Annotated in this window: 55 protein-coding genes, 1 tRNA gene and 4 pseudogenes (1 of these 60 cut by a window edge); 29 read left to right on the top strand and 31 right to left on the bottom strand. The window is 67.1% G+C overall.

Going from position 1 to position 56005, the window contains the following annotated elements:
* From E3O18_RS07625 to E3O18_RS07605, 5 genes are all read right to left on the bottom strand, one after another.
* Positions 1-659, bottom strand: partial view of a WYL domain-containing protein gene (locus E3O18_RS07625; RefSeq protein WP_134395561.1) — the 5' portion only. 337 nt of this gene lie to the left of the window's left edge; 659 of the gene's 996 nt are visible here — the first part of the coding sequence; it begins with the start codon at positions 657-659; its stop codon lies off the left edge, out of view.
* Entirely contained in the window at positions 656-1717 is a 1062-nt protein-coding gene (locus E3O18_RS07620; protein ID WP_241976591.1) for a WYL domain-containing protein, read from the bottom strand. Before E3O18_RS07620 ends, E3O18_RS07625 begins: the two co-directional genes overlap by 4 nt.
* Positions 1718-1751: 34 nt before the next feature.
* The gene (locus E3O18_RS07615; protein WP_134395560.1) at positions 1752-2720 is read right to left on the bottom strand and encodes an FKBP-type peptidyl-prolyl cis-trans isomerase; all 969 of its coding nucleotides are present in this window, start codon (positions 2718-2720) and stop codon (positions 1752-1754) included.
* Positions 2721-2800: 80 nt separating this feature from the next.
* Positions 2801-3832 (bottom strand): tRNA (adenine-N1)-methyltransferase, encoded by a 1032-nt coding sequence (locus E3O18_RS07610; protein ID WP_134395559.1) that lies wholly within the window; start codon positions 3830-3832, stop codon positions 2801-2803.
* Between the two features lie 25 nt (positions 3833-3857).
* Positions 3858-4562 (bottom strand): HAD family phosphatase, encoded by a 705-nt coding sequence (locus tag E3O18_RS07605; protein ID WP_134395601.1) that lies wholly within the window; start codon positions 4560-4562, stop codon positions 3858-3860.
* 96 nt (positions 4563-4658) lie between these two features.
* Between E3O18_RS07605 and E3O18_RS07600 the strand changes: the two genes are divergently transcribed.
* Complete coding sequence (locus E3O18_RS07600; protein ID WP_241976590.1) at positions 4659-5603, top strand: PAC2 family protein; 945 nt, start codon at positions 4659-4661, stop codon at positions 5601-5603.
* Here E3O18_RS07600 and mshC read toward each other — a convergent pair.
* From mshC to E3O18_RS07585, 3 genes are read right to left on the bottom strand one after another with little or no spacing between them, the layout of a single operon-like run.
* Positions 5600-6880 (bottom strand): cysteine--1-D-myo-inosityl 2-amino-2-deoxy-alpha-D-glucopyranoside ligase, encoded by a 1281-nt coding sequence (mshC, locus tag E3O18_RS07595; protein WP_134395557.1) that lies wholly within the window; start codon positions 6878-6880, stop codon positions 5600-5602. The genes E3O18_RS07600 and mshC overlap by 4 nt on opposite strands.
* Positions 6881-6893: 13 nt before the next feature.
* On the bottom strand, positions 6894-7748 hold the full coding sequence (locus E3O18_RS07590) for an undecaprenyl-diphosphate phosphatase (RefSeq protein ID WP_134395556.1): 855 nt from the start codon (positions 7746-7748) through the stop codon (positions 6894-6896).
* 18 nt (positions 7749-7766) lie between these two features.
* A complete protein-coding gene (locus tag E3O18_RS07585) occupies positions 7767-9092 on the bottom strand; it encodes a M20/M25/M40 family metallo-hydrolase (protein ID WP_134395555.1) in 1326 nt (441 codons plus the stop codon).
* Positions 9093-9208: 116 nt separating this feature from the next.
* On the opposite strand from E3O18_RS07585, the gene E3O18_RS07580 reads away from it, so the two are divergent.
* A tRNA-Leu gene (locus tag E3O18_RS07580) sits at positions 9209-9291 on the top strand.
* A 503-nt stretch (positions 9292-9794) separates the two neighbouring features.
* On the opposite strand, the gene E3O18_RS07575 is transcribed toward E3O18_RS07580, so the two are convergent.
* The 4 genes from E3O18_RS07575 to E3O18_RS07560 all read right to left on the bottom strand — a co-directional run bounded on the left by E3O18_RS07575 (position 9795) and on the right by E3O18_RS07560 (position 12983).
* Complete coding sequence (locus E3O18_RS07575; RefSeq protein WP_104102102.1) at positions 9795-10103, bottom strand: hypothetical protein; 309 nt, start codon at positions 10101-10103, stop codon at positions 9795-9797.
* A 230-nt stretch (positions 10104-10333) separates the two neighbouring features.
* Complete coding sequence (locus E3O18_RS07570) at positions 10334-10834, bottom strand: CarD family transcriptional regulator (protein WP_104102105.1); 501 nt, start codon at positions 10832-10834, stop codon at positions 10334-10336.
* A gap of 134 nt (positions 10835-10968) precedes the next feature.
* Positions 10969-11994, bottom strand: a complete 1026-nt coding sequence (locus E3O18_RS07565) for an agmatine deiminase family protein (RefSeq protein ID WP_134395554.1) — start codon at positions 11992-11994, stop codon at positions 10969-10971.
* Positions 11991-12983, bottom strand: coding sequence for a nitrilase-related carbon-nitrogen hydrolase (locus E3O18_RS07560; RefSeq protein ID WP_134395553.1), 993 nt, complete (start codon positions 12981-12983; stop codon positions 11991-11993). The genes E3O18_RS07565 and E3O18_RS07560 overlap by 4 nt, the downstream gene beginning before the upstream one ends.
* A gap of 74 nt (positions 12984-13057) precedes the next feature.
* On the opposite strand from E3O18_RS07560, the gene E3O18_RS07555 reads away from it, so the two are divergent.
* The 11 genes and pseudogenes from E3O18_RS07555 to E3O18_RS07515 all read left to right on the top strand — a co-directional run bounded on the left by E3O18_RS07555 (position 13058) and on the right by E3O18_RS07515 (position 23041).
* Positions 13058-13744: a TetR/AcrR family transcriptional regulator gene (locus E3O18_RS07555; RefSeq protein ID WP_134395552.1), complete on the top strand. Its 687-nt coding sequence runs from the start codon at positions 13058-13060 to the stop codon at positions 13742-13744.
* 233 nt (positions 13745-13977) lie between these two features.
* Positions 13978-14211, top strand: a pseudogene (locus tag E3O18_RS16550) (FAD binding domain-containing protein); the annotation flags it as partial.
* Between the two features lie 82 nt (positions 14212-14293).
* Positions 14294-14902 (top strand): FAD binding domain-containing protein, encoded by a 609-nt coding sequence (locus E3O18_RS07550; protein ID WP_241976589.1) that lies wholly within the window; start codon positions 14294-14296, stop codon positions 14900-14902.
* A 4-nt stretch (positions 14903-14906) separates the two neighbouring features.
* A complete protein-coding gene (locus tag E3O18_RS07545) occupies positions 14907-15413 on the top strand; it encodes a (2Fe-2S)-binding protein (RefSeq protein WP_134395551.1) in 507 nt (168 codons plus the stop codon).
* Positions 15410-18544, top strand: a pseudogene (locus E3O18_RS07540) (aerobic carbon-monoxide dehydrogenase large subunit); the annotation flags it as partial. The gene E3O18_RS07545 and the pseudogene E3O18_RS07540, both read left to right, overlap by 4 nt.
* Positions 18442-18663 (top strand): annotated as a pseudogene (locus E3O18_RS16850) (hypothetical protein); the annotation flags it as partial. The pseudogenes E3O18_RS07540 and E3O18_RS16850, both read left to right, overlap by 103 nt.
* A gap of 54 nt (positions 18664-18717) precedes the next feature.
* Positions 18718-18936, top strand: a complete 219-nt coding sequence (locus tag E3O18_RS16540; protein ID WP_241978146.1) for a hypothetical protein — start codon at positions 18718-18720, stop codon at positions 18934-18936.
* Positions 18933-20330, top strand: a complete 1398-nt coding sequence (locus E3O18_RS16535; RefSeq protein WP_241978143.1) for a MoxR family ATPase — start codon at positions 18933-18935, stop codon at positions 20328-20330. Before E3O18_RS16540 ends, E3O18_RS16535 begins: the two co-directional genes overlap by 4 nt.
* Entirely contained in the window at positions 20261-21127 is an 867-nt protein-coding gene (locus tag E3O18_RS07525) for a VWA domain-containing protein (RefSeq protein WP_241978142.1), read from the top strand. Before E3O18_RS16535 ends, E3O18_RS07525 begins: the two co-directional genes overlap by 70 nt.
* Positions 21127-21864 carry an SRPBCC family protein gene (locus E3O18_RS07520; RefSeq protein ID WP_134395548.1) on the top strand — a complete coding sequence of 246 codons (738 nt, stop codon included), beginning with the start codon at positions 21127-21129 and terminating at the stop codon, positions 21862-21864. The genes E3O18_RS07525 and E3O18_RS07520 overlap by 1 nt, the downstream gene beginning before the upstream one ends.
* A 34-nt stretch (positions 21865-21898) precedes the next feature.
* On the top strand, positions 21899-23041 hold the full coding sequence (locus E3O18_RS07515) for an XdhC/CoxI family protein (RefSeq protein ID WP_134395547.1): 1143 nt from the start codon (positions 21899-21901) through the stop codon (positions 23039-23041).
* An 8-nt stretch (positions 23042-23049) separates the two neighbouring features.
* Here E3O18_RS07515 and E3O18_RS07510 read toward each other — a convergent pair whose 3' ends face one another.
* Together E3O18_RS07510 and E3O18_RS07505 are read right to left on the bottom strand one after the other, a co-directional pair.
* Positions 23050-25278 carry an MMPL family transporter gene (locus tag E3O18_RS07510; protein ID WP_134417816.1) on the bottom strand — a complete coding sequence of 743 codons (2229 nt, stop codon included), beginning with the start codon at positions 25276-25278 and terminating at the stop codon, positions 23050-23052.
* 348 nt (positions 25279-25626) lie between these two features.
* Complete coding sequence (locus E3O18_RS07505; protein WP_134395545.1) at positions 25627-25989, bottom strand: hypothetical protein; 363 nt, start codon at positions 25987-25989, stop codon at positions 25627-25629.
* Positions 25990-26269: 280 nt separating this feature from the next.
* Between E3O18_RS07505 and E3O18_RS07500 the strand changes: the two genes are divergently transcribed.
* A complete protein-coding gene (locus E3O18_RS07500) occupies positions 26270-27178 on the top strand; it encodes a hypothetical protein (protein WP_347232338.1) in 909 nt (302 codons plus the stop codon).
* On the opposite strand, the gene E3O18_RS07495 is transcribed toward E3O18_RS07500, so the two are convergent.
* On the bottom strand, positions 27165-28100 hold the full coding sequence (locus E3O18_RS07495) for a DnaJ domain-containing protein (protein WP_134395544.1): 936 nt from the start codon (positions 28098-28100) through the stop codon (positions 27165-27167). The two genes, E3O18_RS07500 and E3O18_RS07495, sit on opposite strands and share 14 nt — an antisense overlap.
* A 196-nt stretch (positions 28101-28296) precedes the next feature.
* Here E3O18_RS07495 and E3O18_RS07490 point away from each other — a divergent pair, with 196 nt between their 5' ends.
* Entirely contained in the window at positions 28297-28893 is a 597-nt protein-coding gene (locus tag E3O18_RS07490) for a DUF1345 domain-containing protein (RefSeq protein ID WP_241976586.1), read from the top strand.
* A gap of 231 nt (positions 28894-29124) precedes the next feature.
* Here the strand turns inward: E3O18_RS07490 and E3O18_RS16075 are convergent, their stop codons facing one another.
* Positions 29125-29289, bottom strand: a complete 165-nt coding sequence (locus E3O18_RS16075; protein ID WP_158250294.1) for a hypothetical protein — start codon at positions 29287-29289, stop codon at positions 29125-29127.
* A gap of 69 nt (positions 29290-29358) precedes the next feature.
* Positions 29359-30072, bottom strand: coding sequence for an SOS response-associated peptidase (locus E3O18_RS07480; protein ID WP_134395541.1), 714 nt, complete (start codon positions 30070-30072; stop codon positions 29359-29361).
* Between the two features lie 126 nt (positions 30073-30198).
* On the opposite strand from E3O18_RS07480, the gene E3O18_RS07475 reads away from it, so the two are divergent.
* Together E3O18_RS07475 and E3O18_RS07470 are read left to right on the top strand one after the other, a co-directional pair.
* Complete coding sequence (locus E3O18_RS07475; protein WP_134395599.1) at positions 30199-31035, top strand: DUF3097 domain-containing protein; 837 nt, start codon at positions 30199-30201, stop codon at positions 31033-31035.
* Between the two features lie 248 nt (positions 31036-31283).
* Positions 31284-31487 (top strand): cold-shock protein, encoded by a 204-nt coding sequence (locus E3O18_RS07470; protein WP_035840308.1) that lies wholly within the window; start codon positions 31284-31286, stop codon positions 31485-31487.
* Between the two features lie 103 nt (positions 31488-31590).
* On the opposite strand, the gene E3O18_RS07465 is transcribed toward E3O18_RS07470, so the two are convergent.
* Positions 31591-32070: an Lrp/AsnC family transcriptional regulator gene (locus E3O18_RS07465; protein WP_104102139.1), complete on the bottom strand. Its 480-nt coding sequence runs from the start codon at positions 32068-32070 to the stop codon at positions 31591-31593.
* Positions 32071-32176: 106 nt separating this feature from the next.
* On the opposite strand from E3O18_RS07465, the gene E3O18_RS07460 reads away from it, so the two are divergent.
* Positions 32177-33478 (top strand): aminotransferase class I/II-fold pyridoxal phosphate-dependent enzyme, encoded by a 1302-nt coding sequence (locus E3O18_RS07460; protein WP_134395540.1) that lies wholly within the window; start codon positions 32177-32179, stop codon positions 33476-33478.
* A gap of 89 nt (positions 33479-33567) precedes the next feature.
* On the opposite strand, the gene E3O18_RS07455 is transcribed toward E3O18_RS07460, so the two are convergent.
* The gene (locus E3O18_RS07455; protein WP_134395539.1) at positions 33568-35382 is read right to left on the bottom strand and encodes a DEAD/DEAH box helicase; all 1815 of its coding nucleotides are present in this window, start codon (positions 35380-35382) and stop codon (positions 33568-33570) included.
* Positions 35383-35438: 56 nt separating this feature from the next.
* Between E3O18_RS07455 and E3O18_RS07450 the strand changes: the two genes are divergently transcribed.
* Entirely contained in the window at positions 35439-36227 is a 789-nt protein-coding gene (locus E3O18_RS07450; protein WP_134395538.1) for an SGNH/GDSL hydrolase family protein, read from the top strand.
* A gap of 262 nt (positions 36228-36489) precedes the next feature.
* Here E3O18_RS07450 and E3O18_RS07445 read toward each other — a convergent pair whose 3' ends face one another.
* Positions 36490-37722 (bottom strand): D-alanyl-D-alanine carboxypeptidase, encoded by a 1233-nt coding sequence (locus tag E3O18_RS07445; RefSeq protein ID WP_134395537.1) that lies wholly within the window; start codon positions 37720-37722, stop codon positions 36490-36492.
* 26 nt (positions 37723-37748) lie between these two features.
* A complete protein-coding gene (locus E3O18_RS07440) occupies positions 37749-38552 on the bottom strand; it encodes an RNA methyltransferase (protein WP_134395536.1) in 804 nt (267 codons plus the stop codon).
* A 101-nt stretch (positions 38553-38653) separates the two neighbouring features.
* Between E3O18_RS07440 and E3O18_RS07435 the strand changes: the two genes are divergently transcribed.
* Both E3O18_RS07435 and E3O18_RS07430 read left to right on the top strand, forming a co-directional pair.
* The gene (locus E3O18_RS07435; RefSeq protein ID WP_134395535.1) at positions 38654-39514 is read left to right on the top strand and encodes a Sir2 family NAD-dependent protein deacetylase; all 861 of its coding nucleotides are present in this window, start codon (positions 38654-38656) and stop codon (positions 39512-39514) included.
* Between the two features lie 52 nt (positions 39515-39566).
* Positions 39567-40166 carry a histidine phosphatase family protein gene (locus E3O18_RS07430; RefSeq protein WP_134395534.1) on the top strand — a complete coding sequence of 200 codons (600 nt, stop codon included), beginning with the start codon at positions 39567-39569 and terminating at the stop codon, positions 40164-40166.
* Here the strand turns inward: E3O18_RS07430 and E3O18_RS07425 are convergent.
* Both E3O18_RS07425 and E3O18_RS07420 read right to left on the bottom strand, forming a co-directional pair.
* Positions 40154-41302: a glycosyltransferase family 1 protein gene (locus tag E3O18_RS07425; protein ID WP_134417815.1), complete on the bottom strand. Its 1149-nt coding sequence runs from the start codon at positions 41300-41302 to the stop codon at positions 40154-40156. The two genes, E3O18_RS07430 and E3O18_RS07425, sit on opposite strands and share 13 nt — an antisense overlap.
* Entirely contained in the window at positions 41299-42198 is a 900-nt protein-coding gene (locus E3O18_RS07420) for an alpha/beta hydrolase (RefSeq protein ID WP_134395532.1), read from the bottom strand. The genes E3O18_RS07425 and E3O18_RS07420 overlap by 4 nt, the downstream gene beginning before the upstream one ends.
* A 196-nt stretch (positions 42199-42394) precedes the next feature.
* Between E3O18_RS07420 and E3O18_RS07415 the strand changes: the two genes are divergently transcribed.
* Positions 42395-43081 carry a 3'-5' exonuclease gene (locus E3O18_RS07415; RefSeq protein WP_134395531.1) on the top strand — a complete coding sequence of 229 codons (687 nt, stop codon included), beginning with the start codon at positions 42395-42397 and terminating at the stop codon, positions 43079-43081.
* 114 nt (positions 43082-43195) lie between these two features.
* Here the strand turns inward: E3O18_RS07415 and E3O18_RS07410 are convergent, their stop codons facing one another.
* The 3 genes from E3O18_RS07410 to glgA all read right to left on the bottom strand — a co-directional run bounded on the left by E3O18_RS07410 (position 43196) and on the right by glgA (position 45657).
* Entirely contained in the window at positions 43196-43447 is a 252-nt protein-coding gene (locus tag E3O18_RS07410; protein ID WP_104102169.1) for a type B 50S ribosomal protein L31, read from the bottom strand.
* A gap of 149 nt (positions 43448-43596) precedes the next feature.
* Positions 43597-44379 (bottom strand): ABC transporter ATP-binding protein, encoded by a 783-nt coding sequence (locus tag E3O18_RS07405; RefSeq protein WP_134395530.1) that lies wholly within the window; start codon positions 44377-44379, stop codon positions 43597-43599.
* Positions 44380-44475: 96 nt separating this feature from the next.
* A complete protein-coding gene (gene glgA / locus E3O18_RS07400) occupies positions 44476-45657 on the bottom strand; it encodes a glycogen synthase (protein ID WP_134395529.1) in 1182 nt (393 codons plus the stop codon).
* 80 nt (positions 45658-45737) lie between these two features.
* Here glgA and glgC point away from each other — a divergent pair, with 80 nt between their 5' ends.
* Together glgC and serB are read left to right on the top strand one after the other, a co-directional pair.
* Complete coding sequence (gene glgC, locus E3O18_RS07395; RefSeq protein ID WP_134395528.1) at positions 45738-46982, top strand: glucose-1-phosphate adenylyltransferase; 1245 nt, start codon at positions 45738-45740, stop codon at positions 46980-46982.
* Positions 46979-47626, top strand: a complete 648-nt coding sequence (gene serB / locus E3O18_RS07390) for a phosphoserine phosphatase SerB (protein ID WP_134395527.1) — start codon at positions 46979-46981, stop codon at positions 47624-47626. The genes glgC and serB overlap by 4 nt, the downstream gene beginning before the upstream one ends.
* Here serB and fabG read toward each other — a convergent pair.
* Positions 47623-48333, bottom strand: a complete 711-nt coding sequence (fabG, locus tag E3O18_RS07385; RefSeq protein WP_104169936.1) for a 3-oxoacyl-ACP reductase FabG — start codon at positions 48331-48333, stop codon at positions 47623-47625. The two genes, serB and fabG, sit on opposite strands and share 4 nt — an antisense overlap.
* A gap of 129 nt (positions 48334-48462) precedes the next feature.
* Between fabG and E3O18_RS07380 the strand changes: the two genes are divergently transcribed.
* The 3 genes from E3O18_RS07380 to E3O18_RS07370 are packed head-to-tail and all read left to right on the top strand — an operon-like array spanning position 48463 to position 49849.
* Positions 48463-48768: a DUF3099 domain-containing protein gene (locus tag E3O18_RS07380; RefSeq protein WP_347232337.1), complete on the top strand. Its 306-nt coding sequence runs from the start codon at positions 48463-48465 to the stop codon at positions 48766-48768.
* Positions 48765-49013 carry a hypothetical protein gene (locus E3O18_RS07375; protein WP_134417814.1) on the top strand — a complete coding sequence of 83 codons (249 nt, stop codon included), beginning with the start codon at positions 48765-48767 and terminating at the stop codon, positions 49011-49013. Before E3O18_RS07380 ends, E3O18_RS07375 begins: the two co-directional genes overlap by 4 nt.
* Complete coding sequence (locus E3O18_RS07370; protein WP_134395525.1) at positions 49010-49849, top strand: SURF1 family protein; 840 nt, start codon at positions 49010-49012, stop codon at positions 49847-49849. Before E3O18_RS07375 ends, E3O18_RS07370 begins: the two co-directional genes overlap by 4 nt.
* A gap of 78 nt (positions 49850-49927) precedes the next feature.
* Here the strand turns inward: E3O18_RS07370 and E3O18_RS07365 are convergent, their stop codons facing one another.
* Together E3O18_RS07365 and E3O18_RS07360 are read right to left on the bottom strand one after the other, a co-directional pair.
* Complete coding sequence (locus E3O18_RS07365) at positions 49928-51526, bottom strand: ABC-F family ATP-binding cassette domain-containing protein (RefSeq protein WP_104102190.1); 1599 nt, start codon at positions 51524-51526, stop codon at positions 49928-49930.
* Positions 51527-51585: 59 nt separating this feature from the next.
* Entirely contained in the window at positions 51586-52236 is a 651-nt protein-coding gene (locus tag E3O18_RS07360) for a TetR/AcrR family transcriptional regulator (protein WP_134395524.1), read from the bottom strand.
* A 157-nt stretch (positions 52237-52393) separates the two neighbouring features.
* Between E3O18_RS07360 and E3O18_RS07355 the strand changes: the two genes are divergently transcribed.
* The gene (locus tag E3O18_RS07355) at positions 52394-52945 is read left to right on the top strand and encodes an OsmC family protein (RefSeq protein WP_134395523.1); all 552 of its coding nucleotides are present in this window, start codon (positions 52394-52396) and stop codon (positions 52943-52945) included.
* An 841-nt stretch (positions 52946-53786) separates the two neighbouring features.
* On the top strand, positions 53787-55463 hold the full coding sequence (locus tag E3O18_RS07350) for a molybdopterin-dependent oxidoreductase (RefSeq protein WP_241978141.1): 1677 nt from the start codon (positions 53787-53789) through the stop codon (positions 55461-55463).
* A 56-nt stretch (positions 55464-55519) separates the two neighbouring features.
* On the opposite strand, the gene E3O18_RS07345 is transcribed toward E3O18_RS07350, so the two are convergent.
* Together E3O18_RS07345 and sufC are read right to left on the bottom strand one after the other, a co-directional pair.
* Positions 55520-55849 (bottom strand): metal-sulfur cluster assembly factor, encoded by a 330-nt coding sequence (locus tag E3O18_RS07345; protein WP_134395521.1) that lies wholly within the window; start codon positions 55847-55849, stop codon positions 55520-55522.
* 4 nt (positions 55850-55853) lie between these two features.
* Positions 55854-56005, bottom strand: a pseudogene (gene sufC / locus E3O18_RS16530) (Fe-S cluster assembly ATPase SufC); the annotation flags it as partial.

Raw genomic sequence — 56005 nt, 5'->3', positions numbered from 1 at the left:
GTCACGTGCAGATCGCTCATGCGGTCGAGGCGAAAGGTGCGGGCCGCTTCGCGGAGGTGGCACCAGCCGCGCAGGTACCAGTCCCGGTCCACAGTCTGGATACGCCACGGGTCGACCCGGCGCAGTTCATTCTCGCCGCGGGCATTCAGATAGTCGAACTCGATCTGTACTCCGCCGCGGACCGCGGCCTGCACGACCGCGATGCTGCTGCGGGCATCCGTGCCGGCAACGGCAACTTGGCTGGGAGCCGCTGAGGCGCTGCGGGTGAGTTTCGCCATCAGCGACGCGATCGCGTCGACGTCCGCATTCTCCGGTAGCGAGGACAGGTATTGCAGGCCGGCGATCAGCGCGGCGGCTTCTCGGGCGGAGAAGCGCGGCGAGTCGTCGATGGCCACGAGGTGGGTGAGCACGATGAGGTCGTTTGTTTCGAACTCGTCCCAATGGATATCGAACAGGTCGCCGTGCAGGTACTGGCGGGTTTCCCCGGGGATGCCGGAAACCGCGATGAGGTTGACCGCGTCGCGCACCCGGTCAGGCGACACCCCGAAGTGCTCGGCGACGTCGGTCACGCTGATGCGGTCATGGTCCATCAGGAAGGGAACCAGCGCCAGGAGGAAGGTCAGCTTGTCGGATGCTCCGAGTGCCGGACCGCCGTTCATTCGTCGGCCGCCGTCGTGGTGTCCGGGTGCGCATTCAGATCGAAATCGGTGTGGGCATCCCGCACGGTGATCAGGCGGGACCGGACCGCTGTGCGCAGGGCCGCGGGCGAGTGCACCAGAACCTCCGGGCCGTAGCCGGCGAGCTCGTCGGCGAACACGTTGAGATCGGTGAAGTTCAGGTGCAGAGCGGATGCGTCCGCGTTCGTTCGAATCTCTCCCGGGGCGTCTCGCTTCGACAGTCTCACCGCGGCATCGCTGCCCGGCCGGGCGGCGATCACGGCGATGTTGGCGGTCCACAGCGCCTCGAGCTCGCTGAGCGCTTCCTGCCCCTGACCGTCACCGTGCGCCACGAACGAAGCTCCGGGGACCGTCACCACCGGGCCCACGATCCGGGAGAGCAGGTACGTGCGGGTTGCCGCAGCATCCTGGTCGGTGCCGAACAGGTGCCATCGTCCGTCGTGCAACACCATGGCGCGGGGCTCGACCTGACGGCGGCGCGCCGCCGCCTCGCCGGGCTTCAGATAGAGGAATGCGACAACCTGACCGCGATCCATTGCCTTGCTGAGCGGTTCGAAGGACGCCTCCCGCACGCGCAGGGACGGCGAGTAACCGAGCACGGGATCGCTCGAGTCGATGCCCAGCGCATGCAGTTTCGTCATCGCACGCCTGGACTCCGCAGACAGGGAGCCCTCCCGCCAGACCGTCGCGGCTAGCTTCAGCAGCATGAGCTCGTCCGGGCTGAAAGTCACGTCCACCGGAAGCTCGTAGAGTCCCTTGGGGATGCGGTAGCGCAAATGGTGGTTGCTTCCGGGATCGTCCGGCGGCTCAACCAACTCGAGCGGAATGCCCAGTTCGCGGATGTCGTCTTTGTCTCGTTCGAACTGCCGCTCCAGGCTCGCGTTGGCGCCGCCGGGGAGGTAGCGCTGGCGGTACCCCTGCACGGTGGACAGAATATCGGCCTTGGTCAACCCGACTTCCGTTGCGATGAGCGCAAGTACCAGGCTGAACAGGCGTTCTTCTACCGAAACACGGCTGTTCTTTTCAATGGTGGACGGCACGCTGCGAGTCTATCCGCCGCTTGCAGGCCGAGACTTAGTTCACGCCGAGGATATCGACGACGAACACGAGCGTTGAGCCTGCGGGGATCTTCTGCGAGGCCTCATCACCGTAAGCCTGATCGGCCGGGATGACGGCGATTACCTGCGAACCGACGGTCTGCCCGATGATGGCCTGGGCGAACCCGGGAATCAGCCCGCCCTCGGTCTTGGAACCGTCCACGATCAGGAACTCGGCCGGTTTCCCGGTCTGCCAGCTGGAATCGAAGACCGTGTTCTCGTTCCAGAGCACGCCCGTGTAGTGCAGGGTCGCAGTGTCGCCTTCCGGGACCTGCTTGCCATTGCCCTTCTTGAGGACGCCGATCTGTAGGTCGGTCGGCGGCTCACTCGACGGAATGGTGAGGCCGGGGGTTCCATCAGTCGCAAGGACAACGGACGGAAGCCCGCTCGCGACCGGCTGGTTGGCGCCGTTGGCCCGGAGCAGGTTGGCTCGCACGACGTCGATCACGAAGACCAGCGAGTCGTCGGCGCCGATGCCACTGTTGGGGTCTCCGCCGGCCGGACCGAGCCCGTCCTCCGGGGAGACGATGAGAGCCAGCCGGGATCCGACCTGGGCGCACTCCAGGCCCATCGCCAGGCCCGGGAGCGACTGCTCGTCGTCCAGGACGATGCTGGCCTGGTTGACCCCGTCGTACTCGCCCGCGCTGATCAACGCACCCGTCGTACCGTTGTAGAGGCTGAGGTCAAGCTTGACCAGCTGATCCGGGACGAGACCGGCACCCGTGCCGGCGATGATCTCACTGGCCTGGGTGGTGTCCGTCTTCAGCGGGGTCGGGAAGTCCACCGTCGGCGCGGAGCCGAATTCTCCCGACACCGACACGAGCTTCGACGCCGCCCCCTTCGTGACCGGCGCCTGGCAGTCTGCGGCGTCGACGGGGGTGCTGCAGCCGGTGAGGACCGCGACCAGCAGGCCAGCGGAAGCGATGAGTGCAGGAGCTCTACGCACGGGATCTCATTTCAGTGTGGGGCAGGTGATTGTGCGGGACAGGGGCAAATTCGGGGCCGGATGGCAGGCCGATCCCAATTCTAACGGGCGTTGGGTGCGACGTCGTCTGGTTCGCCCGCGTCGAGCCCGCGAGCCTTCGAGATGGCCGCGCCTGTCTCCGCCATCCGCACGCGCTTGCGCATGACCTTCGAGCTGACACTGCGTTCGCCGAGCGCGCCCGGGGTCCAGGCCTCCACATCGGCATCGGAGAAGTCGGTCTTCGACGGACGGCGCTTCAATTCGGGAAGAATCGTGTCCGGGGCGAGACGGCGGGCCGTGATCAGGAAACCCGTGTGCCCGATCATCCGGTGATCGGGCCGCACGGCGAGACCCTCGACGTGCCACCCGCGAACCATGGTCTCGTTCGAGTCCGGGTTCGTGTAGAGACCGGTCGCACGGATGGCCTCGGCCACCCGCGAGAGCTGGGTCACCGTGGCCACGTAGCAGAGCAGCACTCCGCCGGGCTTGAGCGCGTCCGAAACAGAGCCCAGGCACTCCCAGGGCGCGAGCATGTCGAGCACGACCCGGTCGACGCTCTGAGCCGGCATCGTGTCGGGCAGGGTATCGGCGAGGTCGCCGAGCGTGATGCTCCAGTTGGCGGGATCAGACCCGAGAAAGGTCGCGATATTGTCACGCGCGACATCCGCGAACTCGCTGCGGCGTTCGAATGAGGCCAGACTCCCGGCGGGGCCGATGGCGCGCAGCAGCCAGAGCGACAGGGCGCCGGAACCGACGCCGGCCTCCACCACAGTCGCCCCCGGGAATATATCGGCCTGCGCGATGATCTGGGCGGCATCCTTGGGATAGATGATGGCAGCACCGCGCGGCATCGACATAACGAAGTCGTTCAGCAACGGCCGTAAGGCGAGGTGCTCCACGCCGACGTTGTTCGTGACGACCGAGCCGTCCGGGACACCGATGACGTCATCGTGCGCCAGAATTCCCCGGTGGGTGTGGAAGACCTTGCCTGGTTCCAGGGTGATCGTGTTCAGCTTGTTCTTGGGTCCGGTCAACTGTACCCGGTCGCCGATCCGGAAGGGGCCGCTGTTTTGGATGACCTGGTTGTCGCTCATGCGTGGGTTATGTCCTTGCTCTGGGTCAGTGTGGGTCGGTCGGGGCCGGCCTGCGGCCGAGGGATCCGCGACGTGCAGTGTACAGCGAGGTGAAACCGTGAAGAGTGCGACCGGCGAGGGTCGGCCAGAGATCGTAGTGCGCGCTCTCGGGTAGGGGCACCATATGCGGGATGCCGACGACGACTGCCCCGGATGCCACGGCGGCCGCGATCCCCGGAACGGAATCCTCGACCGCGATGCAGTGCTCGGGGTCGACGCCGAGCAGCCCGGCGGCCGTCAGGTAAGCCTCTGGATGCGGCTTGCTGTGCGTGACCATATCGCCGGCGATAATGGTGTCGAAGGCGGTGAATCCGACAAGTTCGGCGATCTGTCGCGCCATCCGCTGCTGCGACATGGTGACCAGCGCCATGGGGACGCCGGCGGTCTTGAGCTCGGCGAGCAGTTCGAGCGCGCCGGGCCGCCACGGGGCACCGCAGACTCTCAGGAGTTCCTGGACCCGGCTCGTGAGCCGGTGCACGATGGCGTCGCCGGCCAGGTCGACGCCCCGATCCTGCAGGATGACCGCGGAACCCTCGAGACCGGAGCCGACCAGCAGCATGGCGTCGCTGTGGGACCAGACGCCGCCGAAGGACTCGACCAGTTCCGTCTCGGCCTGCATCCAGTACGGCTCGGAGTCCACGATGGTGCCGTCCATGTCCCAGAGCACGGCCGCAGGCAGGGGGGAATTGATTCGGATCGCGTTCACGGAGTTCAAGTGTAGGGGCACCGCCTATCCTTGATGGATGGTGCGCCGTGCGGGGCACCCCGTCGAAAGAGGTTTCAGACAGTGACAGAGGCTAATGGGTTCCTCAACGGTCGCCTCCTGGTGGTGGCGTTCGAGGGTTGGAACGACGCCGGCGAGGCGGCGACCGGCGCCGTGGGCACCCTGAAGGATCTGCTGGATGTCTCCCCGGTCATAGAAATCGACCCAGAGATCTACTTCGATTATCAGTTCAACCGGCCCACCATTTCGGCCGCCGGCGAAGACGGCCGGCGCAAACTGGAGTGGCCGGGTGCCGTACTCTACGGACCGACGACCCCCGCCGAGGCCGGGGCTCCCCTGGCCGACGACGCGCAGCTGCGCGTCAGCGGCACGAACGCCGGAAACATCTATCTGCTCCTTGGAACGGAACCGTCTCGCAGTTGGAAGGGATTCGCCGCAGAGATCCTCGACGCCGCCCTCGCCGCGGATGTCGGCGGCATCGTCTTCCTCGGGGCGATGCTGGCCGATGTTCCCCACACCCGGCCTATCTCCATCTTCGTCTCCAGCGACAACCCGCAGGTACGGGCCGAACTTCAGGTTGAGCGCAGCACCTACGAAGGCCCCGTCGGCATCCTGAGCGTGCTCGCGATCGCCGCGGAGGAGGTCGGCATTCCGACCCTGTCGATCTGGGCATCCGTTCCCCACTACGTGCACAACGCGCCGTCGCCGAAGGCGATGCTGGCGTTGATCGACAAGCTCGAGGAGATCATCGACGTCGTCATCCCGCGCGGCGACCTGGTGAGCGAGGCCGATGAATGGCAGAGCGGCATCGACACGCTGGCGGCCGAGGACGACGAGATGGCGGCCTATATCGGGCAGCTCGAACAGGCTCGCGACACGGTCGATTCCCCGGAAGCCAGCGGCGAAGCTATCGCCCAGGAATTCGAGAAATACCTGCGTAAGCGCGGCGATGGCCGGGACGGCCCCGGCGAGGGGCGCCCGCCGACCGACTCGCCCCGGCAGCCCTAAAGAGCCACGCCGAGCAGCGCGTCGACCGCTCGGGCCAGCAGTGCCGGCTCGTCGACTCTGTCGGAGTCTGCTGCGGCGGCATCAACGACCGCCAGCGCGCCCGGGGTGTCGAGGTCGGCGGCGAGGGCAGCGCGCAGCCGTTCGATAATCGCGTGCGTGTCGATGGTTCCGGCCGTGCCCGCTGCCCCGAAGGCCGCGGTCCAGGCCGCGAGGCGGGCCTCCGCCACTCGAAGGTGCGCGTTCGTCCACTCCCAGTCGGTGCGGTAGTGCTGGTCGAGCAGGGCCAAGCGGATTGCTCGCGGGTCGGTTCCCGCGGTGCGCAGTTTGGACACGAGCACCAGATTTCCGAGCGACTTGCTCATCTTCTCGCCCTGATAGGCCACCATGCCGGTGTGGCTGTAGACGCCGGCCAGCGGATGCCCGGATAGGGCTGCCGCGTGCCCCGCACTCATGTCGTGGTGCGGGAAGATCAGATCGCTGCCGCCGCCCTGCACCGTGAAGTCCGTGCCGAGTTCCTTCAGTGCGATGACCGAACACTCGATGTGCCAGCCCGGACGGCCGGCGCCGACGCGCGACGCCCAGGACGGTTCCCCGGGGCGGGCCGAGCGCCAGAGCAACGGGTCGAGGACATCCCGCTTGCCGGGACGGGCCGGGTCTCCCCCGCGTTCGGAGAACAGGGTGAGCATGGCCTCGGAGTCGAGATTGCTCTCGTCGCCGAGCGTCCACGAGGTTGCGCGCTGCGCGGCCTCGATGTCGAAGTAGATGTCGGAACCGGCCGCCTCCGTCGGCTCGGGCGCGCCTGCGGCGGCCGCGTCCATGGGGACCGGGTACGCGAGGCCGGCGTCCCAGAGCTGGGCCACGGCATCCGCAATCTCGTCGATGACCTCGGTGACGGCGACATAGTCGTTCGGCGGGATGATCCCTAGTGCCTCCATGTCGGTGCGGAAGAGGTCCACCTGCGACTCGGCGAGAACCTCCCAGTCGACGCCGGTGGCGGCCGCTCGCTCGAGGAGCGGGTCGTCGACATCCGTCACGTTCTGGGCATAGTGCACCCGGTAGCCGCCGTCCAGCCAGACCCGCTGCAGGGTGTCGAAGGCCAAATAGGTGGCCGCATGGCCGAGGTGCGTGGCGTCGTAGGGGGTGATCCCACACACGTACAGCCGGGCGACGTCTTGGGGTTTGGCCTCGATCAGGGCCGCGGTGGCGGTGTCGTGCAGCCAGGGTGCGCCGGACTGACCGGGGAGTTGCGGAATTTCGGGTCGTTGCCAGGCACGCATCGTCCCAGCCTAACTAGGCGGAGATGGTGTTCGTCACCAGCAGGCCGATCAGCATGAGGCCGAGCACGATGCGGTAGATCACGAACGGCAGGAAGCTACGTCTGGAGATGTAGCTCATGAAGAACTTGATCACGAACAGGGCGACGACGAAGCCGACGACCGTGGCCGCCAGGGTATCCCACGGGCCGAAAATCTCCGGGGTGCAGTTTGTCGCACCCTCCAGACACGGCTTGGCGATCGCTTTGTACACCTGGAACAGCCCGCTGCCGAGAACGGCCGGGATGGCGAGCAGGAACGCGTAGCGGGCGGCGGCGGCGCGCTCGTACCCCATGAACAGGCCGGCGGTGATCGTGCCTCCCGAACGGGATACGCCGGGGATCAACGCGAGGGCCTGGGCGAAGCCGTAGACGATGCCATGGGGAACGGTGAGGTCGCCCAGCCGGCGGCGCTTGGCCCCGACGTAGTCGGCGATTCCGAGCAGGACGCCGAAGCCGATCAGCACGCTGGCGGTAATCCATAGGTTGCGGAGCGAGGACTCGATCTGGTCCTGGAAGAGCAGGCCGAGCGCCACGATGGGCAGTGATCCGAGGATGATCAGCCAGCCCATCCGCGCGTCCGGGTCGGCGCGCGGAACCTTGCCGACAAGGGACTTGGACCACTGCCCGATGATGCGCACGATATCGTGCCAGAAGAAGATCACCACGGCAGCCTCGGTACCGATCTGGATGATCGCGGTGAAGCGGGCTCCCGGGTCATCTCCGGTCCCCAGGAATTCCCCGACGATACGGATGTGGGCGCTGGAGGAAACCGGGAGGAATTCGGTCAGTCCCTGCACGAGTCCCAGGATGAGTGCGTCGATGAAATTCACGAAGTGCCCTTTTGCTGATCAATAGTTCGAGAGCAGGTCGGTCAGGACCTGCCTGCCAAACACTAACGCGTCGAGAGGCACCCGTTCGTCGACCCCGTGGAACATCGCCGGGAAATCGAGGTCGGCGGGGAGCTTGAGCGGGGCGAAACCGTAACCCTTGATCCCGAGAGTACTGAGGGCCTTGTTGTCCGTGCCGGCGGAGAGCAGGTAGGGCAGCACGGGAGCGCCCGGATCGTGTCGGCCGAGAGTCTCGACGACCGCGTCGACGAGGGGCCCGCCGAATTCTGTTTCGAGACCGATGTCGCGGTGCATGATCACGATCTCGATGTCGGGGCCGACCAGCGCTGCCACTTCGGCGAGTACGGAATCCTCGTCTCCGGGCAGGGTGCGGATGTCGATGAGCGCCTCCGCCCGGTCCGGGATGACGTTGTGCTTGTACCCGGCGTGCAGAACGGTGGGATTGGTCGTGGTGCGCAGGCTCGCTTGGATGAAGCCCGATGCCGTGCCAGTGGCGAGGGCCAGCTCGTCGGGACCGACACGTTGGGGGTCGACGTCGAGCACCCGTGCCAGCTCCGCCAACAGCTGGGTGGTGGTCTCGGTCAGGCGGATCGGCCACTCACGCCGGCCGACCTTGGCGACAGCCTCGGCGAGCCGGGTCACGGCGTTGCTCTGGATCAGCCGGGACCCGTGGGCCGCCTCGCCCCGCGCCACAAGCTTGATCCAGATCAGCGCCTTCTCACCCGTCTGGAGCAGGTAGGCACGCTGACCGCCGAGCGTGATTGAGTAGCCCCCGACCTCGCTGATGGCCTCGGTGGCGCCCTGGAAGAGCTCCGGGCGGGTGTCGACGAGGTAGTGCGAGCCGAGCACTCCCCCGGCCTCCTCGTCGGCGAAGAACGCCACGATGAGTTCACGAGCCGGTTCCTGGCCGGAGCCGAGGATGTTCTGGAGCGCCGCGAGCATCATGGCGTCCATGTTCTTCATGTCAACGGCTCCGCGACCCCACAGGAGGCCGTCCTTGATCACGCCGGCGAACGGGTCCACCGACCAGGCCTCCGGGTCAGCGGGAACGACGTCGAGGTGGCCGTGGACCACCAGCGCTCCGCGGCTGCTGTCGCGACCCGGAACGCGCACGACGACACTCGTGCGGCCCGGTTCTGAATCGAACAGCTGCGGGGCGAGGCCGAGAGACCGCAGGTTCGCCTCGACGTACTCGGCGGCATCCGTTTCGCCGTTCGAACGGCCCTCGCCATAGTTGGTCGTGTCGAAACGGATGAGGTCGCGAGCGATCGTGGCCGTGAGGTCCAGTGCAGCGTCGGCCGGTGTGTTGTCAGCAGAGGAAAGCATGCGTGTCACGCTACCGGGCCTCGCCGCCGCCCGGCGACGGTGGGCGCGGCTGGAGGGCCTCGAAATCCGTGCTAGATTATCTATTCGGCGGCCGGGAACGGCCGCTGAAACACTCGGCCCGGGTGGCGGAATGGCAGACGCGCTAGCTTGAGGTGCTAGTGCCCTTATGGGCGTGGGGGTTCAAGTCCCCCCTCGGGCACAGAAATGAGATTCGGATCCTTCCGACTCGTCACATGGAAATAGGTCGCGACAATCGATACTGGTTGCGCGGCCTATTTTTTTTATGGTCGAACGTGTCTCCGGCTTGAACGTAGTCTCCTCGCCATCGCCCCGTATCGGACGTCCGCCGGCGGCAGCCTCACCGCCGACATGCTCGGCGCCGCCCGCTTTTCCCGCAGGCGATCGCTACTGGAGAACTGGTTGATGCCACCATCTGTCATGCGGTCATCGGCCCCTCTCCCGTGCGCGCCCACAGTGCACACCTCATGCCGGCGATCCTCGACGGGACCGTCACTCCCGGAGGGTCCTCGACCGCACGGTGAACCTCGACACAGTCCCCGTCGCCAACCGTGACAGGGGCAACCGCGAAGCCCTCACGATCATGATCATCCCCTGACCGGCCGCGTCGCGACCAGAGGTCAGCGACCGAGGGAAGATCGTCGGGGCTGTGCTCGCAGTTGCCCGAGGTCGCGGCTTGGCAGCCTATTCCTCAAACGTCACGTTGCCGCGGCAGGCTTCGCCCGGGCTGGGTACCAGATCCTTGAAGCCGTGGCTGACGAACCGCCCGTAGCTCTGCACGCGCCCGTCCGTGACGAAATCGTCGTTGAATTGGGGCGGCTGGTTCTCCTCAGCATCGGGGAGGTCCCGGCCCGAATAGGCGCACGCCGAACTCGCGTTCGTTGCGCCCGGGACCGGACTGCCATTGCCACTGGTCTCGCCAGCCTGAGCCGAAGTGGCGCCGACGAAAACAAGTCCGAGTGCGACAACGCACCCCAGGACCATGCGTTTCATGAGTAATCCTCTCAACAAGGGACGACCCGCCTGGCATCGGGTGAGCCAGCGTCCCGCCCCACCTCTGCGGAAGATACTCCTCGGCGGCTATCTGGACAACGGGCGGAAGACACATGCGGAAAGCCATCCATGACGGCGTGAACCGCTCGTTCCCCCCAGGCAGGCCAAGATCCGCATCCGACACGTCGTCGTGGCGGTGGCTCGCGTGGGCGTCGAACCGCCAAGCGGTGCTAGACCGCTTCGGTGAGGGCCCCGGAGAGAACCTCGTCCAAAGCCAGGACGGTGTCTTCCGGCGATGTGCCGAGTGCCAGCGCCAGCTCAGACTCCAGGAGTTGACGGGATTTGGCGAGCATCCGCTTCTCTCCGGCGGACACGCCGCCGTCCTGCTCGCGGCGCCACAGGTCCCTGACGACTTCGGCGACGCGCGTCACGCTGTCACTCGCCATCTTTTCTTGATTCGCTTTGAACCGGCGGCTCCAGTTCGTTGCTTCCTCCGTGAACGGCTCGCGCAGAACCTTGTAGACCTCTTCCAGCCCAGCGGCATCGATGACGTCACGCACTCCGACAAGCCCCGCGTTCGCGATGGGAAGTTGGATGGTGAGCTGCGACGAATGCACGCGCAGCGTCATCGCCGGCTGGGCGACGCCCTTCAGGGTTATGGTGGAGAGCTCGGTAAGGGTGACCGCACCGTGGTGCGGATAGACGAGGGTTTCCCCAACGATGAACTTCAAACTGACTCGATTCAGATCGTGCTGCATGCGGCGTCCCGGTGGCGCCGACTAGCCGAATTCCCGGTGGCCAACCTGTCAATCGTGCCACAGTCCCCTGAACGTTCACCTTGCGACAGCAAGCGCGGCGCGGCGTACTAGCCGGCCGATGGCTGCTGCTGGGTGATGCAGTGGATGCCGCCGCCGCGCGCGAACAACGGCCGCGCCTCGACCGACACGACCGTTCGGCCCGGATAAGCCGCGGCCAGGATCTCCCGGGCGACCTGGTCGGCCCGTTCCTCGCCGAAGCCGCAGGCGATCACGCCGCCGTTGACGACGAGGTGATTGACGTAGTTGTAGTCCACGAAGCCGTCCTCGTCCGTGAGTGCGGCCGGTGCCGGCAGGTCGACGATGGTGAACGGCCGGCCCGCGGCATCCGTCTCCTCGGCGAGCACGGCGCGGAGCTGCCTGGTCACTGCATAGTCCGGATGGGCCGGGTCGTTTTGCGCGTGCATCAACATCGTTCCGGGCGACGGGAGGGTGGCCACCATATCGACGTGGCCGCGGGTTCCGTAGCGCTGCTGGTCCCGGGTCAGGCCGCGCGGCAGCCAGACCAGGCGGGTGGCCCCGAGGGTGCGGGCGAACTCGGCCTCGATCCTCGCTCGGTCTACGTAGGGGTTCCGACCCGGATCCAGTTGAACGGTCTGGGTGGCCAGCACCGTTCCCGCGCCGTCGACGTGAATGCCGCCGCCCTCGTTCACGAACACCGAGGAGATCACACTCGCGCCAGAGGCGGCGGTGACGAGCCTGCCTACCTCCGCGTCTTTGCCCCAGCGCGCCCAGTCCTGGGCACCCCAACCGTTGAATGCCCAGTCCACCGCCCCCAGCTGCCCGTCATCGCCCAGCACGAAGGTCGGGCCGATGTCGCGCATCCAGGCGTCGTCAAGTGGTGCCTCGATGATTTCGATCTCCGCGGAGAGGTACCGCCGAGCGGTCGCCACCTCGGCCGGGTCGACGACCATGGTGACGGGTTCGAATTCGAGGACCGCGTGGGCAACCGCGGTCCAGGTTCCGCGCGCCTCGTCGGCGGAATGCGCATCCGTGCCGAGCGTGTAGCCGTCCACCGGGAATGCCATCCAGACCCGGTCCTGCGGCGCCGTCTCCGCCGGCATCAGCCAGGTCACGACTCCCCCGACGTCGCCATCGCACCGAACGGATGAGCCGGGTCGACCGGCGTGGTCAGCCCCGCATAGCTGTCCGGCCGTCGTGTGGCCAGGAAGGGAAACAGCGTGAGCCACTCCTCCCGTTGTGCCAGGTCGAGGTCGGCAACCAGCACCGCGGACTCGTTACGGGGAGCCTGCACGAGCACACGACCGTAGGGGTCAGAAATGAAAGAGGAGCCGTAAAAGGTCAGGTCGCCCTCGTCGCCGTGACGATTGGGCACCACCATGAAGAGGCCGCTGGTGATCCCGTTGGCCACGATCACCTGCCGCCAGAGGGGCTGGGTGTCGAACGTCGGGAAGCCGGGCTCCGAGCCGATCGCCGTGGGATAGACCAGCAGCTGGGCGCCGCCGAGGCCGTACAGCCGCGACACCTCGGGGAACCATTCGTCCCAGCAGGTGGGCAGCCCGATCCGGGCACCGCCCAGTTCCTCGGGCGCATAGACGGGATACGCGTCCTCGGCTGGGCCCGGTCGGAACCAGGTGTCTTCGTAGTAGCCCTCGGTGACCGGGATGTGCAGTTTCCGCGTGCGACCGAGCAGCCGACCGGTCGGCGAGACCAGGATGGCCGTGTTGTAACCGCGCGGGTCCTCCGGTGCATCCTCTGCGTCCGGTCTCTCGTAGAGGGAGGCGTGCACGACGATGCCGTGCACTTCGGCCTGCTCAGCCGCGAAGGCGAAGGTCGGTCCGGTCAGCAGGTCCTCGGCCGTTAGCTTCGGCACACCCTGTGCCCGTGCGTTGCCGGGGTATTTGCGCAGCGTCAGCTCGGGCAGGAAGGCGACGCGGGCACCCTGCTCGGAGGCCAGACGGATGCCCTCGGCCAGCTCCGCGCGCAGCGCGTTTTCGTCGACGTGCCAGCGGTGCTGCACGAGCCCGACCCGGAGCGGCGGCCCGGCCTCGTCCGACGTGCGGGTCAGCGGTTCGGCGATGCCGGGCGCGTTGATCAAGAGCATGACGTGACCTCCCTGTGGAATAATTGATCACTTGATCAATAACCGTTGGCTAAAGATATATAGACTCAGGTTTCATGTCAACCGATCCGAGTGCATCGCGGCGCAAAGCACCGATCGAGCGGGCGGCGGAAATCGCTCGCGCCGCCCGGGAGATCGCCCTTGACGAGGGATTGTCGGCCCTCACACTGCGTGCGGTCGCCTCCCGGATCGGGGTGACCCCGGCCCTGGTCAGTCACTACCAGCCGAGCATGGACTCCCTGGTGGCCTCTACTTTCGGGGCGATCGTGGCCGCCGAGATCGGCGAGGTGGCGGAGGAGCTGGCGCCCTGCGAGACATCCGTGGCGGCCCTGCAGACGCTGATCGACACTCTGCTCGGACCCGCACGTAGCACCGTGACCGCGGTCTGGCTCGATGCCTGGAGCCTCGGCCGACGCCACCCTGCGCTCGCCGTGGAGGTGGGCGTTCAGATGGACGCCTGGCAGGCGTTCCTGGCCGTCCTGCTGAACACCGGCTGCGCGCGCGGTGAATTCCGGGCGATCGACCCGGACGCCGTCGCCTGGCAGCTTTTGGCGATCATCGACGGGCTGAACGCGCACGCCATCGTGCGCTACGGCCAAGCGCAGCGGCTGCGCGGTCTCGTGCGCACCGTCGCCGAACACGAGCTGGGGCTGCGCTCCGGGGCCCTCGGGCCCGGAGACGACTCCGGCCGCCGACCCGAACCTGACCCTCCCCCGGCATCGATTACCGTGCCTGTATGCTAGAGACAGACTTCCGGTCACGGTTCTGCTGTGCACGGACGAGCGCTGGTTGAGACAGTGCATGAGGCCCCGGCGATTCGTCGCCGGGGCCTTTTTCGTTGCGGGACCGCCACTGAACCCTCGACGTACTCCGCTGCGGGACGGTCGTTTCCGGCGGCCGACTCTCCGGCGGCCCGGAGCCGTCCCGATTCGCGTTGACAACCCGGCGGCCCCGTAGCGCTATGTGACACAATTCCGTGCCTGTCGCTGTTGCCGGGTACCTTTTCGAGGTGGAGGCCCCTGTGCAGATTCCAGCGTCCTTCGACTATGTGCGCGCCAGCACGGTCGACCATGCGATCACCCTACTCGAGCACCACGGTCCGGAGTCCCGGGTCATCGCGGGCGGGCACAGTCTTCTGCCGATGATGAAACTCCGTCTGGCCAGACCCGAGTGGCTGATCGACATCAACGAGCTCTTCGAACTGGACTTTGTGCTGCGCGACGGCAACACGCTGCGGGTCGGCGCCATGACCCGTCACGCGACACTGCTGGCGTCCCCCCGAGATTTCCCGCTTGTTTCCGATCGTCGCCGACGCGGAGCGCGTGATTGCGGATCCGACCGTGCGCAACCGTGGCACGATCGGCGGGTCGCTCTGCCAGGCCGACCCGGCCGAAGATCTCTCCACGGTCTGCAAGGTTCTGCGGGCGGAAGCGGTCGTGCGCGGGCCCGGCGGCGAGCGCGTACTCAGCATGCACGACTTCCACCGTGGTGCTTACGAGACCGCCGTGGCGCACAACGAACTCCTCGTCGAGGCGCGCTTCCCGATCCGTGCACGCTCGGGAAGTGCCTACGAGAAGGTTGAACGGCGGTTCGGTGACTGGGCGGTCGTGGCGGCGGGAGCGGCGATCTCCCTGGCCATCGACGGAACGATGGACGACGTCACCATCGGCCTCACCGCCGTCGGTGTGGCCGGCACGGTCGCCGAGGCCGAGGACATGTTGCGCGGCCAGCATCCGCGGGAAGACCTGTTCGTGGAGGCCGGGCGGCTCGCCGCGTTGGCGAGCGACCCGGTCACCGACCAGCGGGGCCCCATCGACTACAAGCGGCACCTTGCCGACGAACTCACCCGCCGGGTGCTGCGCCGCGCGGCCGCTCGCGCCGGCGAAGCACAGGAAGGCTAAGTCCATGCAGATCAGCGTGACCATCAACGGCACCGACATCACCGAAGAGATCGAACCGAGGGTGTTGCTTGTTCACTTTATTCGCGACCCGCTGCGGCTGACCGGCACGCACTGGGGATGCGACACCTCCAACTGCGGAACCTGCGTCGTGCTCATGGACGGCCAGCCGGTAAAATCCTGCACGGTGCTCGCGGCGATGGCCGACGGCCACTCCGTGACCACGGTCGAGGGGCTCGCCACCGGGGCCACGCTCGATCCCGTGCAGCAGGGGTTCATGGAGGAGCACGGCCTCCAGTGCGGGTTCTGCACGCCTGGGATGATGCTCACCGCGCGGGCCCTGCTGGACCACAACCCGCATCCGGACGAGGGCGAAACCCGCGAGGCGATCTTCGGCCAGATGTGCCGGTGCACCGGCTACGCGACGATCGTGCGCTCGGTGCAGTGGGCCGCGGCCGATCCCACGGCGCAGGACGGGTTGGACGAGACCGCGGAAGAAGAGGTAACGGCATGACCATCATCGAGGAGCGGGCCGCGAACCCGGCGGCCGGAGACGACAACCGCCCGATCGGCTACGGCCGTATCCAGCGCAAGGAGGACCCCCGCTTCGTGCGGGGCAAGGGGCACTACGTTGATGACATCGTGCTGCCCGGGATGTTGCACGGCGCCATTCTGCGCTCCACCGTGGCGCACGCCCGGCTGGTGTCGATCGACACGAGCGCTGCGCTGGCCCACCCGGGTGTCGTGGCCGTGATCACCGGCCAGGACCTGCTCGGCCTCAAGCTCGCCTGGGCTCCGACCCTCTCCGCCGACGTGCAGGCGGTGCTCGCCACCGACAAGGTGCGTTTCCAGGGGCAGGAAGTCGCTTTCGTGATCGCCGAGGACCGCTACGCCGCGCGCGACGCACTCGAACTCATCGAGGTCGACTACGACGTGCTGCCGCCGGTCATCGACGTACGCACGGCGCTGAACCCCGGTACCCCGGTCATCCGAGACGACATCGAGGGCCGCACCGACAATCACATCTTCGACTGGGAGGCCGGCAACGCGGCCGAGACCGAGGCGGTGTTCGCCTCGGCGGACGTCGTCGTGTCCCAGGAGATGGTCTATCCTCGCGTGCATCCGGCACCGATGGAGACCTGCGGGGCCGTCGCCGACTATGAGCCGATCGAGGGCGCGCTGACTCTGTATGAGACCAGTCAGGCCCCGCACGCGCACCGAACCCTGTTCGCGATCGTCTCGGGCATCCCTGAACACAAGATCCGCATCGTCTCCCCCGACATCGGCGGCGGCTTCGGCAACAAGGTTGGCATCTACCCGGGCTACATCCTCGCCGTTGTCGGGTCGATCGTCACCGGGCGGCCGGTGAAGTGGATGGAGGACCGCTCCGAGAACCTGATGAGCACCTCCTTTGCCCGCGACTACATCTTGCAGGGCGAAATCGCCGCCACGAAGGACGGCAAGATCCTCGCGGTGCGGTCGACCGTGCTCGCGGACCACGGCGCCTTCAATGCCACGGCGCAACCCTCGAAGTACCCGGCCGGATTCTTCCACATCTTCACCGGAGGATACGACCTGCAGGCCGCGCACTGCAAGGTGACCGGCGTGTACACCAACAAGGCTCCGGGCGGAGTCGCCTACGCCTGTTCCTTCCGTGTCACCGAGGCGGTCTACCTGGTCGAACGGCTTGTGGACATGCTGGCCCGGAAGCTGGAGATGGACCCCGCGGAACTGCGGCTGAAGAACCTGATCAAGCCCGAACAGTTCCCGTACAAGAACAAGACCGGGTGGGAGTACGACTCCGGCAACTACGAGCAGGCGCTGCGCAAGTCGATGCAGATGGCCGGCTACGACGACCTTCGGCGCGAACAGCAGGAGAAGCGCGCTCGCGGCGAGTTGATGGGGATCGGAATCTCGTTCTTCACCGAGACCGTGGGTGCCGGGCCGGGCAAGCACATGGACATCGTCGGCTTGGGCATGGCGGACGGCGCCGAGCTGCGAATCCATCCCACCGGCAAGGCCGTCGTGCGGATCTCCGTGCAGAGCCAGGGGCAGGGCCATGAGACGACCTTCGCCCAGATCGTGGCCGAAGAGATCGGCATCCCGCCGGAAGACATCGACGTCGTGCACGGCGATACCGACCAGACCCCCTTCGGCCTGGGCACCTACGGCAGCAGGTCGACCCCGGTCAGCGGCGCCGCCGTGGCCCTCGTCGCCCGCAAGGTGCGGGAGAAGGCGAAGTTCATCGCCGCCGCCATGCTCGAAACCCGGCCCGAGGACCTCGAGTGGGAGAAGGGACGCTGGTTCGTCAAGGGCGACCCGAGCATCGGCAAGACCATGGCGGAAATCGCGATGGGCGCGCACGGAACCGTCACCCTGCCGGAAGGGATCGACGGCAACCTGGATGCCGAGGTCACCTACGATCCCCCAAACCTGACCTTCCCCTTCGGCGCCTACATCTGCGTGGTCGACGTCGACCCCGGTACCGGCCACGTCAAGGTGCGCCGGTTCATCGCCGTTGACGACTGCGGCACCCGGATCAACCCGATGATCATCGAGGGGCAGGTGCACGGTGGTCTTACCGATGGGGTCGGTATGGTCCTGATGCAGTTCATTGAGTTCGACAAAGAGGGCAACAACCTCGGCGGCACCTTCATGGACTACCTCATCCCCACGGCCCTGGAGGTGCCGGATTGGGAAACCGGGTTCACCGTGACCCCATCGCCGCACCACCCGATCGGAGCGAAGGGTATCGGCGAGTCCGCCACCGTGGGGTCGCCGCCCGGAAACCGGGAACCGTTCGTGCGCGCCGCAGTGGTGCGTGCCCAACATCCGACAAGCGCCCAGGCCGGGGACACCGGTCTGCTGCTGGCGGACGGCACTCTGGAGGGATTTGTCGGCGGCGCCTGCGTTCAGGCGTCGGTGCGGGAATACGGTCTGAAGAGCCTGGCCTCCCACGAGCCTCTCCTACTGCGCGTTGTGGCGGGCGAGCGATCCCATGTCCGTGAGGAGGGAGCCGTGCAGGTGTCCAACCCGTGCCTCAGCGGCGGGGCCATCGAGATCTTCCTCGAGCCGTCCGTGCCGGCACCCCGGATATTGGTCGTCGGAATGACGCCGGTGGCGCACGCCCTGGTGGCGATGGGTGGCCCGCTCGGTCTTGACATGCACCTCACGGTGGGAGCAGACGCGACGCCTCGGTCGGACGACGCGGCGCTGATCGTGGCCTCGCACGGGCGTGACGAAGAGCCTGCCCTGGAGGTCGCCCTGAGAGCCGAGGTGCCCTATATCGCTCTCGTCGCCAGCCACGCCCGGGGGGCAGTCGTGCTGGCCTCCCTCAACGTTTCGGAGGAACAGCGTGCGCACGTGCACAGTCCGGCCGGACTGCAGTTGGGCGCCCGCTCCCCCGCCGAGATCGCGCTGTCCATCCTGGCGCAGCTCGTCGCCGAGAGGGCCAAGCGGCCTGCGGCGGCGACGACCGCCACTGGCCCGGTTGAGGTTGCGGTTGAGGTTGCGGTTGCGGTTGCGGTTGCGGTTGACCCGGTATGCGGCATGTCCGTCGCCATCGGGGACGCGGCGCCGCGGGTCCCGCGCGACGGGAAAACCCTCTACTTCTGCTCGGAGTCCTGCCGGCGCAGCTTCCTCGCCGATCCGGAGCAAATATGTCGTCGCCTCCTGAGCCGCGCATCGCGGGGTTGGTCCTGGCCGCCGGGGCCTCGCGCCGCCTGGGCCGACCTAGGCAGCTCCTGCCTTACGGCGACGGGGTCCTCCTGGACGCCGTCCTCAGGACGGCACGGGCCTGCGGGCTCCACCAGATCGCCGTGTGCCGCTACGACGACGGCGTGGGGCATCCGTTCGCCGTCGACCGGACGGTAATGCCGGACCTGGCCCGGCTCCACGGCGACAAGGCGTTCTGGAGGCTCCTCGAGCAGCGTGCCGCCGAGGTGTGCGAGGTCGTCGTGGCGGGCCCGATGCCCCCGGACATCGCTACCGAGGTGGACTACGAGCGGGCGCTCGCCGCATTAAGGAAGTTACGGTGACCGGCGCCGCCCGCACGGGAGCGGAAGACGACGTTCGCCGAATGATCCCGGACGTGCCCGCCCTGCTGGGCGCACTGGACGAGGTCGACTACCTGGCCGACGAGGGCCTCGCCACGGCTCTATTCCTGGCGGTGCGCCTGCCGCAACCCATCCTGCTGGAGGGTGAGCCGGGGGTCGGCAAGACCGAGGCAGCCAAGGCGCTGGCCCGGGTGCTCGACACTCCCCTGTTCCGGCTCCAGTGCTATGAGGGCATTGACTCGGGCGAGGCCCTCTACGAGTGGAACTATCCGCGCCAACTGCTGGGGATCAGGCTGGCCGAGGCCCGCCAGGCCAGCCTGGCCGAGACGGAGCTGTTCGGCCCGGAATACCTGCTGCGCCGCCCCCTGCTGCAGGCGATCGAGCACCAGGGTCCGCGGCCGGCGGTGCTTCTCCTCGATGAGATCGACCGGGCGGATGCCGAATTCGAGGCGTTCACCTTCGAGCTGCTGGCCGAGGCGGCCGTAACGATCCCGGAGCTGGGCACGGTGCGGGCTACGCATCCACCGATCGTGATCCTGACGTCCAACCGCACCCGCGACCTGCACGACGCCCTGACCCGGCGCTGCCTGTACCACTGGATCGACTACCCGACGCCGCAGCGGATCGCGGAGATCGTGCGCTGCAGGGTGCCGGAGAGCGGCGCACAGATCGCACTGCAGGCGGCGTCGGCCATCACGCGGCTGCGCTCGCTGGACCTCGCGAAGCCGCCCGGCGTCGCCGAGGCCATCGACTGGGTCTCGGCGCTGACCGTGCTCGGCGTCGACAAACTCGACCCCGGCCGCGTGGATCAGACCTGCGGGTCGATTCTGAAGAACCGCGACGACCTTGACCTGGCGGTCGGCAGGCGCCGTGTGGCTGGTGGGCGATCATGGCTGACCGGGGGTCACTGGGCCTCCGGAGCATTGATCACGTCGGGGCGGGCCGTTCCCACGTCGAAGCGGCCGCACTGGCGGTCGGGTTCAGCACGGCGCTGCGCCGAGCGGGCGTCCCGAGTTCCCCGGACCGATCCGCTCGACTGGCGGAGGCCCTCCGGCTGGTTCCGCCGCACGAGCGAGAGCCGCTGTACGGGACGTGCCGGGTGGTTCTGGTCTCCGCCCGGGAACAGGTACCCGTGTTCGACGCGGTATTCGACGCCGTGTTCGCCGGCACCCTCGACCCGGCCGACTTCCGCGGTGACCAGAACGCTCCGCCGTCAATCGGCTCCGAACCACGCACCCGGCCGACCGCGACCCAACAGCGGCCGGCGATCGCGGCGGACCAGGCGCCGCTGCCTCAGGCGCCGGGCATGGCTCCGGGCGGGGACGATTCCGGGGACACTGACACGGATGCGCCGGAGCGGGAAACGATCCTGGTGACGGCGGCGGACGAAGAGCGCCTGCACCAGATGTCTTTCACCGACTTAGCTCCGGACGAGGTCGCCCAGATGCGTCGCCTGGTGCCCCGGATCGCCCTCGCCACGCCGGAACGCGTTAGCAGCCGCACCCGGAAGAGCTCCCGGACCACCCCAAAGCTGGACCTGCGCCGCACGGTCAGGGCGGCGCAGCACACCGGCGGGGAGCCGGTGCGCCTGGTCTACCGGCGACGGCGCGCGCGACTGCGCCGTTTGATCCTGCTGTGCGATGTGTCCGGGTCGATGGAGCCGTACACGCGGGTGTACCTGTCGCTCCTGCAGGGCGCGGTCGCGGGGGCCGAGGCCGAAGCCTTCATCTTCTCGACCGGATTGACCCGGCTGACCCGTCAGCTCGCGGTGCGCGACCCGGACCAGGCTCTGGCACGGGCTGCCGCCAGCACCCAGGACTGGGCGGGCGGCACCAGGCTGGCAGAGAGCATCCGCCATTTCACGGATGCCTGGGGTCGACGTGGCCTCGCCCGCGGGGCCGTCGTCGTGATCATCTCGGACGGGTGGGCGCTGGACGACCCGGAATCGGTGCACGCCCAAATGGCCCGCCTGCGGCGCTTGGCCTACCGCATCATCTGGGTCAACCCCAGGAAGGTCGCTTTGGACTACCAGCCGGTGGTGGGCGGAATGGCGGCCGCGTTGCCCTTTGTCGACGCGTTCGTCAGCGGGCACAGCTATGCGGCCCTGGCAGAAGTGGCGGCGGCGATTCGCGCCGACCGTTCGGACCCACACGAGAATACGAGGACCCGATAATGGACATCAACAGCACGTTCTCCGTCGTCGCACCGATCGACGAGGTGTGGAAGACTCTGATGGACTTCGAGCGTGTCGCCGGCTGCGTTCCGGGGGCACAGGTGCTGAACAAGCTTTCGGATGACGCCTATCAGGTCGGAATGAAAGTGAAACTGGGTCCGGTGACCATGCAGTACAGAGGTCAGATGACCGTTCTCGAACGCGATGCGACCGCGCACCGCGCCGTGTTCGAGGGGCGTGCTCAGGAGACCCGCGGTCAAGGCACGGCGCAGGGTACGGCCACCCTCACGCTCGTCGAGGCGGACGGCGAGACTCAGGGCACGGTCAGTGCCGATGTGGCGCTCTCCGGCAAGGTGGCCGCGATGGGGCGCAGCATCATCGGCAGCGTCACGGACCAGATGATGGCCCTCTTCGCCGAGAACCTGCAGGCCATGGTCACGGCTCCGGCTCCGGATCCGGCGGTGCCTGCTGCGGGGGTTACAACCGGGCAGACCGCCGACACCGTCGGTGGGTCGGGAACCGCGACGGCTCTGCCCGCCGCACCGCCGGCCGGGCCCCTCACGACGGCGCCTGCCTCCCGAGCGCCGCGGCCGGGCGCCGAGACCAGCCTGAACGCCCTCGATCTGGCCAAGGGCATCGTGATGGATCAGCTCAGCAGCCTGCCCAGGCTGCTCGGCGTGATCGCCGCGGTGGCGTTTGTCGCCTATCGGATCGGCCGCCGCGCCGGCGGTCGGTAGACTCGAATGAGCGAAACCGGAAGGGTCACCACCTGTGCGTGAGGTTCTGAATCCGCTGCTGACGGGATGGCAGGCCGGCGGCATTGCCGGCCTGGCCACCGTCGTGCGCACCTTCCAGTCCGCCCCCCGGTCGGCCGGCGCGTCGATGCTGGTCACCGCCGACGGGGAGGTGGTCGGCTCAGTCTCCGGGGGCTGTGTCGAAAGTGCCGTCTACGACCTCGCGACCCAGGTGATCGATGACGGGCGGCCGGTGCTGGTGCGCTACGGCATCAGCGACGACGACGCCTTCTCCGTTGGTCTGACCTGCGGCGGCATCCTCGACGTCTTCGTGGAGCCCGTCAGCCAGGTGAGCTTCCCGGAGCTGTCCGCTGTGGAGCAGGACATCACCGGATCAGCTCCGGTGGGGGTCGCGACCGTGATCGAGCACCCCGATCCCAGCCGTCTGGGCCGACACCTGATCATCCGGCCGCACGGCTTCGACGGCGATCTGGGCTCCGAACGGGCGAACCGGGCCATCGGTGACGATGCCCGCGGGCTGCTGGCCGCCGGTCGCAACAGCACCCTCACCTACGGTCCCGACGGTGAGCGACGCGGTGAGGGCATGCGGGTCTTCGTCAACAGCTACGCCCCGCGCCCACGGATGCTGGTGTTCGGCGCCATCGATTTCGCGGCCGCCCTGGCCCGGCTGGCTTCCTTCCTCGGCTACCATGTCACCGTCTGCGATGCCCGCGAGGTCTTCGCCACGCCGGCCCGGTTCCCGGAGGCCGACGAGGTCATCGTCGGCTGGCCGCACCGCTACCTGGCCGAGCAGGTCGCGGCCGGGCTCGTGGATGAGCGCACCGTCGTCTGCGTGCTCACCCACGACCCGAAATTCGACGTGCCGCTCCTCAAGGTGGCCCTGACCCGCGGCCCGTTCGCCTACATCGGTGCGATGGGGTCTCGGCGCACTCACGAGGACCGACTGGCCAGGCTCCGCGAGGCAGGTGTGGACGAGGCGGAGCTGACGAGATTGCACAGCCCCATCGGGCTGGATCTCGGCTCCCGAACCCCGGAAGAGACGGCCGTGTCCATCGCCGCGGAGATCATCGCCGAGCAGTGGGGCGGCACCGGAGATCCGCTGGGCAACCTGGCCGACCGGATCCACCACGACGACCTCGACGAGCAGGCCTCGGTGTAGCCGCCGCCCTACTCCCGCATCCCGAAGCGGGCGTAGATCGGATGCAACCACTTCGGCGCCCACCAGAGGCACTTCTCGAGCGAGGTCATCACCGCGGGAACCACGATGGTGCGCACGAGGGTCGCGTCCAGCAGCACGGCCACGGCGAGGGCGACGCCGATCTGTTTCATCTGCAGCAGATTGCCGGTCGCGAACCCGGCGAACACGATCACGATGATCAGGGCCGCGGAGGAGATGATCCGGCCCGAGCTCTGCAGACCCGTCTCGATCGCGAGCCGCGTGGCCTCACCCGCCTCGGAGTGCTCCTTGATCCGGGCGAGCAGGAACATCTCGTAGTCCATGGCCAGACCGAAGCCGAAGGTGAGCACGAGGGTCAGGACCAGAGGGTCCACCCCGGCGATCGTATCGGCATCGAAATCGAGCAGGCCTCCGAGATTTCCCTCCTGGAAACCCCAGACCAGGATGCCCACGGAGGCGCCGAGCGAGATGACGCTGATCACGAGGGCGGTGAGCGGGATGACCACGGAACCGGTCATCAGGAAGAGCAGCAGGAACGTGGCCCCGGCGATGATCAGGGCAGCCCAGGGCGCGCCGGCGACCAGTGAGTCGACATAGTCGACCGACGCGGCATCCGTGCCACCGACCCAGTGGTCGAAGTCGGGCCGGTCGTCCCGGATCTGCCGCACAACGGCCGGGCCCTCGTTCTGGTCGACGCCGACGCGCGACACCCAATGTCCGTTCACCAGGGCCGGTGGTGTCGTGCCGGTGACGTTCGGCAGCGTCGCCACCTCCGCGGCCCAGGCCGCGGCGGACGCCTCAGCGGTGTCCGAGACAAGCTGCACCAGCGGGGCCGTGGCGACGGGGAAGTGGTCGTTCAACGCCGTGACGAACCCGTACTGGGTCGAGGCCTTCGGGATGGCGTCGGCGCCGCCGCTGGACACGTTGATGTTCAGCGCGGGGCTGCCGAGCAGGAGGAGCACGGCGATGCCGCCGAGCGCCACGAGTGCGGGCGCCCGTTGCACGCGGCGGGTCAGCCGGGAGAAGACGCCCTCCCGGGGGGCGACGTCGCCGAAACGGGTCAGGAGGGGACCGAGGCCGGGGATGCGGGTCAGCAGGCCCGGCGTCAGCAGCCGGTCGCCGAAGTACCCGAGCAGAGCCGGAACAAGAACGAGCGCCGTCAGGATGGCGATCAGCACCACGGATACCGCGCCGATGGCGATGGCACGGATGATCGCCGGTTCGAAGACCAGCAGGCCCACCGTGGCGATGGCGAAGGTCAGACCGGAGTAGAGCACCGTGCGGCCGGCCGTGTCCGCCGTGATGCCCACCGCCTGCAGCATCAGCTCGTGACGTTCCGTACGCGTCTCGCTGTCGCCGGCCCGTTCCACGAGTGCCCGGAACTCCTCGCGGAACCGGCTGACGATCAGGAGCCCGTAGTCGATGGAGAGCCCCAGCCCGATCACGGTGATGACGTTGAGCACCGTGGTGTCGATCTCCATCAGGTAGCTGAAGCCGAAGAGGGCCCCGAGAGCGCCGGCGATCGAGGCCAGCGCCCCGATCAGCGGGATGCCGGCCGCCAGGAATCCACCGAAGATGATCAGCATCACGAGGAGGGCGATCGGCAACGCGATCAGCTCGCCCTTCTGCAGGTCGGCCTCGGCGACCGCCACCAGGGATTCCACCAGGAGCGGGGTTCCGCCGACTTCCACGGTCGCGTCCGGCTCCAGCTGCCGGACCTCGTCGGCCGCCACGCCGAGCCGTTCTTCCACCTCGCCCAGCAGGTCCTCACTGATGTCACCGCCTGGTGCCACCATCTGGGCGTTCAGCAACAGTCCGGTGCCGTCGGGTGCCAGGAGAGGCATCGCAGCCGGGTTCGGCGAGCCGTCAGGGAGCGGTGGGATGGCGAGCGGGTTGATGACCTCGGTTACCCCGTCGACTTCCAACAAATCGGTCGTGGCCGCGGTGAGGATCAAGCCCAGGTCCGGGGAGGACAGGTCGACGTCGTGGATCAGCAGAGAGAGAGACTCCGTGTCCGCGCCCTCGGTTCCCTGCAGCAGATCGGCGGCCTGGCTGGCCTCGCCTTCAACGGTGGGGCCGGCGCTGGCGAGCCGCTGGAAGAGGTTCTCCCCCGTCACCCCGATCAGTGCCGTCGCCACGCACGCGGCGATCGTGAGCGCCCACACCAGCAGAGAGGTGAACCGGTGACGGGCGATGAAAACGCCCAGTGTGCGCAGCATGGCAGAAGTCCTCCGGTCTCAGGCGGCTACCGCCAAATTACTCCACCCGGCGCCGGCGGACCGACACCTGTCGGGTGCCGGGACACACCGCGCGAGGTGTACGCTCGGAGTCATGCCCCGGATACCCATGGGGGTATAATCCGGGTTGGCCTGATCGCTGCCACTTGGGACGAACGTGCGCCGCAAGATCCTTGTCGGTCGAGTCCGGGGCTCTGCGACAACTTCATCCCGAACGAATTCGACGGAGATTCTGCTCAAAACAGCGCCTGTGGGCTAAAAAACGGGAGTTTGACCCAAAATCTCCGTCGAATTGGTTCGAGACCGGATACGACGAGGACTCACACTCACCTAGGGTGCCTCGTCGACGATGCCGATGAATGCGTTGCCGATGCCGTCGACCTCGGTGCGACTGAGGCCGGCGGCGGCTTCTGGGAGTTCCTCGGATCCGTGGTAGTCACAGGTCAGATAGGTGAAGGCGGGCCACCACTTCTTGGGACGCGCGGCTTCGGAGAACCCGCAGACATCGCAACGAAGTTCCACCCAGACCGGTTTCTTACCGGTGCGGTTGGCCCGAGACTGCGCGAGCCACGCCGGCGGGTTGCGCTCGATCTCGGCCAGTTCAGCCTCCGACATCCGGGAGGGCAGTTCGTGGCGCTGCGCCATTTCGATCGGGATATCCAGGCGTAGGGCGGCCATTCGTCGGGTAATCATCTCGATCAAGGATAGGCGTTCCCGGGCCGGGTAGCCTCGTCGCTTACGGCGCTCCCTGCGTCAAACTCGACTTTCTCGACCCGCCGACGTCGGCCGAGGACCGGAGCACCAACGGTGCGATCACGGTGGGGCTGCCGGCGGACGGGGTGACCTGCCGGGTGGACGCCGGCACGACCAATGGCGAGAGTGACAGCGGGCCGGTCCCGAGTGCCCCCTCCTTCCGCCGCTCCATCACCGCGGCGACCACCAACGGGAAGGTGACGGTCGAAGGGGCACGCCCGTGAAACACTGGGGTATGCGCGATACCTCCTCCCCCCTCGGCCTGCTGCTCGACGTGGACGGGCCGATCGCCAGTCCGGTGTCCCGGACCATCGCCACACCGAGCATCATCACGGATCTGATCAGCCTGGCCGGAGCCAACGTTCCGATCGCATTCATCACCGGGCGGTCGTCGACGTTCATCCGCGAGCAGGTTGTCGCACCGCTCCGTGCAGCCGGATTGCCCGAGTCGATGCGGATGTACGGGGTCTGCGAGAAGGGAGCCGTCTGGTTTCCGATCACGGCCGCGGGGATGGGCGAGATCGTCGTCGATGACAGCGTGGCCCTGCCGGCCGCCGCCGTCGATCGGCTGCGCAACCTCGTCGCCGACCGGTTCAGCGACACGATGTTCTTCGACGAGACCAAGCAGGCGATGGTCTCGGTCGAGCAGCGCACGGATGCCGACCACGGCCGGTACCAGGCCGCCGCGGTGGAATTCAACGAGGCCGCATTCGGGGTGATGGTTGAACTCGGGCTGGGCATCCGTTTCGGTGATCGAGTCGTTCCGGACCAGGCCGGTAGCGTGGGATTCCGGATCGACCCGACGATCATCTCGACCGACATCGAGTCGGTCACCCTGGACAAGGACCGTGGCGCGGAGCGGGCGCTGGCCTTTTTCTCCGAATCGGGAACACTCCCCCGGGTCTGGCGCTCGGTCGGCGACTCGCGCAGCGACTACCTGATGGCCGACCACCTGCATGCCGCCGGCTATGACGTCTCGCATGTGGATGTGCGGCCGTCCGACGGCATCCTCGAACGCCCCTACCCCGTAATCGTCGAGGGGTCCCTGATCCACGACGCGGCCGGCGCAGAATTCCTCCGGTACTGGGTCGACAAGCTGGGCCTGCGCGAAGCGGTTACACCGAACTGAAGCGGATGCCGTCCTGCAGGCGGCTCCGCAACTCGAACACCTTTTCAAAGCTGCCGCGGTCCATTCCGGGCAGCCCGCTGCGCAGCACCCCGATCAGCCGTGACCTCGGCAGCGTGATCACGGTCGGGCGCCGGCCACGGCCGGGGACCGTCAGAGGGTCGGCCAGGGCCTCGTCGGGCAGCACGATCAGCACAGCGGTGAACCTCACCCGGACCGACTTCGCCAGAGCCCGCACGACGCCCTCGACGTCTTCAATCGGACGAGCATCGGGGCCAAGGGCGTCACCGACGAGCTCCCCGCGCCGAAGCTGCACCGGCCCGCCCCAGTCCTCGGACAGGACCGCGAACAGTCCCGCCGGGCCGAGCACGACGTGATCGACCTTGCCGCCCTGCGTGCCGGCCGCCACATCATGCCAGGCCGTGAAGCCGATCCCGAGGGCGGAGACGAGTTGCGCCGTTGATTCCTCGGCCAGTGCCTTCGCCAGCCAATGCCGGATCTCCCGCGGCGCCGAACGGATCAGCGTCGGGGCATACGGGTCATCGATGGAGGTTCCGCGCCCGGCCCATTCCCGGAGGAGTTCGAGGTAACGCTGGCGCGCCTCGCCACCCGGATGGCCGTACATGCGCGCGCGCGGCCCGGCCTGCGTGGCCTGCGCACGGCCGGCTCCGGAGGCGTAGGCGGGGCGCTCCGGGTCGGGGACCGCGTCCGGGTATCGGCGGCGGTCATAGTCGGCGCGCCCCTCCGGGGTTCCCACCCGCTCCCACGCGATCTGAACGAGGTGGAAGGCGGCGGCGTCTCCGCCGACATCCGGATGCGTGTGGCGCAGCAGGCGACGGTAGGCACGACGAAGTTCGTCGTCACTCGCCGACGGGCTGACGCCGAGTACCTCGTAGGGCGACGCCGCGGCCGGGCTATCTGACATCCAGCGTTCTCTTTCAGCGTTAGTGCGGCCGGCAATGGAACAGCCAGCCAATCGTTCCCTCACACTACCGACCCTGGCTGGCATAACACCGGATGCTCCCAGGGCCTCGGCCCGCAGAGACCCGACTTCATGGCACGATCAGCATATGACGACGCACGGCCAACGCCTCCACCGCTCGAGTACCCGACTTATCGGCATGTTGGCGGCGGGTGTCGTCGTGGCCGTTCTGGCCGGGGTGTACGGGAGCTGGACCCTGGCTCCGATCGCGGGCTGGGCGGCCGCCTGCGTGACGTATGTCACCTGGGTGTGGATCACCATCGGCCCCATGGACGTCCAGAACACAGCCAGCCATGCCACCCGGGAGGATTCGTCCCGAGGTGCCGCGGACATCCTGATTGTTCTCAGCAGCCTCGGCAGCCTCGGCGCTCTGGTGTTCCTACTGGTGGGGACCGACACCACCTCGGTCGCCGCACCGGGAATCCTGGCGGCGGCGGCGGTGCTCAGCGTCGGACTCTCCTGGATTCTGGTGCACACCCTGTTCACGCTCCGCTATGCCTCGCTCTACTACTCCGGGCGCGACGGCGGGGTGGATTTTAACCAGGCGGTGCCACCGAGTTACGGGGATTTCGCCTACCTGGCCTTCACGATCGGGATGACGTTCCAAGTCTCAGACACCAGTCTGCAAACGCACGCAATTCGGATGACGGCGCTGCGTCACAGCCTGCTCTCGTACCTGTTCGGCTCGTTCATTCTGGCTACCCTGATCAACCTGGTGGCCGGCCTGTTGCGCTGACGCGGCCCGTCAGCCGGCGCACTCCCGGACCGAGCGCACGGCACTCCCACTGTCGACGGCCACCCACACGCCACCGTCGCTGTCCACGGTCAGCCCGTCGGGGGAGCCGGCCATCCGGGTCGCAACCTCCCTCGAGCGCGAACCCTCGTTCGTGCGCGATGACGGCTCCTTCGACACTTCGGGGCCGGAGGGCCTCCGCGATCGAGCCGACGCGGTGCCGGGGGCTGCGACCTAGTCGCGGAGGATCTGCACCGGGATGGCCACGGCCAGCGAAACGCAGAGGATGCCGCTGAGGAAGATCGGCAACTGCCAGGCCGTCACCTCGAACGCGAACCCGAACAGCCAGAGACCGAAGACGAAGATGGCCATTGCGACGGTGAAGGCGACGGCGTTCATGGTGCGGTCCTTTCGAGCGATGCCCGCACTAAACGCCGGGCCGATGAGTCGAGCGTACCCGGTCGAGCGTCAGACCGGCGACGGCGCCCCGACGGGCTCGATGAGTTCCGGACCGTCACCACGCACCGGGGCGACCTCGTGGTAGCTCAGGCTCTCGACGGCCTCCCGCGAGGCGGCCACCGCGGCGTCGACCAGCGCCTGGTCACCCGGAGTATGGGGGTCAAGCCACTGATCCCACCACTCTTCCGCCAGAATCACGGGCATCCGGTTGTGGAGGGCGGCCAGGGGACCCTCGGCGTCCTGGGTGAGAATCGTCGCGGACAGGACCCACCGGGCCGGGTCGTCGTCGGCCAGGGCCGGATTGCGCCACCAGGAGTAGAGGCCGGCGAAGGCCAGTGGAAGACCGTCGTCTGAGTGGATGAAGTACGGAGTCTTCACGGTGCCGTCCGTGTGCCACTCGTAGTAGCCGGTGGCCGGGACCAGCGCGCGCCGGGACGCGACCGAACTCTTGAAGGTGGGCTTCTCCGCCGCCGTTTCGGCACGGGCGTTGAAGGTGGCGAAGGACGACTGCAGCTCGGTCGCGAATGAGGGGACCAGGGACCAGCGCGCGCCCTCGAGCCGGCGCACGACCGGCCCGGCCTTGGCTGACTCGAGCACGATCGGGATCTTTTCGGTGGGTTTGATGTTCCACGACGGTTCCGGCAGGTTCTCGCCCTCGTGCTCGACGTCGAACATCGCGGCGAGATCGGACGCCGTGTCCGTGATGATGAATCGACCGCACATGGGGACAGGTTACTACCGGACGCCGACACCCCGGTCTGAGAGCGCAGACCGTGCCGGCATCCGCTAGCGTCGATTCCGGCGTCGGCGAGGCGTAGGAGCGAGGAAGCGTCGATGGACGAGCGGAATATGCAGGATCGGTACAGTGCGGATGTACTCTCCCCCGGCTGGCGGGACGCTGGCCGGAAGGTCATCCCGCCGCGGGAAGCCACGCCCGACCTGGTCGTCGAGGAGGTCGCGACCGGTTTCTGCGGTGCCGTGGTGCGGATCGAGAAGAAGATCGTCACCCTGGAGGACCGCCACGGTCAACTACGCCTGTTTCCGCTCGGCGGCGGATTCTTGATTGACGGCGACCCGGTGGTGCTCGTCGTCCCGGTCAGGGCGGCGCCGCAGGGCCGCGCCCGTACCGCCTCGGGATCGATGGCCGTGCGGGATGCCCCGGCGCGGGTGGCCCGAGCAAGCCGCATCTTCGTCGAGGGCCGGCACGACGCCGAGCTTGTGGAGAAGGTCTGGGGAGCCGATCTACGGCTCGAGGGGGTCGTCGTCGAGTACATCGAGGGCGTCGACAACCTCGAGGAGCTCCTGCGAGAGTTCCGCCCGGGACCCACCCGGCGGGTCGGGGTGTTGGTCGACCACCTGGTGCCCGGATCGAAGGAAAGCCGGATCGCCGACGCCGTGGCGCGCGGACCGCACGGCCGGAATGTGCTCGTGGTCGGGCATCCATATATCGACGTCTGGCAGTCCGTGAAGCCGAACCGCGTGGGAATCACGACGTGGCCCGCGATTCCGCGCAGCATCGAATGGAAGCACGGGATCTGCGAGGCCCTCGGCTGGCCTCACGAGGACCAGGCCGATATCGCCCGGGCCTGGCAACGGATCCTGGGACGGGTGCGCACATTCGCCGATCTGGAGCCGGAACTGCTGGGCCGGGTGGAACAACTGATCGACTTCGTCACGACCGAGTAGTGCAGGGTGCGCCCCGATCGACTCATCACCTGCAATCAACGTAACGCTTTGGAACCGAATTGCCACGGAATCTGGATGCACCGCGGCGATGTGGGCTAGGGTTATCTCAGTAGTTGTAGTGCTTGCACGTCTTAAAACGCGGTGACCCCGGTCGCCGCGGCGTATTCCTTTCGGAAGCGGACGACGAATACCGCGACGAACGGCCTCGAAAGTCGGGGCCTTTCTAACACTCCTGGAGGAGTTTCATAATGGCAACAGGTACCGTGAAATGGTTCAACGCTGAAAAGGGCTTCGGCTTCATCGCTCCCGACGACGGAAGCGCCGACGTGTTCGCGCACTACTCCGCGATCGCATCGAACGGCTACAAGTCTCTCGACGAGAACCAGAAGGTCGAGTTCGAGGTAACCCAGGGCCCGAAGGGTCCTCAGGCCGAGAACATCCGCGCCCTCTAAAGTGCGCAACTGCTCAACCAGCGAGGCGGCTTTCCGAGTCGCATAGCTCACGAGCTTCGACAACGCCCCTGCTTCGGCAGGGGCGTTGTCTGCGTTAAGCGAACTACTTGACGAGGTCCTGCCAGCCGTCACCGTCGACGTACTCGAAGATAAGGTTGGTTTCGGTGTGCGCAACCGCCGGATGCTCCGCCAGATGCTGCAGGACGAAGTCCCGCAGGTCCGACGCGTCCGCCGCGGCCACGTGCAGCAGATAGTCGTCGGCGCCGGCGGTGTGGAACAGGCCGATCACCCCGGGCCAGTGCGGCGCCGCCGCCCGGAACGCGTCGATCTGCACGCGGGCGTGCTTGACCAGGCGAACCGAGATCAACGCCTGCAGGGACGCGCCCAGCGCGGCCAGATCGATATTCGCGCGATAGCCTCGGATGTGCCCCAGCTGCTGCAGCCGGCGCAGACGCAGCGACACGGTCGACTCGGCGACGCCGATCTCCGCGGCCAGCGCCGCACCGGAGGCACGGGCGTTCACGGACAGCGCACGCAGGAGCGCCCGGTCGACCCGGTCGATTTCGGCTTTCTTCGGTTCCATCGGCCTACTCTTTCTTCCGTGAGCAGTTTATGCGAAAGCTTCCGCTGATTCGCAAGGGTCTGCAAGGATGATTGCGCCGTGCGGCAGATTCTGTTTGGGTCTGTGCATGACGCCAACGCTTCCGCTGCTGCCGCCCCTGCCTCCCCGCGGACCTGCCCTGCGGCCATCGGCCCCGCACCCGGACACGGTTGCCGTGCACGGCGGGATGGCCGGGCTGACAGCGGCCGGTTCGCATGTGCCCGTGATCGACCTCTCCACGACCAATCCGCTGGCGGGAGTCGAGTGCGGCGGGGACTCCTACGAGAACCTCGCCACCGGAGGTACGATCCGCGAGGGCGATTCCGCGGTGTACCAGCGACTCTGGCAGCCCGGAGTCGCCCGGTTCGAAACGGCACTGTCGGCCCTGGAGGGCACCGAGGGCACCGTCGCCTTCGCGAGCGGAATGGCCGCGCTGGCGGCCGTGCTGATCGCATCCGTGGCCGGCGGCACGCCCCACGTGGTGGCCCTCCGGCCGATCTACGGCGGTACCGACCATGTGCTCGCCACCGGTCTGCTCGGCACGACCGTGTCGTGGGTCGATCCCGACGGGGTTGCCCAGGCAATCCGGCCGGACACCGGACTGGTCATCCTGGAGTCCCCAGCGAACCCGACGCTGGCGCTGACCGACATCCGTGCCGTGGTCGCGGCGGCCGGCAGCGTGCCGGTGCTGGTCGACAACACGTTCGCCACCCCGGTGCTCCAGCGCCCGGTAGATTCGGGCGCCGCGTTGGTGCTGCACAGTGCGACCAAATTTTTGGGCGGCCACGGAGACGTGATGGGCGGCACGGTCTCCGGCCCCGAGCACTGGATGGCGCGCCTGCGCCAGGTGCGGGCCCTGACCGGCGGTGTGCTGCATCCGTTCGCCGCGTATCTGCTGCACCGGGGGCTGCGCACGCTGCCGGTGCGTGTGCGCGCCCAGCAAGCAACCGCGGGCGCCGTCGCGGAGCGCCTCGCGGGTCACCCCGCACTGGCCCGGGTCCTGTACCCGGGGCTGCCCGGGCAGGACCCGCTGGGGCTTTTGGGCCGTCAGGCGAACGGGGCCGGGTCTATCATCGCCCTCGACCTCGCGGGCGGCTTCGATGCGGCCGTGCGGTTCACCGAGGCGTGCACGCTGATCACGCACGCGGTCTCCCTCGGCGGCGTGGACTCACTCGTGCAGCATCCGGCCTCCCTGACCCACCGCCCGGTCGAGGCCGGCGCCCGGCCCGGTGCCGGGATCGTGCGCCTTTCGATCGGCCTCGAGCACGTCGACGACCTGCTCGCCGACATCCTCGCCGCCTTGGACGTGGCGATGGATGTCACTCCCGACGTGGCGAAGGTCGGGGTGCCGAACACCGCGGCTGCCGAACCTCAGGACGCCGTTGTCTGAGCGGCCGTTTCGGTCGAGAGTAGCCGTTCAGCGGGGCGCTCCCGCCCGGAACGGGCACCCGCGATGATCAGATGCGGCTCCGCCGCGGGTCAGCTGCGGCCGAGGCGGCGGCGGAGCAAGTCGATCCGGTTCTGCAGCTGCGTGACGCTGGCCTGCGCGACGGCGGGCCCGCCGCACTCGCGCCGGAGTTCGGCATGCACCATGCCGTGGGGCTCACCGGCGAGCTTCGACCACATGCCTACCAGGCTCGCCAGCAGTGTGCGCTGCTCCTTGAGCGTGCGATAGAGCGGTGGCGGGTCCACCGGGGTGACCTCGCCGGTGACGGGATCCTTGCGTCGGTCGGTGGAGCGCTTGGCTTGCCGGTGCTGGCGCTGGCGCAGCAGCTCGGAGACCTGCTCGGGCTCGAGCAGACCGGGGATGCCGATGAAGTCGAACTCCTCGTCGGTGCCCGGTTCCGCCAGCTCGCCGAACTCGTCGCCGTTGAACATCACCATGTCGAAGGTGGCCTGGGAGTCGATGGCCTGCCAGGTGAATTCCTCGCCGAGGTCGTCGGAGGCCTTCTCCGACGTGTTGGCGTCGGCGACCATGGCGTCTTCGGGGTTGTACATGCCGTCGTCGCCGTCGTCGCGGTTGCTGCGGTCGAGGGCGTGGTCGCGCTCCAGCTCGAGCGCGTTGGCCAGGCTGAGCAAGCTGGGCACATTGGGCAGGAAGATGGACGCCGTCTCACCGCGGCGCCGGGCCCGCACGAACCGGCCAATGGCCTGCGCGAAGAAAAGCGGTGTGGAGGCGCTGGTCGCGTAGACGCCCACGGCCAGGCGCGGCACGTCGACCCCCTCCGACACCATCCGCACGGCCACCATCCAGCGCGAGGTGTTGTGCGCGAACTCGTCGATCCGGTCGCTCGACTCCTTCTCATCGGAGAGTACGACGGTCACCGACTCCCCCGAGATCTCCTGCAGGACGGCCGCGTACGCGCGCGCCATGGTCTGGTCGGTGGCGATGACGAGGCCACCGGCATCCGGGATGCCGTGGCGCACCTGGGTGAGGCGCAAATCGGCGGCGCGCAGCACTGCGGGGATCCACTGCCCGGTGGGTTCCAGGGCGGTGCGCCAGGCCTGGGAGGTGATGTCCTTGGTGTTACCCTCGCCGAGTTTGGCTTCCATCTCGTCGCCGGCGCGGGTGCGCCACTTCATATGTCCGGCGTAGACCATGAACATGACCGGGCGCACGACGCCGTCTTCGAGGGCTCGGCCATACCCGTAGTTGTAGTCGCTCTGGGACAGGCGGATGCCGTGCTCGTCGGGCAGGTAACTCACGAACGGGATCGGCGAGGTGTCCGATCGGAACGGGGTGCCGGTGAGCGAGAGGCGGCGGGTGGCCGGCTCGAACGCCTCCCGGATTGCGTCACCCCAGCTCAGCGCGTCCCCGCCGTGGTGCACCTCATCCAGGATTACAAGGGTGCGGCTGGACTGGGTCAGCTGCCGGTGCAGGGCTGCCCGGCTGGCCACCTGGGCGTAGGTGACGGCAATGCCGTGGTAGTGGTTGCCGTAGCGCCCGTTGGCGTTCTTGAAGTTAGGGTCGAGCCGGATGCCCGCCCGCGCCGCGGCATCCGCCCACTGGCGCTTGAGGTGCTCGGTGGGCGCGACTACCGTGATGCTGTCGATCAGTCGGCGGGCCTTCAGCTCGGCCGCGAGCCGCAGGGCGAAGGTGGTCTTGCCGGCGCCCGGCGTCGCCGCGGCGAGGAAATCACGTGGCTGGTGCACGAAATATGCTTCCAGCGCTTCCGCCTGCCAGGCCCGCAATTTGCCGGCTGTGCCCCACGCGGCACGCTCCGGGAACGAAGGCGAGAGATGCTCGGCTGCACTCGTCCCCTGGGCAGGACCGAAAGGGGGTGGAGTATTCACGTCATACGAACTTACCCGGTGAACGGACTGCCGGGATGCGGGGGGAGAATGGAGCAATGACGACGCCGATGCATCCGTGGTCCCGCTATGTCGCCCTCGGCGACTCCTTCACGGAGGGGGTGGGTGATCCCGAGCCGACGAGCCCGGGTGGGAACCGGGGCTGGTCGGACCGGGTCGCCGAGGTGCTCAGCCAGGGCACACCGGACTTCGCCTACGCGAACCTCGCCGTGCGCGGCAAGCTGATCCGCCAGATCAGCGTGGAGCAGGTGGAGACGGCGCTCGCTCTGCATCCGGATCTGATCACCTTCTCCGGGGGCGGCAACGACGTCCTCCGGCCGGGATCCGACCCCGACCACATCGCCGCCCAGGTCGAGGAGCAGGTGCGCCGGCTGAGTCGCGATAACGCCACCATCGTGCTGTTCACGGGCGCCGATGTGGGCTTCTCCCCCGTATTCCGTGGTATTCGGGGCAAGATTGCGATCTATAACGAGAACCTGCGCGCGGTCGCGACGAAGTATGACTGCGTCGTCGCCGACCTCTGGTCGCTGACCGAGATTCAAGATGCCGGCATGTGGTCTGCGGACCGGCTGCACCTGAACGCTCTCGGCCACCACACCGTCGCACGGATGGTGCTTTCCGATCTCAACGTGCTCAATGCCCTCGAACCCCGGAAGCCCGAGCCAATGCCAGGGCGTACCTTCCGGGAGGCCCGCACGGAGGACATGCAGTGGGCGCGGGAGTACCTGTTGCCGTGGGTTCTGCGCCGTATCCGGCACCAGTCCTCCGGCGACCACGTGCTGCCCAAGCGCCCAGATGCACGGCCGTTCAGCCAGCCCCGGCACTAGACCGGCTCGGCGGCGGCGAGCCGGCGCCGCTCGGTCACCAGCATCCGGTGTCGAACCAATTCGACGGAGATTCTGAAGAAAATGCGGGTTCCCGGTAGGCGCTGCCTCGGATCCGGCCGGTGTTGTGGCTAACTCAGGAGATCCGACCGGCTGGGACGGGCATCGGCACCGGCTCCGCACTGGTCCGCAGTGGCCGGTGAGTGCGGGCGACGGATGTCCTGAGTTGGCCACACGCGCTGGCTCGGCCCGGCCTCACGTGCGACTAGCCCGCGGCCAGCTCGGCCGGGTGGGTGAAGCGCCAGGCGGCCCCCGGGTCGGTCAGCTCGCGCTCGAGCACCAGCGGCACGCTCACCGTGGTCTCCCCCACCTGGAAGTCAATTGCACCGGCCGAGTCGCCGACCTCCCCGAGGGTGACCGGGCGCGCCGCCGGAAGGGCCGTGATGGGCGTGTCCGACCAGACCACGGCTGATGCCGCCTCCGCGGCGACCGCCCGACTCTTCTGCCCCCACTGGGTGGCGTAAGTCGCGTAGGCGGCACCCTTGTCGGCCAGGCTTACCGCGCGGAAACCGGGTTCGACGCTGTCGAGCAGGTCCACGATCGACGCATTCAGTTCGGGATGAGTGTCGCCGCCGAGCATGACGCCGACCAGGGTGATGGTCTCGCCGCCGACCGTGAACTCGGCCGAGTACAGGAGGCAGGCGCCGGCCTCGTCCGTGGTTCCGGTCTTCATCCCGGTGACACCATTGGTGCCGAGGAGCTTGTTGGTGTTGGTGACCGTGCCGATGGTCGGCAGGTCGGACGTCTCCATGGACACGATCTCGGCCAGGACGGGTTCGGCCAAGACAAGCTCGCCGATCGTGACCAGGTCGCCCGGGCTGCTCACGCTGGCCGGCGACAGCCCACTGGTGTCGGCCACCGTGGTGTCGGTCAGACCATTCGCGGCCAGCCAGGTTTCAGCCTCCGCCAGGTAGGCATCCACGGAACCGAATGCCCAGATCGCCAATGAAATGCTGTAATTGTTCGCGGAGGGCAGGAGCATGGCCTCGAAGGCCTCACGCTGGCTGAGCACCATGCCGGCGGACACGGGCGCGACCGAGCCGTCCTCGGCCAGCACGTCGTAGTAGATGTCGACGTCGTCGTCGGTGAAACGGATGTCCGGGCCGGGTTCGTTCAGGCTCAGGGGTTTCTCCTCGAGCAGCACGAGTGCGGTGACCATCTTCGTGATGCTCGCGATCGGCATCGACTCCTGGTCGCCGGTGGAACCGAGCAGCCCCGGGTAGCCGACCGCACCGATGGCGCCCGCACCGGCATCCGGCCAGATCAGCTCGGCGGCCGGTTGGGTGAGCGCGGCCGGTTCGATCAGTTCGACGGCCGCGGCCGGAACCGGGGCCAACCCCGTGCCGGTTAGGTAGCCGATCCCGCCCAGGGTGAGAACCAGGGCCGCCGCAAAGGCAACCCGACGGCGAAGGAACGTTTGGCGTCGGGTCAGTGGCATCCGACGACTCTACCAAGCGCCCGCGTTCAGACGCGCAGAGCGTACAGCGCGACGGCGCTGGCCGAGGCCACATTGAGCGAGTCGACGCCGTGGAGCATGGGGATCGTCACGACGGTGTCGGCGGCCGAGAGAGCCTGGGTGCTGAGCCCGTCGCCCTCGGCGCCGAGAATCAGGGCCAGCCGTTCCGGCGCGTTCCCGGCGAACTGCGGGAGGCTGACGGCGTCGTCGGACAGTGCCAGGGCCGCGAGGTGAAAACCGGCCCCGTGCAGCATCGGGGCGGCCTCGCTCCATTCCGGCAGTCGGGTCCACGGCACCTGAAGCACCGTGCCCATGCTCACCCGCACACTGCGCCGGTAGAGCGGGTCCGCGCAGCGCGGCGTGATCAGGACGGCGTCCGCGCCGAGGCCGGCAACCGAGCGGAAAATGGCGCCCACGTTGGTGTGGTCCACGATGTCCTCGAGGATCACAATGCGCCGCGCGTCCCGGATCACCTCGTGCACCGGCGCCAGATCCGGGCGGTGCATCGCCGCCAGCGCACCGCGGTGCAGGTTATAGCCGGTGAGCCGTTCGAGAACGGATGCCGCGCCGACGTACACGGGCACGTCCGGCCAGTCGACGAGCAGCGGCAGCACGTCGGGCAGCCACTGCTGCTGCAGAAGCACGGACCGTGGGCGGTGGCCGGCCGCGAGGGCGCGGGTGATGACTTTGCTGGACTCGGCGATGTACAGCCCGCCGGCCGGTTCGGAGACACGGCGGAGCGCGACATCCGTCAAGCGCGAGTAGTCGGCGAGACCGGGCAGGTCAAGGTTTTCGATGGGGACGATCTGCACAGCGGGACGCCTTTCACGGGGATGATCCGTCCAGCCTGCCAGTTCCCTCCCCCAGTCGAAAACCGGCGAGTTTAGACTCGGTGTACACAGGATGGAGCTTCATGACCACCGAAACGCTTCCGGTCGCCGTCGGCGCCACTGCCGCCGCTCTGGATGCCGTGGCCGAGGTGCTCCGCGGTCGCCACATCGCGGTGCTGACCGGAGCCGGTCTGAGCACCGATTCCGGCATTCCCGATTACCGTGGGAAGGGGGCCCCCGTGCGTACCCCGATGAACTTTCAGACCTTCATCGGCGACGAGCGGGCGCGCAAGCGTTACTGGGCCGGCAGCCACCTCGGCTGGCACCGGTTCCGCTCTGCGGAGCCCAACCTCGGGCACCGGTCCCTCGCCCGGCTGGAGCAGAGCGGACTGATCAGCGGGGTCATCACGCAGAACGTGGATGGCCTGCACACCCGGGCCGGGTCGCGGCACGTCGTGGACCTGCACGGGTCGTTGGACCTCGTCGTCTGCCTGGACTGCGGTCAGGCATTCGGCCGCGACAGCGTGGCCGCGCGCCTCGAAGCGGCCAACCCGACACTGATGTTACCGGGTGACGTGCGCACAGCCCCCGACGGTGATGCGGAGGTGTCCGACATCGACGGTTTCACCATTCCCGACTGCACGGTCTGCGGCGGTATGCTCAAGCCCAACGTCGTCTTCTTCGGCGAGCTGGTGCCGACAGTGAAGTTCACCGAGGCCACGGCGCTCGTCACCGGTGCGGAGGCCCTGGTCATCGCCGGCTCGTCCCTGTTTGTGAACTCGGGCATCCGTCTGCTGGAACAGGCCCGGCGCCGCAAGCTGCCGATCGTCGTGATCAACCGCGGCGAGACCAAGGGCGACGGCCGGGCACTGCTCAAGCTGGAGGCGGGCACGTCGGAGTCGCTGGCGGGGCTGGCCGACCGCCTCGCCGGCGCATCGGCGTGAAACAGACCCGGTCCATCACCACTCCCACCCCCGCGACAACGGAAACGGCAGGATGACCAGACTTTCGATCGTGCGGCACGGACAGACCGAGTGGAACCTGCGCACGCGGATCCAGGGCAGCACAGACATCCCCCTCAACTCGACCGGCCGGGCGCAGGCCGCCGAGGCGGGGCTGAGGTTGCGAGCCCGGCGCTGGGACACCATCGTGACGAGCCCGTTGGACCGTGCCCACGAGACGGCCCGGATCATCGCCGGTGAGCTCGGCCTGCCGAGCCCGGAGGTCATCCCGGAACTCACCGAGCGCCATCACGGCCAGATCGAGGGACTCACGTTCGCCGAACGACAGCGCCGCTTTCCCGACGGCGTGCCCGTTCCCGGCCTCGAGACGCGCCAGGAGGTGCTCGACCGGGTGCTGCCGGCCTTCGGGTTGCTGGCCGCCGCGCGCCCCGGACAGTCCGTGCTGGTCGTCTGTCACGGCGGGGTGATCGGAACCCTGCTGCGCCATAGCACGGCCGGGGAACGGCCGCGCCAGAACGAGATCATCGCCAACGGCTCCGTGCACGACTTCGTCTGGCGGGACGGTCGGCTCGAGCTGACGCATTTCGACGCCACACTGCGCGGCCGAGCCGAGAACACGCACTACACAGGCTGAGCCGGCTGCTCCGCGTCGATGCCGGGGCCCGTAGACGTCTCGGTCCGGGTACCGGCATCATCCGCGGTATCGGTATCGGTATCGGTGCCGGTAAGCAGTTTCAGGAGCCGCCGGGCCGAATCGCGCCAGGTGAAGCGTTCCGCCTCGATGACGGAGGCTGTGGAGCGGGCCGCCCACTCCCCCGCGCCCAGCCGCCGAACGGCCAGGGCGAGCGCGTCGGTGCTGGCCGGGTCGAAGTAGAGCGCAGCGTCGCCGCCGATCTCGCGAAAGATCGGGATGTCGCTCACCACGACGGGGATGCCGAGGCTCATCGCCTCGACAAGCGGGATGCCGAATCCTTCGTCCAGAGACGCCGTGACCAGCGCGGTCGCGGAGCCCAGCACCCGCAGGTACTCCTCGTCGGTGACGCCGTTGTGGAACACCAGCGTCGCCTGCGGCGCGAGGGCGGTCAGGCGTTCCCGTTCCCGGTCGCTCACCTGGCTCATCAGGTGCAGCTCATGGCCCGGCAGTTCCGCGGCTGCGCGCACCAGGGTGTCCACGTTCTTGTACGGCATGAACGAGCCCATGTAGACCAGGCGACCCGTTTCCGCAGCGGCACGTCCGGCGGGCGGCGTCGACCGCGTGTCGGCGGCGTTGTGGACGACCGTGACCGGCCGCCGTGTCAGACGGTTGTCCCGGATCAGGTCCCGGGTAGTCTCGGAGACGGTGACGACGCCGTCCGCCCGGTTCAGGAGCATCCGCTGCGGCCACCACGACAGGTGATACAGCCGCCAGATCAGGCGCAGCAAACCGGGCAGGTCCCGCGGCGGGGTGCGATTGCGGTAGTAGATCAGGTCGTGCACGGTGAGGAACAGCCGGTACTTCCGGCCCCAAGAGCCCATCGTCTGCATCGGGGAGAACACGACGTCGGGCTTCAGCTGGTTGACCTGGAGGGCGATGAACGGCTCCCGGACGCTGGTCGGGGCGCTCACGAGCTGCCAGGGCAGATCCGGAAGCAGGTCGAGCTGCCGGTGGTCATGGATCAGCATGGTGACCGGGTGGAGCTTGCCCAGTTCCGTGACCAGCCCGGCCGTGTACCGGCTGATGCCGTCGTGCCGGTCGAATCGGGTGTAACGGCAATCGAAGACGATTCTCATTTCGTCTCCGTTTCGCCGAGGAAGTGGCGCAGGGCGTCCGCCGCCTGCGCCGGCACCTCGTAGTGGATCAGGTGGCCGACGTCGGGGATCACCTGCAGGGTGGCATCGGGGAACAGCTTCTGCAGCCGGTACTGGGCTGCGACCGGCGTGATGTCGTCTTTCTCCGCCGCGATCAGCAGCGTGCGCTGCGGGATGCGACCGGCGAACTCGCTGACGTCGGAGCCGACCGATGCGGTGAAGGCTTCCAGCACAACCCGGCGATCCGCGAAGGCGGAGAAGTAGCGGTCGTGCTGGTTGTGGATCCAACGGCGCAACCCGGGATCCCCCGTCTTTGCCATGGTCACGCTCATCACGCGGACGATGACGCGGTTGCGCAGCAGGGCGAAGCCGAGCCGTTCGGGCAGACGCGCGGCCACCCAGTAGTAGAACATCGCCAAGCGGGTGAGGATGCCGCGCGGACCGGCCAGGGCAGGTGCGGCGATGGGGTTCACCAGAACCACATCGTCGGCGTGCAGTCCCCCTGCGACGGATGCCGCGACGATAATCGATCCGAACGAGTGCCCGAGCACCACTTTGCGCCCGGTCAGACCCAGAGCTGCCACGAACTCGGCCAGCCACCGGCCGTAGCCCGCGATGTCGTGCCGGCACCCCTGGAGCACCCCGGACTCGCCGAAACCGGGAAGGTCCGGTGAGATCATGCGGAATCCGGGAAGCTGGGCGACCACGGGCTCCAAGCCGTGGTGGTCGCCGCGGAAGCCGTGCACCATCACGATGGTGGTGTGCGCGGTTGGATCGCCGTACTCCCAATACCGCGTTTCGCCGCCCAGCACCGGGACGTCGCGGACCCTGACAGGGATCTGGGCGAGCTGTGAATCGTAGGGCGAAGGAACATTCATCGTCCCAAGTTTAGGCCGGCCGACGGCTGTCGCCGGACGCCCTCCACAGAGACACGAAGAACTCGAACTGGGCCCTCGACTCCGTGCGGCGCCAGTTCTCCGACCACCGCTTCTTCGTGAACCAGCCGGACCTGAACTGCCTTCCCCATAACCCGAGGCGCCCGGGGATGACGGTGGTCGCCCCTAGGCTTTCCCCATGAGCAACTGGAGTGACACCCTCGCCGTTTTCGACCTTGAGACGACCGGCATCGACGTGGAGACAAGCCGCATTGTGTCGGCCACCGTCGCGATCATCGATGTGAGCGGGGAGGTGCTCGAACGCGTGGACTGGCTCCTGGATCCCGGAATCGAGATCCCGGCCCAGGCCACCACCGTGCACGGCATCACGACCGAGCATGCCGCCGCGAACGGCCGGGTCGCCGCCGACGGGGTGGCCGAGATCGTCGCGACGATCCGGGAGCACCTCACCCGGGGTCTTCCTCTGGTGGCGTACAACGCGCCCTACGACCTCACCCTGCTCAACCGCGAGTCGATCCGCTACGGGGTTGCCCCGCTGGTCTCACCGTCGCCGGTGGTCGACCCTCTCGTCATCGACAAGGCCCTCGACCGGTACCGCAAGGGAAAGCGCACCCTCGCAGTGACCAGTGCGTTCTACGGTGTGCCCCTCGATGACGCGCACGACTCCGGGGCGGATGCGATCGCGGCCGGCCGGGTGGCCCAGGCCATCGCCCGGGCGCATGAGAAGACCCTGCCGGTCACCGTCGGCGAGCTGCACCAGCTCCAGGCACAGTGGTCCCTGCAGCAGGCGGAGAGCTTCCAGGCCTACATGCGCCGCGAACGCGACCCCGCGTTCGTCGCGGCGGGCGGCTGGCCCGAACGCTGACCCGGCAGCACCCGGGCGACAGCGACACCTGACCCAGTTCCGCAACATCGAAAGGGCGGCCAGCCGAAGCTGGTCGCCCTTTCGTTGTGCAGGATGCTACGGTGTGGCGCGGTTTTACTTGCCGAAGCCCTTGTAGCGTGAGTTGAACTTCTCGACGCGGCCGGCGGAGTCCATGATCCGCTGCTTGCCGGTGTAGAAGGGGTGCGACTCCGACGAGATCTCGACGTCGATGACCGGGTACGTGGTTCCGTCGGTCCACTCGATGGTCTTGGAGCTGGAGACCGTCGAACGGGTAAGGAACGTCGCACCCGACGCGAGGTCGCGGAAAACCACGGGAGCGTACGTGGGGTGAATGTCAGACTTCATGAAGACTTCCTTATTGCTGTTCGATTGGTGAGTTGCGCTTCGATTAGCGAGTACAGACTCGCCAGGTGCGGCAGGAAAAACTATACGGTCCAAGGACCGACTGTCGAGTTTAGCAGAATCCACTGGCTGTGACCGCCATCCGGTGGCGGTCAGATCGCGCGAGCGCTGAAACGTCCGTCGGCCTCGTGCAACTCGATGGACAGACCGAACGCCTCGGTCAGTGACTCCGCGGTCAGCGCGTCGGCGATGGGCCCGGCGCTGACGATGCGGCCGTTGGACAGGAGCAGGACGTGCGTGAAGCCGAGGGGGATTTCCTCGACGTGGTGGGTGACCATGATGATCGCCGGCGACCCCGACTCGCTCGCGTAGCCGCCGAGGAGCTGCAGCAGTTCCTCGCGCGCGCCGAGGTCGAGGCTCGCGGCCGGCTCATCCAGAAGCAGAACCTCGGGGTCGGTCATGATGGACCGCGCGATCTGCACCCGCTTCTGCTCGCCGTCGCTCAGCGTGCCGAACTTGCGGTCGGACAGAGCATCCAGCTTCCACTCGCCCAGCACCCGCTGGGCGCGGCGCTCGTCGATGGCTTCGTACTCTTCGGTCCAGCGCCCGGTGACGGAGTACGCGGCCGTCATCACCACATCGAGGACCTTCTCGTTCGCGGGGACCCGGCGGGCCATCGCCGTCGAGGCGAAGCCGATCCGCGGCCGCAGCTCGAAGAGGTCGGTGCGTCCGATCGGTTCGTCGAGAACGACGGCACTTCCGCTCGACGGGTGGATGAGGGCGGCGGCGATCTGCAGCAGCGTGGTCTTGCCGGCGCCGTTCGGGCCCAGGATCACCCAGCGCTGGTCGTCATCAACACTCCAGTTCACTGAGTCGAGGATGGGTGTGCCATCCCGGACGACGGAGACGTCGGTGAAGTGGAGAACGTTGACCATAAGGCCATGTTATCTGCCGCCGCCGATGCCCACACACGCGAAACGGGTGCCGCGCATTCCTGCAGCACCCGTTGGGGCGGTTAGTCAGAGCCCGACTTAGAGCAGTGCGGCGTAGATCTCCCGGGTGCGGGTGGCGATTTGGGTCCAGCTGAACATCTGCTCGGCCCTGACCCGGCCGGCTCGGCCCATCGCGGCGGCGTTGGCCGGGTCGGCGAGGACCTCGATCAGGGTGCGCGACAGGTCCGAGACGAAGAGGTCGGCATCGATGGGGGTTCCGGTTCCGTCGGTGGCCTGGTCGATGGGCACGAGCCGGCCGGTCACGCCGTCGGCGACCACCTCGGGGATGCCCCCGGTCGCAGTTCCGACGACCGGCAGCCCGCAGGCCATGGCCTCCAGATTGACGATGCCGAGCGGTTCGTAGACCGACGGACAGACGAAGACGGTGCCGGCAGTGAGCACGGCGGCCAGGTCGTGCTGCGACAGGAGGCGATCGATCCAGACCACGCCGGAGCGTTCGCGCTGGAGGGCCTCGACTCCGGCCGTGACCTCGGCCAGGATGCCCGGGGTGTCGGGGGCGCCGGCGCAGAGCACCAGCTGCACCTCCGGTGGCAGCAGGGCAGCCGCGCGGAGCAGGTACGGAAGCCCCTTCTGCCGGGTGATGCGGCCCACGAAGACCACGGCCGGTCGGTCCGGGTCGATGCCCAGTGCCCGCACGGTGTCCCGGTCGTCCGTGGGCTTCCACCGTTCGAGGTCGATGCCGTTGTAGACGACGTGCACCCGAGCCGCGTCAAGTGCTGGGTAGCTGCGCAGGATGTCGCGGCGCATCCCACCGCTGACGGCGATGACGGCATCCGCGGCTTCGAAGGCGCTGCGTTCGATCCAGCTGGAGACCCGGTAGCCTCCGCCGAGCTGCTCGGCTTTCCAGGGGCGGAGCGGCTCGAGGCTGTGCGCGGTCACAACGTGCGGAATCCCGTGCAGGAGCTTCGCGAGGTGGCCGGCGCCGTTGGCGTACCAGGTGTGCGAGTGCACGATGTCGGCGCCGTGCACGTCCTGCGCCATCTGGAGGTCGACGCCGAGCGTGGCCAGCGTCGCATTCGCGCCCGCCAGTTCCGCCGGCACCTCATACGCGTGGGTGTCGACGGCGTCGCGGGGCGCGCCGAAGCATCGCACGGAGACGTCGATGTCGGTGCGAAGGGCCTTCACAAGCTCCGCCACATGCACGCCTGCTCCGCCGTAAATCTCCGGGGGGTATTCCTTGGTCAACAGATCCACTCGCATGAGGCAAAGCTATCGCAGGCTGGCCGGAGGCACACCCACTCGTGCTGGATCGACGTGACGAATGGCCCTACTGTAAAGACATGCAGTCAAAGAAGATCTTTGGAATCGTGCTCGCCGGCGGAGAAGGAAAACGGCTCATGCCGTTGACGGAGGACCGTGCGAAACCGGCCGTTCCTTTCGGGGGTCATTACCGGCTGATCGACTTCGCGTTGTCGAATTTGATTAATTCGGGCCTCACCCAGATCGTGGTTCTCACTCAGTACAAGTCCCACAGCCTTGACCGTCACGTCTCCCAGACCTGGCACGTTTCTGGTGGCCTCTTCAACTCTTATATCGCATCGGTGCCGGCGCAGCAGCGTCTCGGCAAGCGCTGGTTCAGCGGATCCGCGGACGCGATCCTGCAGAGCCTCAACCTGATCCATGACGAGAAGCCCGACATCGTCGTCGTCGTGGGAGCCGACCACGTCTACCGGATGGACTTCAGCCAGATGATCGAGGCTCACATCGCCTCCGGAGCCGCCGCAACCGTCGCGGCCATCCGTCAGCCGATCGGTCTGGCCGACCAGTTCGGCGTCATCGAGGTCGACGCGGCGACGCCGGACCGCATTCGTGATTTTCGCGAGAAGCCGAAGGATGCCGTCGGCCTCGCCGATGCCCCGCACGAGGTCTTCGCGTCCATGGGCAACTACGTTTTCAACACGGAGGCGCTGATCGAGGCCGTCCTGCGCGACGGCGAACGCGCCGACTCGAGCCACGACATGGGTGGCGACATCATTCCCGATTTCGTGTCCCGCGGTGAGGCCGGCGTCTACGACCTCAAGCTCAATGACGTCCCCGGATCCACCGACCGAGACTGCGACTACTGGCGCGACGTGGGTACCATCGACTCCTTCTTCGAGGCGCACCAGGACCTGATCAGCGCACTGCCCGTTTTCAACCTCTACAACCAGAAGTGGCCTATCTTCAGCCAGCAGCTCAACTCTCCGCCGGCGAAGTTCGTCCGGGACGGACGCGGCTTCCTCGGCACCATGATCGACTCGATCGTTTCCCTCGGCTGCGTCATTTCGGGAGCGCACATCGAACGCAGCGTTCTCGGCCCCTGGGCCGCCATCGATTCCGGTGCCCAGGTGGTGGACTCGATCGTCTTCGACCGGGTGCAGATCAAACCGGGTGCGACCGTGCGTCGGGCGATTCTGGACAAGGACGTGGTGGTCGCCGCCGGAGCGGAAGTCGGCGTTGATCGTGAGCGTGACCGCGCACGGGGGTTCAGCGTCACCGAGTCCGGCATCACCGTCGTCGGCAAGGGAGTCCACGTCCACCCGTGACCGTGTTCGTTCGTTTCCTCGTCGTCCTGGACGCCGATTCCACCCTGATCGAAGACGAGGTCATTGAGTTGCTCGCTGATGCGGCCGGCTCGCTGGCCCTCGTCGCCGAGGTGACCGAGCAGGCCATGCGCGGCGAGATCGATTTCGCGCAGAGTCTACGGCTCCGGGTCAAGACGCTGGCCGGACTGTCCACGGATGTTTTCGCGGAGGTCGGGCGGCTCGTCCGCCCGACTCCCGGGGTGCAGGAACTCATCGACGGCCTGCACGCCCAGGGCAGCAGAATCGGGGTGGTATCGGGCGGCTTCCACGAGGTGCTCGACCCGCTGGCTGCCGCCTTCGGCCTCGATCACTGGCGGGCGAACCGGCTGGAGGTGGCCGACGGTCGCCTCACCGGCGGCCTGGTCGGACCCGTCATCGACGCCGCCGCCAAGGCCGCGGCCCTGCGGGAGTGGGCCGCCCTCGAGGGCGTAGCCCTGCCCCAGACCGTCGCCGTCGGCGACGGAGCGAACGACCTCACGATGATGCGGGCAGCCGGTCTGGGCATCGCTTTCAACGCGAAACCGATCGTGAGGGCGCAGGCGGACCTGGCCCTGGATACCCGCGATCTCAGCCAGATCCTGCCGATACTCGGTCTGCGCGGTTAGTGCCCCATCCCCAGCCCGCCGTCGACGGGGATGACCGCGCCGGAGATGTACCCGGCGTCGTCCCCGGCAAGCCAGGTGACGACCCGAGCCACCTCGACCGGGGTCGCGAAGCGTCCCGCCGGGATGCTGCGCTTGTAGTCGGCCTGCTGCGACTCGGAGAGTTTTGCGGTCATGTCGGTTTCAATGAAACCCGGTGCGACGACGTTGGCCGTGATGCCCCTCCCGCCCAGTTCACGGGTCACCGAACGGGCGAGGCCGATCAGACCGCTCTTCGACGAGGAGTAGTTGACCTGTCCCGCGGAGCCGTACAGGCCGACCACGCTGGAAATCAGCACGATGCGGCCGAACCGAGCCTTGAGCATCCCCTTGGACGCACGCTTCACGACTCGGAATGCGCCGCTCAGGTTGGTGTCGATGACCGAGGTGAAGTCGTCCTCGCTCATGCGCATCAGCAGCATGTCCCTGGTGATGCCCGCGTTGGCGACAACCACCTCGACGGGGCCGAGCGCCGCCTCGATCTCGGTGAACGCGGCGTCGATGGATGCGGCGTCCGTCACATCCGCGCGCACCGTCAAGCTGCCGCTCGGACCGTCCCCGGAGCGGGCGGTGACCGCGACGCGGTGTCCCTGCCTGATGAACTCCTCCGCGATAGAAAATCCGATGCCGCGGTTTCCCCCGGTGACAAGGACAGTTCTGCCAGTCGTCATGCTGGGTCCAATCTCTTTTTCTCAGCGAACGAACAGCCGTACGCGCGTGTTTTCCAGTTTAGGGCGTCTACGTTTATGTCCGACGAGACGTAGAATTTGTAGAGAGAAACTCCCCGACTGACCGAATCGATGGCATCCATGAAACAGCAGTCGATCACCTCGCTCCCCCCTTCACCCGAGGAGGAGCGTCGAGCCCGGATGATCAAATACTTGATCGCCATGGGCATCCGGATGGTCTGCATCGTGCTGATGCTCTTCGTCCAGGGTTGGTGGCTTCTCGTCTGCGCCGTCGGCGCAATCGCCCTTCCCTACTTCGCGGTCGTCTTTGCGAATGTTCAGAGCAGCGCCGTGGCGTCCACGGTCGTCCGACCGGGAGCCGTGCAGGTGTTCCGGGCGCCGCCTCGCGGACCGGATAATGACGAGAGCGGAACGTGATCGGCCTCGGCGCCGATCTCGAAACGACGAATTGCTCTCGCGCCGGCTGTCGTGAAAACGCCGACTGGCGGTTGGACTGGCGCAATCCCCGTATTCACGCTCAAGACCGCGTGAAGACCTGGCTGGCCTGCGACCTGCACGTCGATTACCTCCGCGATTTCCTGGCCAGTCGAGACTTCCCATTGGCCGTCTCGCCTCTGCCGGTCTTCCTTGAGGCTGTAGACCCGGAAGCCGGGCCGGCGTGATCGGCTGGAAGTTTGCGTTCACCCGGCGCTGGGCCGGATATCTCGCGCTGACCATCCTCTTTGCGGCCGTGTGCTCCGGGCTCGGTCTCTGGCAGCTCGCGCGACGCTCCGATGCCCTCTCTGAAATGGACAAAGTGGAGACCAACTATGCGGCGGATCCGGTTCCCTTGGCCGAGGCTCTGCCTGGTCTGGACGCGTTCTCCGCGTCTCAGAAGTGGCTGCCCGTTGTCGTGACCGGCACGTATTTGACGGACGACGAGCTGATCGTGCGCAACCGCCCGCTCAATATCCACCCGGGTTTCGAGGTTCTCACTCCCCTGCTGCTCGCCGATGGCTCGGTCTTCATCGTGAACCGGGGCTGGTTGCCGACCGGGCAGACCCCCGACGCCCCGGCATCCGTGCCAACCGCCCCCTCGGGGGTGGTCACCGTCATCGCCCGGCTCAAGGCCGGTGAGCCTTCGTTGGCCGGGCGGTCGGCCACGGGCGACCAGATCGCGACGATCAACCTCGACGAGGTGTCCACCCGGCTGGACCTTCCGACGTATACCGGCGCGTACGGGCTGATGGCTTCCGAAGATCCGACGCCGGACGAACGTCCCGTGGCGGTCACCCGCCCGGTCAAAGACGAGGGGCCTCACCTGTCCTACGCATTCCAATGGTTCGTGTTCGCCCTGATGGGCTTCGTCGGTCTGGGCTGGGCCATCCGGCAGGAGTACCGAGCCGTGAACTTCGACGACCCGGACGAGCGCGTTCGCGCCGCCGAGCGTGCCCGCCGGCAGGCTGCCAAACCCCGCAGCGACTCGGAGATCGAGGATGAGCTCATCGACGGCAGGTGATCGACAGGTCAGAGGGATTCGGAAACACGAATGCCCGGGCCAGCGGGCCCGGGCAGTGTGCTGGGTGCAGGAAGGTGATCAGGCGAGCATGATCAGATCAAGGTAGTCCTTGTTCCAGTGATCCTCGGTGCCATCGGGCATGATCAACACGCGCTCGGGGTTCAGCGCCTCGACAGCGCCCTCGTCGTGGCTTACGAGGACGACAGCCCCGGCATAGTGCGCCAGGGCGTCGAGGATTTCCTCGCGGCTGGCCGGGTCGAGGTTGTTAGTCGGTTCATCGAGCAGCAGAACATTGGCGCCTGACACCACGATCATGGCCAGGGCCAGCCGGGTCTTCTCGCCACCGGACAGAACCCCGGCCGGCTTGTGCGAGTCGTCGCCGGTGAACAGGAACGAGCCCAGAACCCGGCGCGCCTCCATCTCAGTGATGTTGGGCGAGGAGGACACCATATTCTCCAGCACGCTGCGCTTGACGTCGATCGTCTCGTGCTCTTGCGCGTAGTAGCCGATCCGCAGACCGTGGCCGGGCACGATCTCTCCGGTGTCCGGCTTATCCACGCCCGCGAGCATGCGCAGCAGTGTGGTCTTGCCCGCACCGTTGAGGCCGAGGATGACCACCTTCGAGCCGCGGTCGATGGCCAGATCCACGGCCGCGAAGATCTCCAGCGAGCCGTAGCTCTTGGAGAGGTCGGTGGCCATCAACGGGGTGCGTCCGCACGGGGCGGGCTCGGGGAAGCGCAGTTTGGCGACTCGGTCGACTGCCCGCACGGCGTCCAGTCCGGACAGGAGCTTCTCGGCGCGCGCGACCATCTGGTGGGCGGCGGCAGCCTTGCTTGCCTTAGCGCCGAACTTCGCGGCCTGCAGCTGGAGGGTCGACGCCTTCTTCTCGGCGTTGGCGCGTTCCTTCTTGCGGCGGTCCGCGTCGGCCACGCGCTGCCGCTGGTAGTTCCTCCAGTTCATGTTGTAGATGTCGATGACCATGCGGTTGGCGTCGAGGTAGAACACCCGGTTCACCGTGTCGCCGACCAGCTCGATGTCGTGGCTGATGATGATGCATCCGCCGCGATAGTTCTTGACGAACTCCCGCAGCCAGACCACGGAGTCGGCGTCGAGGTGGTTGGTGGGCTCGTCGAGGATCATCGTTTCCGCGGCCGAGAACAGGATACGGGCGAGTTCGATGCGGCGGCGCTGTCCGCCGGACAGGGTTCGCAGCTGCTGGTCGAGGATGCGGTCGGGAAGGTTCAGGTTGCTGGCGATCGACGCGGCTTCCGCCTCGGCCGCGTAGCCGCCGAGGGCGTTGAACTCATCCGTGAGGTTGCCGTAGGTGCGCATGGCCTTGGCGCTGGTCTTGGGATCGTCGCTGCCCATGTCGATACCGGCCTGGGCAAGACCCAGGGAGATCGTTCCGAGGCCGCGGGCATCCAGGATGCGGGTCCGAGCGAGCATGTCCGGGTCGCCCGAGCGGGGGTCCTGGGGCAGATAGCCGATCTCGCCGGTGCGGTCGATCGAACCGTTGGTCGGAACTGTCTCACCCGCCAGAGTCTTCGTCAGTGTCGTCTTACCAGCCCCGTTGCGGCCAACCAGGCCGATCTTGTCACCGGCGGAAACGCGGAAACTGACGTCTTCCATGAGCACGCGCGCCCCAACTCGGATTTCGAGATTTTGCACACTCAGCACAGCAACAGTCCGTTCAGGGGAGTCGTAGAATTTTCTGGCCGAAGCGGGCCAACTCTCCACTATATTTGATCGGTTCCGCCTCGGTGTGCGCCGGCAAGCGAAAGTGCCCCCTGAAGTGCCTTCGCCAGCCAGTCCCGGTAAGCGGCATCCGACCAGCCGAGGTCGAGGACCAGAGACCGGTAGGCCTGTGGATGCCCGAGCGCCCACACCGTTGCCGCCGCCTCGTGGTCGCTCACTCCCCCGCGCAGGCTGTGCCGTGAGCGCAGCGCGCTCGCGACCTCGCCGTACTGGAGAAGTCGCTGGGCGGAACGCCGCATCTCCAGCTCCGCGATGTCTGCATCGACTCCGGCCGCCTGGGCGATCACGCGGTGCACCCCGGACGTCTGGGCGTTCAGGTCGGCGATCCAGCCGGTCAGGATTCGGACGATCTCGGCGGCCGTGCGCGCTTCGGCGATCTGACTGCGCAGCGGTGGGGGGCCGGCTTGCGGTTCGTACGCACGTGCGGCCGCGCGGTCGAGCACGGCGGAGAGAACGGCGGCTTTGCCACCGACCGAGTTGTAGATGGTCTGCACCGCGACGCCTGCCTCGGCGGCGATCGAGCCGAGAGTGGTGGAAATGTACCCCCGCTCAAGCATTAGCTGGAGCGCGGCCCGCACGATCAAGGTGCGGGTCTCTTGCGACTGGGCCTCCCGGCGGGATTCGATGCTCATCAGGACTTCAACCTTCTTTTTAGAATGTTATTCTACACACTGGAATAGTGTTCTAGCAGGCGGTATTTCGGTTCGGGGACCATGCGGCAGCGTTCGACCATGACGTTGTGTGATCGGGAGGGGTGCCCGGGCCGGACTGGCCTCCTATGGTTTCGGCATGACACTCGTGCAGACGCCCGCCGCCCTCTCCCCCCGTGCCGAAGATTGTGCCAGCCGCCTCATCGCCGCCGGAACCGCTTGGAGTGAGCGCATCAGCGCTGACGCGTCGAAAGCGAAGCTGACCTACCGCGTCACGGCCGCCGGCGAGGGCTCGGTTGCCACCCGCATCACGGCCGGCAAGCATGTCTTCCTCGTCGACGAGCCCGGGGCCCTGGCCGGAGACGATGTGGCAGCCAGCCCCGTCGAGATTGCGCTCGGCGCCCTGCTCTCGTGCCAGGTGGTCGTCTACCGCCTCTACACCCAGGGGCTGGGCATCCGGGTCGACGAGATCGAGATTGTCGCGGAGGGCGACCTTGACGTTCGGAGGCTGTTCGACATGAGCGAGGACGTGCGGGCCGGCTTCGCAGCGATCCGCCTGCACATCACCATCACCGGTCCCGAATCCGATGAGCGCTACCAGGAGCTGCGGGCAACCGTCGACGCGCACTGCCCGGTTCTCGACCTGTTCGCGAACCCCACTCCCGTGTCCGTCATCGTCACCAAGGCGTAGCCGGATCCGAAGCCGACCGGTGGCCAGGCCTGTCGCGTCCCGCGGCGCACCGTGTGGAAGCTGGCGCACGATAGGCCGTCCGCCGGCCTCCAGGACGTGCGCCGTGACGCAGTCACCCACTCGTCTAGCGGCGAACAGGGCGGAGGCCTACCGTCGGCTGCAGCTGCAGCCGCACCGGTTGCTGCACGAATGCGAGGAGGTCGACGATGGACCACGAATCAGCCACACCACCCCACCGAACCCGGACGGGCCTCCCCCGTCCGACTCAGATGAGGAACAGGAAAGCGCCAGCCCTGTGGGCGACATGTTCGAGGAGGGTGAAACCGACATCGGGCCGCACCCGTCCCTGATCGATTTGGAGAATTGGGAGCCGTCTGAGTTGGCGTCGTCCGCTGAAACGGGCGCTCGGGAAACGGGCGCTGAGGAGAATACATCGTCCGAGTGACCAGGATCGGATCATCGACCAGGACACGTCGACGGGGCGCCGGCCAGATGGCCGGTGCCCCGTCGACGTGGGTGGATCAGGACTAAATCGGATGCGGATCAAATGCGGATCAAAGGGAGACACCGAGGGCACGGATCGACTCGTTCGGGGCCTTAACCGGATTAATGCGGAATATATTCCGTTTAATAGGAGGATACTTGCAGGCAGCAAGCAGGAAATGGGCATAACGGTGCTGTATATCGCACTCCCGACACGGTTGGGGAGGCATCCTGCTTCTCAAATGGGGACGGTATGGATACAAACTCGATTGATCGAAATATTCCTGCAACAGACATTGGAGCAGGGGGGACGCGGAGAAGTTTTCGAGAGGAACTGGACACGACGCGGTACCACGTGGTGGATGACCACTGGGCCGGCCGGGTCCCTGCCCAGTACGGCGTTGCCCCGCGGGTGCGGATCGGCACGGACAAGTGGTTCAATCTGCTGTGGTTGATTCCCATTGGACTGGTCCTGCTGATCGTGGGGATCGCCATTGCCAAGGGGCTGCGGGAGATGCCCGCGGTGCAGGACTTCATGAGCCAGTATCCGGGTGCGACTGCACTGCCCGACAACGCCCCGGTCGGGTTCCCGGCGTGGGTCGGTTGGCAACACTTCCTGAACCTCTTCATGATGATCTTCATCATCCGGTCCGGTGTCAGCATCATGGCTGACCATCCGCGGCTGTACTGGACCCGGCACTCGACACCGGGTAAGGACTGGTTTCGCATGCAGAAGCCGGTGCCGAGCGATCCGCTCTACACGGCGAAGGAGGACTCAATCACCTTGCCCGATGGTGTCGGCCTGCCGGGGCGCCGTCACTCCATCGGTCTCGCACGGTGGTGGCACCTCGGCGTCGATACGGTCTGGCTGCTCAACGGAATCATCTTCTGTGTTCTTATCTTTGCGACGGGGCAGTGGATGCGCTTGGTCCCGCTGAGCTGGGACGTCGTCCCCAACGCCGCGTCGGCCGCCCTTCAGTATCTGTCTTTGGACTGGCCGGCCGAGAGCGGGTGGACCAACTACAACAGTCTGCAGCTGATCGCCTACTTCATCACCGTTTTCATCGCGGCGCCTCTCGCCCTGGTCACCGGCCTCGGCATGTCCCCCGCGCTGTCGACCCGCTTCCGTAGAATCAGCTCGGTGTTCAGCATCCAGGTGGCCCGTTCGCTGCACTTCTTCGTGCTCTGCTGGTTCGTCATGTTCATCGTTGTGCACGTCACCCTGGTGATGACCACAGGGGCCCTGCGCAACCTCAATCACATGTATGCGTCTCAGGACAGTGAATCGTGGGTCGGCATCGGGATCTTCGCGGCTTCGATGGTCGTCGTCATCGGAGGATGGCTCGCAGCCACGCCTTTCACCTATCGGCATCCTCGTGTGGTGCAGAAGGTCGGTTTCGCGCTGATCGGTCGCGCGCAGCGCCTATTTGAACACATCGACGCGAACCCCGGCCAATACACGGAGAAGGACATTTCGCCGTACTTCTGGCACAACGGCAAATACCCGGACTCCGAGGAATACCAGGCGCTTCGAGCGGGCAACTTCGCGGACTACACACTGCGGGTCAACGGGCTCGTCGAGAACCCCGTCGATTTGAACCTCGCACAGTTGCAGGGTCTCCCCTATCACGATCAGATCACCCAGCACTTCTGTATTCAGGGGTGGTCAGGGGTGGCGAAGTGGGGCGGAATCTCCATGCAGACGATCCTGGATCTGGTGCAGCCGAAACCCGAGGCGAAATGGGTCATTTTCTATTCCTTCGCGGCGGGTCCGGACGGTGGCACGTACTACGACGCCCAACCCATCGAGCAGATGAGCTACAAACTGACCATGCTCGCCTATGACCTCAACGGGCAGACCCTATCTTTCGGGCACGGAGCACCGCTTCGGTTGCGCAACGAAACGCAGCTGGGTTTCAAGATGGTGAAGTGGATCAAGGGAATCGAGTTCGTTGAGGACTTCTCGGAGATCGGTGCGGGGTTTGGTGGTTACCACAACGACCATGAGTTCTTCGGCTACCGGCAGTCCATCTAACGCGAAAACCCCGATTTCCGGAGGAAATCGGGGTTTTCGCGTGCGTTCGGGGAGGATTAGATAGAAAAGCCGAGGGCTCGCATCATGTCACGGCCGTCGTCCGTAATCTTCTCGGGACCCCACGGCGGCATCCAGACCCAGTTGATGCGGAATTGGTCGACGACGCCGTCCAACGCCTCGGCGGTCTGTTCCTCGAGGACATCGGTCAGCGGGCAGCCGGCCGAGGTCAGGGTCATGTGGATGATCAGGGCATTGTTCTCATCGTCCCAGCCCAGGTCGTAGATGAGGCCGAGGTCGACCACGTTGATACCGAGTTCCGGGTCCATGACGTCTTTGAGCGCCTCTTCGATTTCATCGAAGCGCGCCGGGGGCAGCGTGGAAACCATGCGCCTAACCTACGTTCGTTTCGGTGAGAAAGCGATCGTAGCCCTCGTCTTCGAGGCGGTCGGCGAGTTCGGGGCCGCCCTGTTCGGCGATGCGGCCGTCGACGAAGACGTGCACGAAGTCCGGCTTGATGTAGCGCAGGATGCGGGTGTAGTGCG

Source organism: Cryobacterium sp. TMT2-42-4 (assembly GCF_004402645.1).
In the GTDB taxonomy this organism is placed as follows: domain Bacteria; phylum Actinomycetota; class Actinomycetes; order Actinomycetales; family Microbacteriaceae; genus Cryobacterium; species Cryobacterium sandaracinum.
Note: the sequence above shows the minus strand (reverse complement) of the source record. Positions and strands in the feature narration are given on the sequence as shown.

What these genes read in the sequence shown, in the direction of transcription:
- E3O18_RS07480 (WP_134395541.1), bottom strand. Translation starts at nt 30,072, where the DNA reads ATGTGCGGTCGATTCATCATCACGGACACGGCGTCCGATCTCGCCGCG.
- E3O18_RS07490 (WP_241976586.1), top strand. Translation starts at nt 28,297, where the DNA reads ATGTTGGCGGCGGGTGTCGTCGTGGCCGTTCTGGCCGGGGTGTACGGG.
- E3O18_RS07525 (WP_241978142.1), top strand. Translation starts at nt 20,261, where the DNA reads ATGGCTCCGGGCGGGGACGATTCCGGGGACACTGACACGGATGCGCCG.
- glgA (WP_134395529.1), bottom strand. Translation starts at nt 45,657, where the DNA reads ATGCGAGTGGATCTGTTGACCAAGGAATACCCCCCGGAGATTTACGGC.
- E3O18_RS07460 (WP_134395540.1), top strand. Translation starts at nt 32,177, where the DNA reads ATGACGCCAACGCTTCCGCTGCTGCCGCCCCTGCCTCCCCGCGGACCT.
- E3O18_RS07360 (WP_134395524.1), bottom strand. Translation starts at nt 52,236, where the DNA reads ATGAGCATCGAATCCCGCCGGGAGGCCCAGTCGCAAGAGACCCGCACC.
- E3O18_RS07415 (WP_134395531.1), top strand. Translation starts at nt 42,395, where the DNA reads ATGAGCAACTGGAGTGACACCCTCGCCGTTTTCGACCTTGAGACGACC.
- E3O18_RS07435 (WP_134395535.1), top strand. Translation starts at nt 38,654, where the DNA reads ATGACCACCGAAACGCTTCCGGTCGCCGTCGGCGCCACTGCCGCCGCT.
- E3O18_RS07475 (WP_134395599.1), top strand. Translation starts at nt 30,199, where the DNA reads ATGCAGGATCGGTACAGTGCGGATGTACTCTCCCCCGGCTGGCGGGAC.
- E3O18_RS07470 (WP_035840308.1), top strand. Translation starts at nt 31,284, where the DNA reads ATGGCAACAGGTACCGTGAAATGGTTCAACGCTGAAAAGGGCTTCGGC.
- E3O18_RS07345 (WP_134395521.1), bottom strand. Translation starts at nt 55,849, where the DNA reads ATGGTTTCCACGCTGCCCCCGGCGCGCTTCGATGAAATCGAAGAGGCG.
- E3O18_RS07465 (WP_104102139.1), bottom strand. Translation starts at nt 32,070, where the DNA reads ATGGAACCGAAGAAAGCCGAAATCGACCGGGTCGACCGGGCGCTCCTG.
- E3O18_RS07450 (WP_134395538.1), top strand. Translation starts at nt 35,439, where the DNA reads ATGACGACGCCGATGCATCCGTGGTCCCGCTATGTCGCCCTCGGCGAC.
- E3O18_RS07510 (WP_134417816.1), bottom strand. Translation starts at nt 25,278, where the DNA reads ATGCTGCGCACACTGGGCGTTTTCATCGCCCGTCACCGGTTCACCTCT.
- E3O18_RS07505 (WP_134395545.1), bottom strand. Translation starts at nt 25,989, where the DNA reads ATGATTACCCGACGAATGGCCGCCCTACGCCTGGATATCCCGATCGAA.
- E3O18_RS07355 (WP_134395523.1), top strand. Translation starts at nt 52,394, where the DNA reads ATGACACTCGTGCAGACGCCCGCCGCCCTCTCCCCCCGTGCCGAAGAT.
- E3O18_RS07410 (WP_104102169.1), bottom strand. Translation starts at nt 43,447, where the DNA reads ATGAAGTCTGACATTCACCCCACGTACGCTCCCGTGGTTTTCCGCGAC.
- E3O18_RS07420 (WP_134395532.1), bottom strand. Translation starts at nt 42,198, where the DNA reads ATGAATGTTCCTTCGCCCTACGATTCACAGCTCGCCCAGATCCCTGTC.
- E3O18_RS07425 (WP_134417815.1), bottom strand. Translation starts at nt 41,302, where the DNA reads ATGAGAATCGTCTTCGATTGCCGTTACACCCGATTCGACCGGCACGAC.
- E3O18_RS07405 (WP_134395530.1), bottom strand. Translation starts at nt 44,379, where the DNA reads ATGGTCAACGTTCTCCACTTCACCGACGTCTCCGTCGTCCGGGATGGC.
- E3O18_RS07445 (WP_134395537.1), bottom strand. Translation starts at nt 37,722, where the DNA reads ATGCCACTGACCCGACGCCAAACGTTCCTTCGCCGTCGGGTTGCCTTT.
- fabG (WP_104169936.1), bottom strand. Translation starts at nt 48,333, where the DNA reads ATGACGACTGGCAGAACTGTCCTTGTCACCGGGGGAAACCGCGGCATC.
- glgC (WP_134395528.1), top strand. Translation starts at nt 45,738, where the DNA reads ATGCAGTCAAAGAAGATCTTTGGAATCGTGCTCGCCGGCGGAGAAGGA.
- E3O18_RS07520 (WP_134395548.1), top strand. Translation starts at nt 21,127, where the DNA reads ATGGACATCAACAGCACGTTCTCCGTCGTCGCACCGATCGACGAGGTG.
- E3O18_RS16075 (WP_158250294.1), bottom strand. Translation starts at nt 29,289, where the DNA reads ATGAACGCCGTCGCCTTCACCGTCGCAATGGCCATCTTCGTCTTCGGT.
- E3O18_RS07585 (WP_134395555.1), bottom strand. Translation starts at nt 9,092, where the DNA reads ATGCTTTCCTCTGCTGACAACACACCGGCCGACGCTGCACTGGACCTC.
- E3O18_RS07555 (WP_134395552.1), top strand. Translation starts at nt 13,058, where the DNA reads ATGTCAACCGATCCGAGTGCATCGCGGCGCAAAGCACCGATCGAGCGG.
- E3O18_RS07380 (WP_347232337.1), top strand. Translation starts at nt 48,463, where the DNA reads ATGGCATCCATGAAACAGCAGTCGATCACCTCGCTCCCCCCTTCACCC.
- E3O18_RS07545 (WP_134395551.1), top strand. Translation starts at nt 14,907, where the DNA reads ATGCAGATCAGCGTGACCATCAACGGCACCGACATCACCGAAGAGATC.
- E3O18_RS07495 (WP_134395544.1), bottom strand. Translation starts at nt 28,100, where the DNA reads ATGTCAGATAGCCCGGCCGCGGCGTCGCCCTACGAGGTACTCGGCGTC.
- E3O18_RS07560 (WP_134395553.1), bottom strand. Translation starts at nt 12,983, where the DNA reads ATGCTCTTGATCAACGCGCCCGGCATCGCCGAACCGCTGACCCGCACG.
- mshC (WP_134395557.1), bottom strand. Translation starts at nt 6,880, where the DNA reads ATGCGTGCCTGGCAACGACCCGAAATTCCGCAACTCCCCGGTCAGTCC.
- E3O18_RS07575 (WP_104102102.1), bottom strand. Translation starts at nt 10,103, where the DNA reads ATGAAACGCATGGTCCTGGGGTGCGTTGTCGCACTCGGACTTGTTTTC.
- E3O18_RS07430 (WP_134395534.1), top strand. Translation starts at nt 39,567, where the DNA reads ATGACCAGACTTTCGATCGTGCGGCACGGACAGACCGAGTGGAACCTG.
- E3O18_RS07610 (WP_134395559.1), bottom strand. Translation starts at nt 3,832, where the DNA reads ATGAGCGACAACCAGGTCATCCAAAACAGCGGCCCCTTCCGGATCGGC.